Below are 57,671 nucleotides of genomic sequence, written 5' to 3'. Positions count from 1 at the left end.
ATCCCACGCCGCGATCACCGGACACGCGGCCTTGATGTCCGTCGGTCCAAGGTATTTGCGGCACATGGTCACCGCCGCGTCACGGAACAGCTCGCCGGCGTACTGGCGATTGCCGAAGGCCAGTTCCTGCAAGTCCGTGATCGTGAAGCGACGCCCGGGACGCCCGTCGTTTCCGGCCAGACGGTCCTCGAGGATTCGCAGCCCCACGCGCGTGCGCAACGTCCTCGGCGTACGCTCATTGCCGATGATTCGCGGGTAGCCCTCCAGCGGATGGCGCGGATTCGTCAGCCAGTAGCTGTCGTTGGAGTTATGCGTGTAGTCGTCTCGGAACATCCAGGGAAGATGGCCGGGCCCGAAGATCCCGGGCACGACGGCGTCGGAATCACTACCCCACTCGCATAGCGAGCGAGACCCATCGAGCACCGGCAGAGCCGCGAGTTCCCAAACAGCCTTTCCGACGAGCCCGTTAACGCACTCGGTAATCTGCGCGTCGGTGACGTGCGGAACGACCGAGTGGTCGGCGTAGTAGGCGGTACCGGTGTCGTCGGCTCCCGTGGTGTTCACCCACGGAATCCCTTGATAGGTGTCGGTGACGTGCTTTAGGTCCTCGACGGAAGTCGCGGCATTCATGCCGAAGAACTGGTTGAGCGCCCGCATTTGTATGTTCACGTCGCGAAGCGCGTAGGCGGTCGTCGGCGTCCAGTTGAAGATATTGATCGGACCCACCGGGGAATCGGTGGCGGGAATGCCTGCGAACATCGGGCCGAAGTGCGTAGACCAGAAAGTGTGCGTGCGATCCGCAAGCGTCCCGTCGGCAAGCTTCACCTTGACCGCGACCGTGCGACTGGTCATCTGACGGACTTCGCCGTCGTACATGTAACTGGTCGGCGAGCCGGGCACGAGAGCGAGTTCGTACGGCGTGAAGCGCCACGCGGTTGAAACCGTGTGGCTCCAGGCGACGTGTTCGTTGTGGCCGATCAGGATCAGCGGAACTCCAAACAAACTGGCGCCCTCGACGTCAACGACGCCCGGAATCGTCAACTGCGTTTGGTAAAAGCGTTCGGGACCATCCCACGGGAAATGCGGGTTCCCCAGCACCATGCCCAAACCGTTGTCCGTGGCATCTTTGCCGAGTCCGTAGGCGTTGCTGCCGAGTCGATCGGTCTTCAGACCCGGCAGTCCGGTCCCGTCCCACTTCCGCAACGCCGCCGACAGCCGCGCCTGAGGAATCGCGGCCGTTGCCGTCAGCGGCGGCTGGGCATCGACGATGCCCTCCATAAGAGCGCCCGAACTAGCGAGCAACATCAACTGGAAGAAACGAAGGTAGACGTCCTTCTCGGTGATCTGACGAACCCACTCCGCCCCGCGGCACCGCGGGTCGGGAAGGCCGTCCACGCCCGTCTCGTCGAGGTACCGGTTGTAGCCGGCGACGTAGCCGGCAATACCGTCGCGAACTCCTTGCACGGGACCCAGCGGCGGCTCCTGAGCCAGGAGCCGGTCGACGGTGCCCTCATCGATGATGTTCTGCCAGAAGAAGTCACTTTGCAGGTTCGTCGGAGAAGCGTCGTTGGCAGCGATGGTGTAACCGGCGTCGGGCCCAAAGTACTTGGAGCGCTGAGCGTTGACGGTCACGTAGTCGTCGGCGATTACGCAGAGGTTCTGGCTCGCGAACGCGTACCCGTAGCCGTAGCCGATGCCGCCGAAATCGTCCGCGACGATGTGCGGTATCCCGTGGGAGGTCCACCGGATCTTGGCCGAGTACTGATCACCGGCGGCGCGGGTCACCCCCGCGACGCCCAGCGGAAGCACCAACGCGACGGCCAGCAGCGCCGCAATACCGCGCGGGCGGCGCGTCGACGACAGATGTGAACTCCGGAACACTCGCATGCGCAAGCTCCTCCCCGATTCATCCCTCACCCTGTGATTCGGGCAGTAGTTCCTCGCGCGCGCGGTGGTTTCCTGCCGGGAAGCGTGATTCGTTTTGCCGGGATCAGTCCTGTTGACTGCGGACCAGCGGTTGGAGGCGGCCGACCAGGATCGCCGCCCCGATCAGTGCGGCCCCCGCGAGAAGCAACGCCAGTGGGACGCCGAGGGAATCCGCGAGGTGCTGCAAGACGAACCCCGACACGAAAGTAAACAGCCCGACGGCTCCAGCAGCGAGCAGGCCGACCGCGCGCCACTGCACCGACAGCCACAGGAAGCCGAGCGACGCCACGATGCCGACGGCCTCCATCGCGACCTTGTCGTCGAACGTCGGGATCCACAGACCGATGAGCACCTGCATGGACCCGAGCAACTGGGCTAGATGGGTCGGGGCAAGGAGTCCGGCGCGCGCCAACGCCACCTGCACCGCGCCCGCAACCGCAAGCACAAGCCCGACCCGCAACGCACCGGGGTTCGCGGCCGCTGCATCGTTCAGCCCGAAGACGGAGAACAAGCCGGATGCAATCACGGCCAATAACTGCGCAGCGCGCGGCTCCGCGCGCCAGTACACCAAGGACAAAATGAATGCCGGTCCACCGGTTAGAAGGAAGGTCGCAGCCTCTCTAGGATCCTTCAGCGTCGTCGCAATCGTTGCCCCCATCGAGGCGACGAACCCCGAGGACAGCATCCACAAGATCGCGGAGGCGCGCGCGAGTGGCGGTGCCTCGCGGCCGCGAAGCGCGCTACCGCCGACGCCGGAGCCCACCGCGAGAGCTCCAAGCAACCCGACCCTGCCGGACATCCCGAGGTCGGACCAGAACTGCGAGAGCAACGCAACGACCGACCCGACCACCGCTGCGATACCCAAATAGACGAAGACCTCGACGACCGCGGATACGCGCGATCCGGGCACGGGGGCGCCTTGCGCCTCAAGCCGATCGATTGCGGACCGTTGCTCCGCCGTGATGATCCCCGCATCGACCCAGCGCTCAAGCGCGGACCCCAACTCCTCGCGATCGCCCACGAATCCTCCTGAACAAGTCCTGCCGGACCGGCGGTCCGACTCCCAAGAACAAGTCTACGAACCGGGTTGCCGCAAGTCCCGAGTGGCGGTCGCGGCAACCCGGCTGATCACTTCGACTCACCGCGGAGGGATTCGGTTCCAACTCGACCGCTGCACTCTACGATTGACGGACACGAAATCGTAAAGACGCCGGACGGCAACCGGAGCGCAACCGATCAGGGTGCGGCGCGGCGCGCGCCGATGACTTCATCCACGAAGGACTGCATCGACGCGAGTACTTCGTCCGACGCCCACAACCTGACGACATCTGGGTCGAAGCGCGGCGCGTCGCGCTCGATGCGCGACAGTACCGGGTAGCGCAGCGCGCGCTTGGTGAGGGCGAACGTCTCCGCCGGGATGCTCGCGAGGTGCGCGGCGACCTCAAGGGCGCGCGCGAGCACGTCGCCTTCCGCAACGACCTCATCGACCAGACCGCGCCGCATTCCCTCCTGTGGACCGTAGACCTCCCCCAGGTACACCAATTGCTGCACGAACTGCGACCCGACCGCGAAACGCATGATCTCCAGCGCCGACGTTGGGAACGGCACACCGACCCGCAACTCGGGGATGCCGACGAGGGCGTCACCGTCGGTCATGACTTTGTAGTCGCACGCGCAGACCAGCACGCACCCGCCGGCGATCGCGTGACCGTTCACCGCGGCCACGACCGGACGCGGAAAGCTGAACAGCGCGCCGAATGCCTCTCCCAGCACCGGGACGTTATCCCGAACGTATTCGGCGCCGCCCTCGAGAATCAGCGGCAAGTTGGCGCCGGCCGAAAAAGCGCGGTGGTTTCCGGTTAGAACGAGCGCCTCGGCATCCGATCCTTCGATTTCGGCAAGCTTGGCAGTGAGCGAGCGCAGGAACTCCGCGTCCAATGCGTTTACCTTCGCGTGATCCATCCGCAGCACGGCAATGTTGTCGCGGCGTTCGACGTCAAGCATGAGTCCTCCCCCGTGATCGACCGGGCCATTCTCACACGAGGCGAAGCATTCCCGCGAAGACCTACCAAGCAAGCGCCGACTTGGCGCGCGCCGTCGAGTTAGCTGAAGAAGATCTCGGCGACCTCCAAGAGACCGGGATCAACCGTCTTCAACTCGGCAACTGCCTCCGCGATCGAAACCCGGATGATCGCGCCGGCCCGAAGCGCCACCATCGTGCCGAACGCGCCGTCGTGCACCGCGTCGATCGCTGCGACCCCGAATCGTGTTGCGAGGATTCGGTCGAACGCGGTCGGAGTCCCGCCGCGCTGGACGTGGCCGAGCACGGTTACCCGGGTGTCGAACCCCGTGCGCGCGCGGATTTCCTTGGCGAGAACCTCGCCGATTCCGCCCAGGCGAACGTGACCGAATTCGTCCAACTCGCCCGACTGCAGCACGGTCGAGGCTTCCTTGGGCTTCGCTCCCTCCGCGACGACGACGATCGACGCGAAGCGTCCCTTCTTGTGACGTTGGAGCAGGTCCTGGCACACCTTCTCGATGTCGAACTCCTGCTCGGGAACCAAGATCTGCGCCGCGCCGCCGGCGATGCCGGCGCATGTTGCGATCCATCCGGCGTGACGGCCCATGACCTCACACACAAGCACGCGGTTGTGCGACTCCGCGGTGGTGTGCAACCGGTCGATCGCATCGGCCGCGATCTGGACCGCCGTGTCGAACCCGAAGGTCACCTCGGTTCCGCCGAGGTCGTTGTCGATCGTCTTGGGGACACCCACGACCGGCACGCCCTCGTTGGTCAACTTCAGCGCGACGCCGAGCGTGTCCTCGCCGCCGATCGCGATCAACGCGTCGATTCCCAGACGCTCGACGGTCGCCTTCGCTTTCTCCGGTCCACCGTCGATCTTGTACGGATTCGTCCGCGAGGTGCCCAGAATCGTCCCACCGCGCGGCAAGATGCCTCGACAACGCTCGACGTCCAACGGCATCGTCGAACCCTCGATGACGCCTTTCCATCCGTCGAGAAACCCGACGAGTTCATCTCCGTACGTCCGTTCGCCCTTTCGAACAACTGCGCGAATAACCGCGTTGAGCCCCGGACAGTCGCCTCCGCCGGTGAGAACCCCTATTCGCATCTCGAACTCCTCTCCTCGCGCCGGAGACCGCAATCTGCTGTGTCTTCTCTACACCGGCGCGCGCCTGAAGGCTAGTGGTTCACCGCCACCGTTCGACAAAGGCAGGAACCTGGGTTTCTGCGCCGGTATGCTCAGGCGGCTTTCCTCGTTTGAGAGCGTCACGCGGCGAAGGATCCGAAATGGACACACCGGCAGTGGTTGTCGAGGGCCTGCGGAAGCGGTTCGGAGACGTCGAAGCGCTTCGCGGTATCGACTTGCGCGTACCTACGGGAACCGTTCTTGGGCTGCTCGGGCCCAACGGGGCCGGCAAGACGACGGCGGTTCGGATCCTTGCGACGCTGCTGCATCCCGACGGCGGGCGCGCAACGGTCGCCGGGTACGACGTGGTGCGCGATGCCGCGAAGTTGCGCAGCGCCATCGGGCTCGCCGGGCAATACGCGGCGGTGGACGAGACGCTGACCGGACGCGAGAACCTCGTATTGGTTGGGCGTCTGTACCGCCTGCCGCGCGCCGAGGCGGAGCGGCGCGCCGACGAGGTCCTGGAACGATTCGACCTCAGCCACGCGGGCGCGCGCCAGGTGAAGGGCTTCTCCGGCGGGATGCGCCGGCGACTGGATCTGGGGGCAAGCCTCGTCGGCCGGCCGCAGGTGTTGTTTCTCGACGAGCCGACGACGGGGCTGGATCCGCGAAGCCGCATCGAGTTGTGGGGCTTGATCGAAGAACTCGTGCGCGACGGGACGACGTTGCTGTTGACGACGCAGTACCTCGACGAGGCGGATCATCTTTCGGACCGCATCGCGATCATCGACGACGGCCTGGTCATCGAGGAAGGAACCTCCGACGAATTGAAGACTCGGTTGGGAGTGGACGTCGTCGACATCCACGTCGCGGATCGCGCGCGCACATCCGAAGCCGTCGTTGCGGTGGCGGGACTCGGCGCGGGTGCCCCTACGGTCGATGCTCCCCAGGGGCACGTCTCGATCCCTGTGGGCATCGGTGGAACGCGGGTAATCGCGGAGGTCGTGCGCCGGCTTGACGGGGCAGGGATCTCGCTGTCGGATCTCGCGCTGCGCCGCCCGACGCTAAACGACGTGTTCTTGCGCCTGACCGGACACACCGCGGAAGACGCCCCGTTGCCGGGTGACACGACGGCGGCGGGACGGCGGCGGCGGCGCGCGCGCGGGAGGCACAAGTGAACACGACGACGACATCCGCACCGTCGGTCCGGCGCGGGCGCGCAGCCGCCGCAATCGGCGACGCGTTGCTGGTCTCGCAGCGGAACTTGATCCGCTACCTGCGCATTCCAACGCTTCTGGTCTTTTCCACGATTCAGCCTGTGATGTTCGTGCTGCTGTTCCGCTACGTCTTCGGCGGGGCGATCAACGCCGGCGGCGGGCTTTCCTACGTGGACTTCCTGATGCCGGGGATCTTCGTGCAGACGGTCGTCTTCGGCTCAACGCAAACAGGCGTCGGACTTGCGGAGGATCTTTCGGGCGGCATGATCGACCGCTTCCGGTCGTTGCCCATGGCGCGCTCGGCGGTGCTCGCCGGACGCACGCTGTCGGATACCGTCCGCAACGTGTTCGTCATCGGGCTGATGATGACGGTTGGGTTCGCGGTGGGATTTCGCATCCACACCAACCCAATCGCCGCGCTCGGCGGGGTCGCTCTTGCGTTAATGTTCGGTCACGCGTTCTCGTGGATCTCGGCATTGATCGGATTGGTGGTCCGCGACGTGGAGTCCACTCAGGCAGCGTCGTTCATCTGGATCTTTCCGCTGACCTTCGCGAGTTCAGCGTTCGTTCCGGTCGCATCGATGCCCGGGTGGCTGCAAGCGTGGGCGAAGGTCAACCCCGTCAGCATCACGGTCGATGCGATGCGCGGATTGCTCGTCGCCGGGCCGATACTCAAACCCACCCTTCAAGCGGTAGCGTGGATCGCGGGGATGATGATCGTCTTCGTGCCGACCGCGATCCGCCGGTACCGAACTATCGCATAGAGGACGCGTCCCGACAGAGAGTGCCAACAGGGCTTTCTGTCGGCAATAGATCCCACGTTCGTACCTGTCGCCGGGCATCCGGCGGTGCCATGATCGGAAGACAAACGGTCACGCAAAGCCCGAGGAGGGGTTTGGATGGCACGGTATAGCGCCTCGCTCGAAACCCGTCTGTCGCCCGCAGCATGCTTCGCGTACTTGAGCGACATGTCGAACGCAGCGGAGTGGGACCCCGGCATCGCCGAAGCTGAAAAGATGACCGACGGCCCGGTGCGAGTGAACTCAACGTTCCGCCTGGCGACCACTTTGCTGGGACGCAAGATCACAGGGCTCTACCGCGTAACGTCGATGACGCCTCCGTCAGAGATCACGTTCCAATCGGAGACGACGATCTTGCGCGCGCAAGACGCGATCACGATCGAGAAGACGCGCGAAGGCTCGCGCATCACCTACAACGCGATCCTTGTGGGCAAGGGCCCCTTGGGAGTGCTCGACCCGGCACTTGGGCTCGTGTTCCGGCGCACCACCGCGCGCACGCTCGCAGGACTCAAGCGGCACCTCGCATCGCTCGCGCGCGAGGAACACCGCAAGCACGCATAGGCCATCAGAAGAACGCGGCCATGCCCGTCACGGCCTGACCAACGACGAGCGTGTGGATTTCGTGCGTGCCCTCGTAGGTGTAGACCGACTCCAGATTGTTCATATGGCGGATGACGGGGTATTCCAGCGTGATCCCGTTCGCACCCAGCACCGATCGCGCCAGCCGCGCGACCTCCAGCGCGTCGCCGACGTTCGCATACTTGCCGAGGCTCACTTGTTCGTGCGTGAGCCGGCCGTGGTCCTTCATGCGCCCCAGGTGCAGCGCGAGCAGCATTCCGCGCTGCGTGGCGAGCAACATCTCGACGAGCTTGCGTTGCGTCAGCTGCATTGCTGCGATCGGCTTGCCGAACTGGACGCGATCTTTCGAGTAAGACAAAGCGGCTTCGTAACACGCGCGCGCCGCGCCGACCGCGCCCCACACGATGCCGTAGCGCGCCTCGTTCAAACACGACAGCGGTCCGCGCAGCCCAAGCGCCTCGGGCAGCATTGCGTCGGCAGAAACCCGGCAGTCCTCCAGGATCAGCTCAGAGGTAACCGACGCGCGCAACGACAGCTTGTGATGGATGTCGCGCGCGGAGAACCCGGGCGTGCCGGCCGGCACGAGGAACCCGCGCACGCCGTCCTCAGTGCGCGCCCACACGACGGCGACGTCGGCAATGCTGCCGCTGGTGATCCACATCTTCGAGCCGTCGATCACCCAGTCGGTTCCGTCGCGGCGGGCCGTGGTGCGCATGCTCCCGGGATCGCTGCCGGCATCGGCTTCGGTCAAGCCGAAACACCCGAGCGCATCCCCCGCCGCCATTCGTGGGAGCCACTCCTGCTTCTGTTCCTCAGAGCCCCAGTGATGGATGGCGAACATCGCAAGCGAGCCTTGGACCGAGACGAAACTTCGAAAGCCGCTGTCGCCGGCCTCGAGTTCGGTACACGCCAGACCGTAGGCGACCGCGCTCGTCCCGGCGCAGCCGTATCCCTCAAGGTGCATCCCGAGCAGACCCAGGCGGCCCAGTTCCGGCGCCAGTTCCCGCGGGAAGACCCCTCGCTCAAACCAGTCGGCGATCCCGGGCAGCGCGCGCTCACGGACGAAGCGCCGGACGGTATCGCGAATCGCCCGCTCGTCCTCGGACAGAAGCGCGTCGATGTGAAGGAAGTCGATCGGATCGGGAACAGCGCGCGCCGCGGACTTCGTCATGGCTTGTCATCCCTCTCGATTCCAGCCGGACACGTCTGCTCCGGCCCACCTCAGAGTCTACGGCGCGCGCGGGACTCGTCCAGGCTCGATACTCTCAACGCGTGATCATCATCTCCGGCCTTCGACGTTCGTTCGGCGCGCGCGCTCTCTTCGACGGCGCCGACCTGCGGGTGGGCGCGCGCGACCGCATCGCGATCGTGGGGCCGAACGGCTCGGGCAAGACCACCTTGTTCGAGATGATCTCCGGACACCAGGAGCCCGACGGTGGATCGATCAACCTGCTCAACGGCGCCGTCCTTGGGTACCTGGCGCAGGAAACGGACGCGCTGCGCGGTCGGACCGTTCTCGAGGAAGTCATGTCCGCGGGAACCGCCATGCGTGACGCCGGACACCGGCTTCAGATCCTCACGGCCGAACTGGAGGCGACGCCCGACGAAGAAGAACGCGGGCCGCTGCTGGAGGAGTACGCCCATCTGACCGAACGCTTCGAGGCGCTGGGGGGTTGGTCGCTGGAGACCGAAGCGCGGCAGATCCTCGCGGGTCTGGGCTTCTCCGATGCGGATACCTCGCGCCGGACCGAGACGCTGTCGGGCGGATGGCTCATGCGGGTCGCGCTCGCCAAGCTGCTGCTGGCCGGACCCGACGTGCTTCTGCTCGACGAGCCGACCAACCATCTTGACCTCGAGTCCGTCGTGTGGCTTGAGCGATTCCTGCGCACATACGAAGGCGCGCTGATGCTCATCTCGCACGACCGCGACTTCATGAACGGCATCGTCACACGAGTGGGCGAAATCGAAAGCAGCAAGCTCGTCGTCTACACCGGTGACTACGCGTCGTTCGTCGAGCAACGCGAAATGCGCGCGCTGCAGGCCGAAGCTGCGGCGAAGAACATCGCGCGCAAACGCGCGCAATCCGAAGTGTTCATCAATCGGTTCCGTTACAAAGCCTCGAAGGCGCGACAGGTGCAAAGCCGCATCAAGGCGCTCGACCGCATGGATGCCGCACCGGTCGTGGCGGCAGCGGGTCGCACCATGAAGATCGGTTTCCCTCCGGCGCCGCGCGCGGGACGCATCGTGATGGAACTGCGTAGCGTGGGGTTCTCCTACGGCGATCACGAGGTCTACCGGGATCTCAACGTGTCGATCGAGCGCGGACAGAAGGTCGCGCTCGTCGGACCGAACGGGGCGGGAAAGACCACGCTTTTGAAGCTCATCGCCGGCGCGTTGAAGCCGACGACCGGAGAGTGCGCGCCCGGAGCGAACGTCGCCATCGGCTACTTCGCGCAGCACCAAGTCGAGTCGCTCGACCCGTCGCTGCGAGTACTGGAAGAACTCGAGCGATCGCTGCCGCCCGGCTCCAAGGTGCGGCCTCGTGACTTGCTGGGACGCTTCTTGTTCCCACGCGACGACGTGGACAAGCCCGTCGGCGTGCTTTCGGGCGGAGAGCGTTCGCGGCTCGCGCTAGCGAAAGTCCTGGCGTCTCCGTTCAACTTGCTGTGCATGGACGAGCCGACAAACCACCTCGACATCGCGTCGCGCGACGTGCTGGAGGACGCGCTACAGGAGTACGACGGCACGATGGTGCTGATCACTCACGACCGCCACTTGATCCGCAGCGTCGCCGATCACGTCATCGAAGTCACGGCCGGACGAGTGCGCTCGTTCCCCGGAGACTACGAGCGCTACCTCGAACGCGTTTCCGCGGAGCAGTCAACGCCGGCGCCCAGCGAGCGAGCGGCGCGCGCGGGAAATACATCAAAGGAGCAGCGCCGAAGCGACGCCGAAGAACGGCAACGGCAATCGCGCGCGCGCACCGCCGTCCGTAGCGTCGAGACGAAGTTGGAAGCTGCGCACGCACAAATGGAATCGACCGGCGCGCGCCTCGCGGATCCCGAGTTCTACGCCGCAGGCCAAGGCGTTGCCGAGTTGGTGCGCGAATACGAACGACTGCGCGCGCACATCGCCGAACTCGAAACCGAATGGGACCGGCTCACCACCGAACTTGGGTGAACCGATCCCACTCGCTGTTTCTTGATCAGGCGACTCGGACGACGATCGAGCGAGCGGCCTTGTCGTGCAGCGTCTGGCGCCGCTTGTCCCAAAGCGGGAACAGCACGTCGATGATGCCCGGGACGGTGACGATCCAAAGGGCGCCCGCGACCACCCAGCGCAGAAACGCGCGACCGTAACCGATCGATCCGCCGGCGGTGGCGTCTCGGACCTGGATCCGCAAGGCCATCTTGCCGACGGTCTGGCCGCGCCGACCGCCTTCAAGAAGGACGCGATACAAGACTCCGACCGCGAATACCACCGCCATCATCAGGAAGAGCGCACCCCCGCCCCCGACCACCTCACCGGTGATTGGATCGACCTCGACCTGTCCGCTGGCAGCCGCGCCGATCCCGAAGATCGCCATCAGTATCCACGACGGCACTCCCACGACGAGGCCGTCGATGAGTGCGGCCCCGACCCGCTGACCCCAGGACGCCAAAGATGTGTCCGTCGAGACCGTCTGACTGCCGCCACCCGGCTGTCCGCACTTTGGACAAGCAATCGCCTGGTCCGAGATCTCCAACCCGCAGTTCGCGCAATACGCCATTTCGTCCCCCTGTCGTGCCGACCGTCAAGCCGTGCCATAAGTGCCGATGCCGGGTCGGGTACGAGGAAAGCCTGAACCCCGGATGTAGTGCGTCACCGGCGAAACCCTACCAGCGGAATGCACTCAACCGGTTCACCGCGGCACAACGCCCGCGTCCTAGGCGCGCGCAAACAGCGCGCGCAGCGCGGGAGGCAGGTCGGCTGGGGAAGCCGCTCGGACGAGTGAGTCCAGCGGGGACGAACTGAATGTATCGAGGAACATGTAGGTCTTGCCGCGCGACGCAGACCGCGAAGCGACATCGGTGAACGCAGCCATCGCTTTCGCGGTATAGCTCGGCTCCAAGCGCAGCCCTTCGGTGTCACGCGCGCGCCTCGTCGCAGCAACCCCGGCCGCTGTCGGGAACCCGTATCCCTTGCCCAGGTACCCTCCGAGTACGCGGACGCTGGGACGAAGGTCGGTGTGGACGACGGAGTTCAGGCACCGCAGCACGCGACGACACAGCAAATCCACGTAGCGCGCGTTCGCGGCGACCGGCGAAGTAATACGCACGGCGATCACTTCGGCCGCCAATCCCGCAAGCGCAAGTCCGACCGCCAAACCCGCGGCGGTTCCACCCGAACCGAGTGCGGTTACGATCGCGTCGGGTGGCGGAAGTTCGTCGCGAGTCACCTGCGCAGCGATTTCCAGTCCGGCCTCGACGTAGCCCAGCATTCCCGCCACAGTGCTGCCACCGGGCGCGATTACGAACGGAGCGTTTCGGCGCGCGCGCGCCACAGCGAGCCGCGCGAAAGCAACCGACGGTCCGGCGCAAGGCACGAGTTCGGCACCGCAGGCCGCCATCGCAAGCAACTGACGACCGACGTGGTCGTTGAAGGGCTGCGGGAAGACGTATGCGCGCGTTGCCAGCCCAAACCGGCGCGCGAAGAACGCCGTTGCGAGGACGTGATGAGAACCCCACCCACCCGCCGTTACGACGTGCGTCGCACCCGAGGCGACCGCTTGCGCCAGCACGAACTCGAACTTGCGAACCTTGTTCCCGCCGTACCCGGAGTTGGTTAGGTCGTCGCGCTTCACGAACAGCCGCGCGTCGCCGGGCAGGGACTCTTCCAGCCGAGCCATGCGCTCAACGGGCGTCGGCAGATCGGCGAGAGGAACCCACGGGATGCGCGCGCGCAACTCGGGAAACCTGCGAAACAGTTCCCTTGGAGCGACTGCGTTGCGCGCGCCGGGCGCGAAGTCCTGTTCGCTCATCTTTGCTTCCGCGCCCCCCTCAGGGTGGGTCCCGCGGTGAGGTCGTCGCCGAGCGCATATTCGGCGACGATCGAGGCGGCGATGACGGCGGTCAGGCGCGCGTCGCTCCAGTCAATCTCGTCCAGCGTGTCGTACTGGGTGTGGTAGTGCGCGAAGGGCCACTTGTTCAGCGCCAGCGTCGGGCAACCGCCGACGGCATATGAGGCCGAATCATTCGAGGCGGAGGCGTAACCCGCTGGGAACTCCCCGGTCTCCGCCTTGAATCCATATCCGCTTCTTCGCTCGTACTCGAGCGCAGCCGCCACCATCGCTGCTGCCGTCGCCGTTTCGCTGCGCGGCGATCCGGTCGCGTTCAACGCCGCGCCGGCGTCGCCGTTGCCCGCGACGTCGATGTCCGCCATCAAGCGGCAGGAAGCAAGTATGTCCGGCGCTGTTCGCGCGGCGTGCACGACCGATCCCTGCAGACCGATCTCTTCGGCGCCGAAGGCGATGACTCGGATCGTGCGCGCATAGCTCCATCGCGAGGCGAGAACGCGCGCGGCGGCAATCGTGGCTCCCATCCCCGCGGCGTTGTCGGCCACCGACGGCCCGACGTCGTGAGAGTCGTAATGCGTGCCGAACACTACGAACTCCTGGGTCGAAACCGCGGCGGGAATCTCGCCGATCACGTTCCAGGTGACCGAGGGACGGCTCTCGGCATCGACAACAAGCGTGACCTCAGGTGCAATCCCGTTCCGCCACGCCTCTTCCAGACGGTCGCCGTCGCCGGCGCCGATCGCGACAGCGGGGATCGAAGTGAGCGGCACGATGCTGCCGGTCTCGATCAGGTTGCGGTCCGGTTCGTGGACATCGTGGGCGAACACGAAACCAACGGCACCGTGCTGCACGGCGGCGATGTACTTGTCGAAGCGATGTGTGCCGCCACGGCGCACGACGTGAATGCGCCCGACGTAGTCGGCCGGCGACAACTTCGCGTAATCGGCCGATTCGCCGCGTCCGACGTACACAATCGGCGCGGTCAAACCGGTTGGGAGCGTGTTTGGTGAGCCGATGATCGGACGGACCTCGAGGTCGGCGGGTGATGCTGAGGAGTCGAACAGCCCAACCCGACGCGGTTGCCACGAAAGGTATGGGCTCTCCTCGATGCGCACGTTGGAGAGTCCGGCGTCGAGGAAGCGCCGGTACACCCAGTCGCGGGCGACGATCTCGAACGGCGTGCCCGCGCGACGGTGCGGAGCAACGGTCGCAAGGGCCGTGATCTCATCCCGCACGGCGTCCTCTCCTATCGCCTCATCGAGTTCGTGAGCGATGCGCACGACGCGCGCGATCGGCGAGTCCGGCACCGGGCCGGCGCCGCTCGGAAGAACGACGCCGACGAAAACGGCGGCAACCCATGTCGTCGACACGGCACGCCTCATCGCACACCTGCGAGAGCGCAAGGCTTCTTCACGCGGGTGACGGAAACGGCTACGGTGTGCAGCGACCCAACGGGAGCGGGGCGGACATGAATGGACGCGAAATGGAAAGGACCGCGCGCCGGTACGATCGCAACGCCGGCGTGTACGACTTCATCAACAGCCCGATGGAGTGGTTCGGCGTCATGCGAATGCGGCGTCGCCTGTTCGCGCGCGCGCGCGGCGTGACGCTGGAGGCCGGCGTCGGCACCGGACGGAACTTCGACGCCTACCCGCCGCAGGTCTCGGTCGTCGGCATCGACGTGTCGGCACGAATGCTGGCGCGCGCAGCCAAGCGCGCGGCCACGTCCGGGCGCGCGGCGCACCTCGAACTCGCCGACGTGCAACGCTTGCCGTTCCCCGACGCGTCCTTCGACACCGCAACCGCAACGTGTGTGTTCTGCTCGGTGCCCGACCCCGTTACAGGGCTCCGCGAATTGAGGCGCGTCCTGCGTCCCGGCGGGCAAGTCCTGCTGCTGGAGCACGTGCGCCCCGCAAACCCGATCCTCGGCGCGATGGTCGATCTGATCAGCATCCTCACCCGCCGCCTGTTCGGCTACAGCGCCAACCGCAGAACGGAGGACAACGTCGCGGCGGCAGGACTGCGCATCATCGAGGTTCGACGCAGCGGCGTCTGGCGCGAGATCGTCGCGGTACCCGGCGACGCGTGAGCCAAAGCTCACCGCGTCACCTGCCGACGGCGACACCGGCCGACCCCAGGTAAGAGGCAACAACCCGAGCATCACGAAGGACCGTGTCGGGGAGCCCTTCGCACAAAACGCGTCCGGACTCCATCGCGACGAGCCGGTCGGACATCGCGGCGATCAGCGGTATGTCGTGTTCGATCACCAGCATCGTGGTCCCGGTTATCCGCCGGATAGAGGCGAGCAGATCGCCGAGAGACTCCACCTCTTTCTGCGCGATCCCCGCACTCGGTTCATCGAGCAACAACACGCTGGGCTCGAGCGCCAGCATGCATCCGAGTTCCACGACGCGGCGCGTCCCGGTGGACAACTCCGAGATCAACTTGTCGCGATAGGTTCCGAGCCCCATCAACTCCAACAATTCGACCGCTTTTCGGCTCTTTCGGCGCTCCTCGGCGCGCGCGGCCGGTGACGACAGCACGGCGCCGCCGAAGTTGGTTGCGCAGTGCTTCTCCTGCGCCAAGCGCAAAGTGTCCATCACGGTGAGCCCGGGAAACAGGCGCACGTCCTGGAACGAGCGAACCAACCCCAACGCGGCGCGCGCGTGCGGCGCGAGCGACGTGACATCACGCCCGGCCAGCACGACCCGACCCGCGTCGGGGCGCACGTGCCCGCAAATGCAGTCGAACAACGTCGTCTTACCCGCGCCGTTGGGGCCGATGATCCCGACGACCTCGCCGGCGGCGACCGACAACCCCACGCCGGACAGCGCCGTAACTCCTCCGAAGGCAAGGTCCATTCCAGAAACCCGCAATGCGCGCGCGCCGACCGTCTCTGCGCGCGAGGACGGCGCCGGCGCTGCCGACAGGACAACGTCGAGCGGCGCGGCAACCGTCTGGGTCGCACCCTCCGGCGGGCCGAACCGGCGGAGCAATCCGTTGCGCAACGCGTCGCCGATGCCGGCAAGGCCGCGCGGCATGAACAGCAACAGCCCGAGCAAGCCCACCGATGTCGTGAGGAACCCGAGGTAGGCGACCTTCACCAGCCGCTCGATTCCGACGACCGCAACCGCGCCGGCTATGGCGCCGGGGATCGACCCCAGCCCTCCAATCACCGCGATGGCCACCACCCGCAGACTTTCGCTCGCATGAAACGTCTCGGGGGAGAAGTGCCGGACGCAGTGTCCGTACATGGCACCGGCGAGCGCCGCCAGCGTGCCGGACGCGATGAACGCGGTGAGCTTCGCGCGCACCGGGGACACCGCGAAGGACGCAGCGCCGACTTCATTGTCGCGAACGGCAACCAGCCGACGCCCGACGCCGCTTCGAGTCAGGTTGCGCACCGCCAAGACCGACAGCACGAGTGTGCCGAGAACGAGGAAGTAGTACCGCTTTTCAGTGTCGAAGACGAACGACCCGATCGCCGGACGCGGCGCAACAACGCCCGATCCCGACAGCCAATTCTGGCCGAGCAGCCACGCCTGGGTTACCAACGCGAACGCCAGCGTCGCGACTCCGAGTTGGAGGCCGCGCACGCGCAGCGCCGGAATCCCGATGAGCCCGGACGCCGCCCCGCCGGCCGCGGCGGCAAGCAAGACCGCCACCGGGAACGGCACGTGCGCGGAGTCCATCAAGCGAAAGGACACCGCCGCCCCCAGCCCGACGAACGCGAACTGCCCGAGTGAGATTTGCCCGGCGTATCCGGTCAGCAACGTGACCGACAGCGCGACCATCGCGAACACAAGGATCGTGGTCGCCAGGAATGTTTGCGAGTTATTCAGCACCGCCGGAGCGGCAGCCGCAACAGCAAGAGCCCCCACGCCCGCGACCCACCCGAACCGGCGCGCGCCCGAAGATCGCGACACGCTCGTGAACACCCACGAGGATGTTTCCTGATCGCGCAGACCGCCCCGCGACTGCATCAGCAAGCCACCCAGCACGATCGCGAACAGCACGACCTCGACCTCTCCCGACATCGGGCGATTGAAGTACAGCACCTGCTCGATGACTCCGATTCCAACCGCGGCGGCGAAGGCGCGCGGCAGGCTCGTCATCTTCCCAATCACCGCGGCGGCCAGCGCGCGCAACAACAGACCCGGGCCCATCGACTCCGACGCCAACAGTGACTTCCCCGGCCCAAGCAGGATCCCCGTGAGCGCCGAAAATCCCGCCGCGATCGCCCATACCACACCGGAAACACGGCCTACGTTGATGCCTGCGAGGCGCGCGGAGTCCACGTTCTCAGCCGATGCGCGCACCGCGACCCCCAGCCGCGTGAAGCGGAAGAACAGCGCCAGCACGATCGCTGCCAAAGGAACCAACACAAGGATCAGCAGATGACTCGCGTTCAGAACCAGCACACCTACGTCGACGTGAAAGCGAAACGCCAGCGGAAAGCCCGGACCCTTGTTCTGAATCGCCCCAGTCGTGAACAGCGTCCCGAACAAGAACAACTGCGTCAGCCCCAGCGTCGCGACGAGCACGATCACTCGCGGAGCCTTCGCAAGCCGGCGCACGACCAGACGCTCGGAACCCACGCCCAACGCGACCGCAATCGCAACCGCCACTACGAGCGCGACGCCGAACGGAACCTTGTGGTCGTTGACGAGCAGCGCAAGAACCGCCGCCGCCAGCGCACCGACCTCGCCGTGAGCGAAGTTCACCACCCGGCTCGACTTGTAGGTCAGCACGATGCCCATCGCCAGCGCCGCGTACGCCAACCCGACGACGAGGCCAAGCGTCAGGACGGAGAGCGGCAAGAACTCGCTCACGATCCGGGCTCCTCGACCGCCGACGACAACGCCGAGCGCGCGCCTTCCAGGAACACCGAGCGCACGATGTCGGGGCGTTCCAACAACTCGCGAGTTCGGCCCGAGAACGTCACTTGTCCGCGCTCCAGAAAGTACGCACGTTCGCACAGCGCCAAAGCCACGTTCACCGACTGCTCAACCAACAGCAGACTCACCCCGGACTGCTGAAACACCCGCAGCGCTTCAGCCAGGCGCTCGACGACCGAGGGCGCAAGCCCGAGCGTCAACTCATCGATCATCACTAGTTTCGGCTCGGTAAGGAATGCCCGCCCGAGCGCCAGCATCTGCTGCTGGCCCCCCGACAGCGTACCGGCGCGCTGGCTCCGTCGCTCGGCGAGTTCGCCAAAGACCGAGAACACGCGCTCAATGCTCTCCTCGATCGGACAGCGGCACCGTCCCAGCGAGTACGCGCCGGTGCGCAGATTCTCAAGCACCGTCAACGACGGAAAAACCCCGCGTCCACCGGGAACGTGCGCGATTCCGCGGCGCACACGGCGTTCCGCCGGAATCCCGGTCACGTCCAAGCCGTTGAACAACACCCTGCCGGCAGAGGGAAGATCGAGACCGGAGATCGCCCTCAGCAGCGTCGACTTTCCGGCCCCATTTGTGCCCAAGAGCGCGACGGCTTCGCCGGGCGCGACCTCGATGTCGATGCCGAACAAGACCTCGACGCTGCCGTAGCGAAAGTGCAGACCCTGCACCTCCAGAAGCGGCGCAGGACCGGCCTGCGAGAAGGAAGCAGGGCCGCGGTTCATCCGCCTACCAACGGCCGGTCCGGAAGCCTTCGATCTGGTGGTAGCACTTACAGGAGGCGTGCCACTTGACGACCGCATAGCGATCGGCAGCGTCCCACTTCCCCTTGCCGAACTTCAGCGTGTCCGAGAGCGCGGTGCGGTCGGTGTAGCTCCCAAGTGCGTCGAGCGCGTCGAGATAGCGCTGCCGAGTGAGGTTCGGACCCGCGGCACTCGCTGCTATCTCGAACAAGCGCAAGTGCTCGCACACAATCCACACGTAATCGCGGTCGGAGGCGTTTTGGATACTGCCCCCTCGCGAGGTGAAGACCGACTCGCACTCCTTTTGCTGCGCGGTGCGGGGCTTGCCGGCGGCCAGCTCGCCGGTTCGCGTCACCGCGATCCCGGTGGTCCCGTCCCACTGCTCGGGCGCGAAGATCGACGCAGGCGGGTCCTTCGCCAACTCACCGAAGTCCGACGTCGTGTACTTCGGCTTGTAGCTCTGGGCCTGCGCCTGGTTGGTGAAGTGATACATCTCCCACCAAGTCAGCGCCGGAAACACGAAGTTGACATCCGACTGCTTAAAGAGCAGCACGGCGCTCGCCGCTTGCCGGGGCGTCTCGTCGTAGCTGGTCGAGAACGTGGCCTTCTGAACCACGTTCAATCCCTTCTGCTTGAGGTACGGCAGCACCACCTTCTCGACGACCTGTTTGTACTCGGGCGTCTCCAGATAGGGCACGCCGACACGCATAGACGGCGTTGCCGTCTTGCTCGCCACGAGCCAGTCGATCAAGTTCTTGACGACCCGGTCCTTGTTCATCAACGTCTCGCGGACCCAGCCCTTTTCCCTGCGATACAGCTGGTCGGCCGACGCGGAGTTGTAGGTAAGCGTCGGGATCTGCTTGGTCCCGAGGCATACCTCGCCGTCGCCCCAGAACCCAACGCCGGTGATCGCTCCGAACACCTTCATGTCCTCGGCCGCTCGCACGCACGCAGCCTGCATGTCGTCGAACGAAACCGTCTGGTACTCGATCAGCTCCACGTTCAGTTTGCGCCCGTTTATGCCGCCCCTGGAATTGATCTCGTCTACGAAAGGCTGGACGTAGACCATGGGCTCCTGCAACGTCGCGGCCCAGGACATACCGATACTGGCGCCGAGCTGACGCTCCGCCTTCTCGACCTCGAACCACGCCAGTTTGATGCTGTCCTTGGTCACGCCGCGATCGGTCGCCGTCAGGACACGCCCGCTCTTGGGGTCCTTGCCGAACGTCGGCTTCGCAGTCGGAGTCCCGGTCTTTCGCGAACCGCCTGTGCCGGAGGAGGTCGACGCCGACGGCACGCCCGAAGTCCCCGCCGAAGGGCCGGCGGTCGCGGACCCCGACCCGATCGGAGTGTCGGAGCCGATCGCCCCCGGGTTGTCTGCGGCGGGCTTTCCGCATGCGGCCAGGAGCGCCGCAAGCGCGAGCGCCGCCGCCGCCGCGCGCGCCCCAACGCCGCGCGCGCCCGGCATCTTCATTCCGGTCATTCGCCCTCACTCCTTCGTCGCACGGTCATCGCGCCTCAGTCCCCCACCGGGAGCCAGGCCTCGCCGTCGAGCGTGTTCCAGGCGGCATGCACACGCACGTACTCAGCGTTCGGCGGCAGCTCCGCCGTGTATGTCCCCGCTTCCCCGGCAGTCACCTGTGAGCGGGATACCTCGGCCCGGCCGCGGTACCCGACAACGGTGACCGTCGCACCGTCTCTAGGCCGGCCGGCGAGACCCACCGTCGCCGTCACGGTGCCGGCGTCCATCCGCGCATCGACGTCCAGGTGCGTCACTCTCGGAAGCAGCATCGTCTGCATGTCGCGAACCACGCCGGCCACCATGTGCGAAACGTTCTCGAGGTCGGCCGGATCAACGTGATCGGGTTTGTCCTCGGTGGTGTGGTAGTACGCGGCTTCGCTGATTACCCAAGTCCCCGGAACCCCTTGGTAGTAGAACCACTCGTAGTCGGTGCGAAACGCCCCGTACCCGTCCTCCCACAACGTGGCCGACAGCGGCCCGTGTACGACCTGGTTCAGCGCGGCATTCGCCTCCGCCGAAGCCATCAGCGGCGGCGTCTCGCTGGTCATCACGACCCGCCACTGGAACCCGGGCGCGTCTTCGTAGACGTCGCTCGGCTTAGCCGAAACCATGTCGAGGTTCACGACGCCGACGATCTCAGACAGGTCGCGGTCTGCGATAAAGGCCTGCGATCCAAGGAGTCCCAACTCCTCACCATCTACCGCGAGGAACGTGACGCCGCGCTGCAGCGGATCCTCGGAGAGCAACTCCGCCGCGCGCAACAGCGCGGCCGTCCCACTCGCGTTGTCCGCGGCGCCGCCGAACCAAGCGTCATAGTGAGCAAGCACCAGGATTGTCTCGGCGCCGGCGCCGGCGCGATGAGCCACAACGTTGCGCCCGATTCCGGAAACGACCTTCGATCGCAACACCAACGTCGGCTCTTTGCCGATCAGCGCGCGCGCGCCCAGCGCGACAACTCCTGGGATCGCGCCGGGAGTCCAGGTGGCCTTGGACACCGACGCCGCGTAGAGACGATCGGGAGCCTCCGCGATAACCGCGACTGCTCCCTCAGCCACCGCACGCGCGTAGTCCGACTTCAGGGTGTTGGAAAGGTTCTTCCAACCCGGGTTTGCTTGTGGGAACGGGATTAGGGCGATCTTTCCTGCGATGTCCGCGGAATCCAACTCGACCACTTCGGCGGTGATGCCCCCGGCCGTCGTGGATCCTGAATACATGATCTCGTCGATCTCGTACCGGGCACCGTCCAGCGTCAGGGACTTCTCCGTCACTTCGAAGTACGGGAACTCGAACTCCTGCACCTCGGTCTGGTATCCAAGCGGCTCCAGGTGATCTTTGATGTACACCGCGGCAGCGGCCGCCGACGGCGACCCCGCTCGCCGCCACCCGATATCGAACAGGTCGGTGAGGTAGCCGTGCGTCGGGGTGGTACTGAGTTGCGCGACGCCCGGCGGCGTCCACGCCGAAACAGCCAGCGCCACAACGACGGCGAACACTGCAGGCGCGCGCCCGCTACTCAAACTCACTCGCTTCCTCACCCGAAGCCCCCCGATCCGCTCCTCGCGGCGCGGCTAGAAGCCGAACCGCCCAGGATTCATGATTCCCGCCGGATCGATCAAACCCTTTACTTGCTCCAACAAACGCAGGTATCCGGGATCCATCTGCTTGCGCAGTCGCTCGAAGACCCACGCCGGCGTCTTGTAGGGGATGAACCCGGTGTCCAGGCACACCTCGAGAACCTCAGCGTTCATCGCCTTTACGCGCTCGACCTCTTGCGGGTCGTCGCGATAGAACGCGGTAATGAAGCGCAGCACCCCGAAGTGCCCGCCCTTCATCGGCCGGATCACCAGCATCGGCGGGAAACCGTGCTTGACCATGAGCGCGCTGCCCTTGGCCGACGCCTCTTCCCACGCGCCGGTCGGACCGTAAGTTCCGATCCACGTCAGACCGCGGCCCTCGAACTCGGTCAGGAAGTCGAGCGTCATCGGGAAGTTGGCGAACCTCGCGAATGACGGAGCCAGCGAAGTCAGGTCCTCGACTCCGAGCGGATCTTCCATCGCAAGGCGCCCGCGGTGCGACGCGATCACGCGCGCCACGACGCGGCTCTTGGCTTCCATCTCGAACTCGTCGTGCGCCGACATGTCGGTGTAGATGAAGAACTCGGGCTCGTCCGGGTCGCGATGCAGCGGACGGCCCACGCCGAACAGCATCTTGGACGCCGGCCACGTCAGCCCGCCGAGATCGTCAAACAATCCGGTCCGCGCCAGATCGCGAAGGAGTCCGTAACTCGCGCCCAGATCGAACGTCGGAATGAAGCGGCGCAAACGCAACGGACGTACCGGCCACAAGCACACCGAGACCTTCGTAACGATGCCGGTTGTACCTTGCCAGTTCACGAACAAACCGGTGAGGTCGGGCATCGGCGCGCGCGAAACCCACGAGGATGAGATCACGGCGCAAGAGCCGGTGCGCACGATCTCACCGTCGGGCATGACGACCTCGAGGCCGGCAATCTGGTCGGCCATGGTGCCGTGCGGAAGCGACAGGTTTCCGAGTCCATCCAAAATGCAGTTGGCGAGCACGCTCGCTTCCGGCGGCGACAGCGCGTACGACACCGTAAGTTCGGGTGCCTGCGCCTCCAGCAGTTTCGCCATCTTCCCGAAGGTGACGCCGGGCTCGATGATCGCGTGCATGCTGACCGGATCGATCTCGGCGGCTTCCATGTCGTTGAGGTCGACGACTATTCCACCGCGCGTCGGAATCCCAAGTCCGCCGAGGTTCGTGCGCGCGACGACGGGAATCAGCGGAATCCCCTCGGCCGCGGCGAGGCGCACGACGTCTTGAACCTGCGCAGTGCTGACCGGCTTGACGACGATTTCGGCGTTCCCTGGATCGTTCTCGGTCTCGTCACGCGAGAACTCCCGCAAAACGAGTGGGTCGGTCAGGACGCGGTTCTGACCAACGATTCCGGCGAGTACGGCTGCAATGCGATCAACGTCCACGGCTACTTGACCTCCCGGATCTTGCGGTAGCGAACTTTGTTGTAGGCGCTCAGGATCGGGCGCAACCACCTGAGAGCGCGCGCGCGCACCGGACACGAAGGCCCGAGAGGCATTTCCATGCCTGCGGGACGCAAAACCAACGCGAGGCGCCCCAGGAGCAACAGGTTCCCGGAGAAGCGGACCTTGCCTCCGCGAAGCGCGGTCGCAAACTTGCCGCGCCCCAGCACTGCCAACACCGACAGCGGGGCCGACAACTTGGCTTGCACCGGTGGGCGCGCGCCCGAGATGATCCGCGTCTCGTTCGACGAGAACGCCAGCGTCGTGGCCATCGAACCGGCCTTAACTCCGATGCGGCCCTTTGAAGGCAACCGTCTTCCGAGTTTTTGTGCCTCAACAAGCACGGTCTCGAGGATCAGCGACAGCAGGTTCGCCTGCTCTTTGTCCTCAACGAGAATCGTCGTCATCTGCTCACCCGTTCCTTCGTTCGGCTCCAGCCTCATTGTTGTGTCGCGGTGCGCCCCGGAAGAACCGGCTCGACGAGAAGACTCGGTGAACGCACCCCGGCGGTCCGGGCGACGCGCAGCCGTGGCTCTCGACCCGGTTCCGCCGAAAACGGCAGAACGTGAGGAATAGTTCAAAGTACGACCAAGGCCGTAAGACGGCAAGTGCACAGCCACCCCACCTGCCGGTGATTCAGATGGACTACAAAGGCCTCGGCAAACGGCCCGGACGCCTACGCGCGCACGAAGTTCGCCGACGCGAGCACGTAGGCCGCCACGGCAACCGCCACGAATCCGGCGGCTGAAAGCGGCAGCCGCGCGCGCCCCTTGACGTGCGTCGCCAGCTCCATCGAAATCCCGATCACGAACCCGCCCACCAGTCCGCCCACGTGCGCCCACATGTCGATTCCCGGCGTTGCCCGGCTGAACATCAGGTTGATCCCGATGAGAAACACCCAACTGCGAATCTGCCCGCCCATGGCCGGCGACGACCGGTGTCGTATCGCCAGAGCGAGCCATGCGCCGAATATCCCGTAAATCGCTCCCGAGGCTCCGGCGCTCAGCGTCGCGTTGGAGAAGGCGAGCGACGATGCCGATCCGAGCACTCCGCTGCCCAGGTACAGGGCGATGAACCGGGCCTTCCCGTACCGGTGCTCGATCGCCCCACCGAAGATCGTGAGCGCGAACATGTTGAACACGATGTGCAGCAGCCCGATGTGAACGAATGTCGCAGTCAGGAGCCGCCACCACTGCGAGGCCGGCAAGAGACCCGGAAGCGCGCCGAAATCGTAGAGCGTTTGCGGCGAAGTCGGCGCGCCGGTCAAGACCATCAGCACAAAGACCAGCACGTTGGCGCCGATGATGACCGACGTCGCCTCCGCACCGGTGAGCATCCGAAGCAACGGCCAGCGCTCGGCGCGCGCGCGCACCCGGTAGCCGGCGTGACCGAGCGCTCCTTCGCGCATCTTCCCCGAGCACACCGGGCACAGAAACCCGACGGGCGCCGGGAGCATGTCCTCAGGGCAGATCGGACGCTCGCAGCGCGTGCAAGTCACGCCGGTCGTACGCGTCGGATGGAAGGCACACGGTTGCTCAGGCATCGGGCGCCAAGTCTAATAGCGCACCGGCACGCCCGCCGGAGCCGCTCATCGCTCCAGCAAAGAGAGCACCTCGACGTGATGCGTGAACGGATAGAAGTCGTAAGGACGCACGAAACGCAAGCGATAACCCGCGCGCGCCAAATACCCAACGTCGCGCGCCCACGTCGAGGGATCGCAAGATGCGTACACAATTCTCGGCGGCGCGTGCTCGACAACAAGCGCAAGCACCTCCGCGGCGAGACCGGCCCGCGGCGGATCGAGAACGACCGCGTCGACCGGAAAGTGGCGCGCGCCGATGCGCGCGTCGCCACGCCGGAAGACGACGTTGCCCGCGCCGATCCGGCGTGCGTCGGCCTCGCCGAGACGCACGGCATCCGGCGAGATCTCGACGGCAACGACTTCCTCGAACGCTCTCGCCAAGTGCAACCCGAGAACACCGGACCCCGCGTAAAGGTCGAGCGCGCGCCGCCCCGCACCCGCGAGTTCCGCGGCCTCGAGATACATCGCTCCGGCGGCTAGAGGGTTCACCTGCGCGAAACTCTGAACCGCAACGGTCGCCGGCACACCCCCGAAATCCTCTCGCAGGCGGTCGGCGCCGGCGAGTACGCGCACACGGCCGCGAAAGCGCCCGCGCGCGTCCGGAGCAGCCCACACAACTCCTGCAGCACCTGAATCCGTCAGTGCGAGGGCCACGCGCTCGGCGAGTTGGACCCGCTCGCTCACTACACCGACGAGCACCCTCTCCTCGCGCAGGCTGGCCCGAAACGCGATCTCGGAGATCCCGTGCAACGAACGGGCGGCGCACACCGAAAACGCGCGCGCAATCGGATCGGCCACGAGCGCGTCTTCGGTGAGCGGCACGATGCGGTCCGAATCGCGCGCGCGCGCGCCGAGCGTCCCCTCGGATGTGACCACGTACTGCGCGGCCGTGCGATACCCAAGTTCACGGGGCGATGGATGGATCGGCTCGACCTCGCAGTCCAACTTCGCGATGCGCGACAGCGCCGCACGCACCAAGCCTTCCTTCACCGGCAGTTGCGCCTCGTACTTCATCGGCAGATCGGCTCCCGGCGGCAGCGCGAAATCCACGCGCGCCGGGTTCGGCCGAAGGATCTCCACCACGTGCGCGCGCAGGACGCCGGCCGAGCGCGTCGGGCGCGCGGTGACCAGCTCGCCGGGCAACGCACCGCGCACCAGCACCGTGCCCTCGGGGGCGCGCGCCAGACCATACCCCCCGGCCACGATCTGCTCGATCTCCAAGACAACCGTTCCAGGCTTCACCGGCCCAACCTACCCGCACGCGAGATCACGCGGCGGATCGCGTGCGATATCTCCGTGGGAAGGTATGGCCGTTTTTTCCCCGGCCGGTTCAGTAAGAACAGCGATGGCCGTCCGTATCTATATGCGCGGGGACAACGCACTACCAGAGCCCGTCTCCCAAGGAGGAACACACATGAAGAAGTTTGCAATCATGGCCCTCGCGCTCGCCGCGATCAGCCTGGGGCCGATCTCGGCGTCTGCGGCGCCCACCGTTTGCGGCGACCCCGGCGACGCGTCTGCGGCGGCGATCCCCGTCAGCACGGTCCCGGCCGGACAAGGAGACATCTACGTCACCGACGCCCCGGGGCTCTATCAGGAGACCAACGGCGAGGCCGGTCTGCAGACCGAAGCCAAGAGCGTCGGCACCACGTTCTGCTGGAACGCCGACGCGAACCTGGCCGCTGCCCCGGACCCGGGCGCGCTGCCGATCCCGGACCCGGGCACGCTACCGATCCCGGGCCTGCCCGTCTAAGCCGCACGAGGGAGACGAACGAGGGCCTCTCGAGGCCCTCGTTCGCCTTTCGTGAAAGGACCACCGTGAAAGCGCTTATTGCAGTTCTCTTCGCACTCACCGTTGGCGCGCTCGGACCGATGGGCGCGCGCGCCGGTGAGCCGTGCTCGAATCCTCCGGACAACGCGGATGCGACGATTCCCGTCAGTTCCGTCGACGGCGGACAGGGTGACGTGTACATCGACACGGACTCACAGGCCTTCTGGCAGGAAGCAAACAACCGGATCGGATTGCAGATCGCACCGCGCACGCTGTGCTGGTCCGCCGACATCCGGCTGACTCCGGATGCGAACAACTTGCCCACAGCAATCCCAAGCGCAATCCCAGCGCTTCCGATCTGACCGGAAACGCTATCCCTGTACCTGGATGGGTTCTGCCGCTACGGCAGTGCCACACACGCGGTGGCGGCGGAGCCGGTCGGAAGAAGCGCGCGCGCACACAGTGCATCGGCGCGGGCACCGGTACCCGCCAACATAACGACCATCGCAGCCAGCGCGAGAAGCATCACTCGTATCTTCATTGTCAGTTTCCTTCCGGGGATGCACAGGTGGGAGCGGCAACCGAACACGCAGAGTCGGTGGCCGAATCCAGCGTCGGGCCGATGTAGCCGCGTTCGGCGTCATCGCGGGTCTGCCATATCTGAAGTTCAACGGGTTCGGTCTCGCCGGTGATCGGATCGTAGACATCGGCGCCTACATTCGCACTGTGATCCCGCGGGTTCACGGCGACCCGCGCGCGCGGCCTCAGAATGCGCGGCGCCACCCGGGCGGGATCTGCGATCGCTGCCGGAGCGCTCGCCGGCACATGCAAGGCCGGGACTGCGTTCGGTCGCAGCCTCGCGACCGCGACCGCCGGGACGACAACTTCCGACCCGAACGCCCCTGCGGTCAGGGCAAGTGCGAGTGCGGCCGAGACGAAGTTGACTGCCGCAGGCGAGGCTGCGACCAACTGAGCACCCTCAGCCGAGACACCTCGACGCATCGCCAAACGCCATTTGGCTGCTGCGATAGCAGGAAACGCCAGCAGTCCCTCGCGAACACTGCGGAGTCGACCGGCAAGGCTGCGACGCCCACGATGCAACAACGCATCCACGGCATTCCTCTCGATTCCGAGCGCCCCTGCGATCTCGGCGGGATTCATCCCGTCAAGCGACATCGCAATCACCGACCGCTGCTTGTCGGACAGCTTGTCGATGGCTCGCCACAGCACGTCGTCACGGTGCCGGCGCGAGACCTCCTCGTGTGGATCATCGGGCGCGGCCGGTTCGTCTCCGGCCTCAAAGTCCAGAGAAACGACTCGACGCGCATGCGAACGCGCGCGATCGATCATCAAGTTCGTAGCGATGCGATGAATCAGCGGACCGGGCTCCGGCGCATCGTCGCCACGCCGGTCGAGGTGTACCAGCAGGCGCGTGGCCGTTTCTTGGGCCATGTCGGCCGCCTCTTCGGCGGGGATTCCTCGCGAGCGGAACATACGCTGCAAGCGCAAGAACGTCGAGGGATACTCCTCGTCGAGCGCGGCAGCCAGTTGAGAACGTCGTAGAGCCAAAGCGCCTCCCTGAGGCGGAACTACCCTAACGTCAGAATTCGTCGCCCGACCGCCGGATCCTGCCGCAGCCGAACCGGCACAAATCTAAACGACCCGATCCCCTCGCCGATACGCGCGTCCCAAAGCCCCGACCTCAAGCGATGAGAATCCGCAAAGAACAACAAACGGCACAGCGAAACCATCCACACCAAATCATGTCGAATATTGACAATATGGAATCCCCGTTGCTATAGAGGCAATGATCTCATCGTCGAACACGACGTGTTGGCAGCACCCCGTCGACAGCTGGGGCCCATGAGAGAACGCACGGCAACGAACAAGTCGGGCATACAGGATTCAACGTCGCCATCATGCGACGCCTCTCCGCGGGCTCGCGGAGACATCCTAGGTACGGGCGTCACCAGACGCGCCTCGACGCTGCGAATCGGCCTTTCGTTGCTCGAGCGGCTATCCGGCGGCTCGCCGATCTCGGTCACCGAATTGGCTCGCTCAGTTCGGCAGGACAAGAGCGTCGTCTCCCGACTGCTAGTGATCCTGGCAGAGATTGGATACGCCCAACGCGACTCCGAATCTCGCAAGTACCTGGCAGGAACCAGGCTCGCGGCGCTCTCCGGGCAGGTCCTGGGCTCGCTCGACATTCGTGTCCGCGCCAGGCCCGTGATGGCCGAGCTGGCACAAGCGATCGGTGAGGCGGTTCGCCTCGCTGTGCCTGCAGGCAATGCCGTTGTGACGATCGACTATATCGAGAACCCCGGTCCCTTCGGCGTCAAGCCGGAGGTCGGACAGCGGGATCCGCTGCACTGCACAGCCATCGGTAAAGCCAGCCTGGCTTTTCTCTCCGAAACCGAGCGCGCTGCGCTCATCTCTCCCCCTCTCGCGCGATACACCGCGCGCACCATCGTCGACGTAGAGGATCTGTGCCGTCATTTGGTCGGCGTCCGCGAAGCGGGGTTCGCCTGCGACGATGGGGAGTATTACCAGGGGATCCGCTGCGTGGCGGCACCGCTGTTCGATGCCACCGGACGCGTGACCGGGATGCTCGGCATCTCCGGCACGACTCAGCGTATACCCCGTAGCCGGATGGCTCTTCTGGGGCGCGCCGTGAGAACGGCAGCCCTCGAGGTCTCCGCAAGACAAGGGTTCACGGCAGACGATTTCATTCAGGGGGCGGCAGAGTGACGACGAACGTGCACGAGAAGCGACTCAGCCAATTCATGGCGTACTCCGCAGCCATGAGCCTGGTCTTGACCGTCGCGTTGATCTATGACCTGGGTCGGACATCCGCACCGGCCGCATCCGGCGAAAGCCCGACCACGGCCGTCCCCGGTGCCGGACCCCAGTCCGGCACCGGGGACGGCATCGCAAACCCGAATGCCGCCGGCCCCTCGATTTCGGACAACCGCGCTGGCGGCACGACGTCCCTGCCGGACGAGCGCCGAGGCGTGACCGGCGAGAGCATCAAGATCGGCTCGATCTTCACCGAGACGGGCCCGTTCGACGGTCGGCCCGCGGAGAACGCGTTGCGCGCGCTCATTCAAACAGTGAACGAATCCGGGGGTGTACACGGCCGCAAGATCACTCTGGCGGTCTGCGACGACGGTTACGACGCGACCCGGGGAGTCCAGTGCGCGAAGCGACTAGTCCAACAGGACAAGGTCTTCGCGATCGCCGGGTGGCTCGCGCCGGCGTCAGAGGCGCAGGCACTGCCCTATTTCATCCAGCAGGGAGTGCCGGTAGTCGGCGGGGGCATTCCGCAGGACTTCGGGCCGAAGACCGTCTTTCCCAACAACTTCAATCAGTCGCGGATGGGCCCCGGCATCGCTCCAACGGTGTGCGCAACCGGAGCGAAGAAGATCGTGATGGTTATCGTAGACATCCCCCACGCCGGGGCGTGGATCGACACGATGCAAAAAGGGCTCGAAGAGAAGTGCGGGTTCCGCGCAATCCGCACCGACGAGGTGAGCGCCGCAACCCCCGACTACAGTTCCTACGTCGTTCAGTGGCGAGCCTCCGGTGCCGATTCGATTCTGGCAGTCCTGGACCCAATGAGTCTCGGCCGTTTGTTCCAGGCGTTGAAGAGGCAAGCGTGGGAGCCGAAGCTCGTCACCATCAACGCTCCGACAGCCAACGCCGAGCATCTGGCCGCCGGCATCATCCCCCCCGAAGGAACGATCGATTTCGAGTCTCATCTTTGGCCGCTGGCGCATCCCGGCCACCCCGGAGCCGAGCGATTCCTGGGCGCACTGCGGCGCTACTACCCGGGCACACCGATCAACCCGCTCATGGAACTCCCGTGGAGTGGTGGGGAGCTTTTCATCGAGGGATTGCGAAGGGCCGGCCCCGATCCGACGCGAGCGAAGCTCATCGCAGGCCTGAACACACTCGACGACTTCGTCACCGACCTTACGCCGCCGGTCACGTTCACCGCGAACGATCACGACGCCTTCCGATGCATCGAGGTGTTACGGTGGTCAAACGATCGATGGGTCTTGCACAAACCCCAATGGCAGTGTTGGAACTACACCGCCAAGAGCGCGCGCGCAGCTCCTTCGCGCCCCTACCAATGAGCCCGCCGACCGCAACCAGAAGGGCGCGAGTGATGATGCTCGATGAGGTCGGACCCCAGGACCGACCAGCGCCGCGCGGGGATGTGCGCGCGTGACGGGCCTGCGCTCAGGGGAGAGCCGACCGTGTCCACGCTGAGCCAGCTACTTCCCCTCACCATCGCAGGCATAGTGCTGGGGACCATGTACGCCCTTCCTGCCATGGGCATCGTGCTGATCTACAAGACGTCCCGCGTGCTGAACTTCGCTCACGGCGCTATCGGTATGTTCTCGACCTTTATCGCCTACCAGGTTGGAATCGTGTGGGGGCTGCCGATCTGGCTGGCAGTCCTGGCGGCCGTCGTGTTCGCGGGATTGCTCGGCGCATTCATCGAACGCTTTACCATCCGGCCGCTCGAAGGTCGGCCGCCGCTTACGAAAGTTGTCGTGACGCTCGGATGGCTGCTACTGCTCACCAGTTTGGCCGGTTTCATCTGGGGAGCGAGCGCCTACCACGCGCCGATTCAGATCGTGCCTGAAGCGACCGTTCAGCTCCCCGGCGTGCGTGTCAGTTACCTCCAATTGATGACACTCGGCCTTGCGTCGGGACTCACCGTGCTCCTCGCGCTGTTCTTTCGGGTTACGCGTCTGGGACTCGCAATGCGCGCGGTGGCCGACAACGTCCAAGCCGCGCGCATCCTGGGGGTGCGCGTGGACTTGGTCAACTCCGCCGCATGGGCCCTGGGGAGCATCTTGGCGGCCATCGCCGGCGTGCTGCTATCCCCGATGATCACACTCGACACGATCCAACTCACGCTACTCGTCGTCTCGGCGTTTGCTGCGGCGCTCGCCGGCGGACTCGTGAGCCTGCCTGCGACGTTCGCCGCGGCAGTGCTTTTGGGAGTCCTTCAGAGCGACGTCGTGATCTGGGTGCGGACATCGGGCGCCAAGAGCCTCATCACGTTGGGAATCGTCCTTGTGGCGATGCTCTGGCGCCGGTCTCGTCTCGCGGAAGTACTGGACACTTGACCCATGGCGACCGAGGCAATGCCGACGCGAAGGAAGCAGACAGCAACTGCAGCCGTGGTGGTCGCGGTGCCGCTTGCCGTCTTCCTCCCCGTGGCAATGACGGACTTCCACGTGTTCCTGCTCTCGCAGACACTCGTGTTCGGGATCGCGCTGTTCGGACTCGTTATCGTGGCGGGGCTGCTTGGCCAGCCTTCCCTTATGCACGCCGAGTTGATGGGACTCGGCGCCGCAGTGACGGCCACGCTCGTGCAGGCGTACGGATGGAACTACTGGTCCGCCGCAATTGCCTCCGTCATCACCGGGTATGCGGCGGGACTTGTGCTGGGACTACCGGCTCTGCGTATCAGAGGTCTAGCACTGGCGATTGTCACGCTGGCGATAGCGCAGACCTTCGATCAGCTCGTGCTTCCCTCGACGCTTCTGTCCGGAACCGTCGGGAGCAGGACCATTCCACGGCCGACCCTTGGTCCGTTCTCGCTCTCGAGCGACCGAGCCTTCTACCAAGTAACGCTTGCGGTCTTCCTCGCCGCCCTGTGGCTCGTACTGTCGATACGACGAGGGAAGCTCGGACGCATGTTCACGGCGATTCGGGAAAGCGAGAAGGGGGCGGCCGCCAGCGGGGCCTCGCTTACTCGATACAAGCTTCTGGGATTCGCAGCATCAGCCGGCTTCGCCGCCGTCGCGGGAGCCCTATACGTCGGACTGATCGGCTCGTACACTGCCGCCCCGTATGACTGGCTACACTCGATTGTCATGCTGGCGATGCTCAGCATCATGGGATCCGCCACCGTCTCAGGATCGATCATGGCCGCATTCACCATCATTGACATGCCTCAGATCCTGCAACAGGTCAAACTGCTGGATCAGCTCACGCAGTTCACCTCAGGCCTCACTCTCATCATTCAGACCATCATGGCTCCCGAAGGCGCGATCCCGATGACCGCCAAGTCGTCCCGCAGGCTCGCGGCGCGCGTGAAGGGATGGATGGAGGCAGCCCCCGAGACTCAAGTGCAAAGCGAAGGAGACCCCGGCTGATGTCCATACTCTCAGTCACCGGCGTGTCTGTGCGGTTCGGAGGTATTCAGGCCCTGCACGACGTGTCCTTCGACGTGAATGCAGGCGAGATCACGGGTCTCATCGGCCCCAACGGCGCCGGCAAGACGACGCTGTTCAACGTCGTCTCCGGATTGAGGCCGCCCGACTCCGGCGTCATCCGCTTCTTAGATCGCGACGTCACATCTCTCGCACCCGAGCGTCGAGCAATACTCGGCATCGGACGCACATTCCAGAGTGTCGAGATCTTCCGCGGACTCGCGGTTCAAGATAACGTCATGGTTTCGCGACATGCTCGCGAAACGGCCGGCGCACTGGCTTCCACGCTGTCGACCCCCTGGGCCCGCATCCAAGCCAAGCGTTCCGAAGAAAAGGTTCGCGCGATCCTGCACCTGACGGGGCTCTCCGAGGTTGCCACCGCCTTCGCGGGGGACTTGCCGCTCGGAACGCAGCGCAGAGTCGAGCTTGCGCGCGCACTCGCCGGGGAACCTGCACTGCTTTTGCTCGACGAACCTGCGTCGGGCATGGACACGCGGGAAACCCAGGACTTCGGCAAGGATCTTCTGCGCATTCGGGCGACCCTGGGCATAACCATCCTCATCGTCGAGCACGACATGCGACTGGTGATGGACCTCTGCGATTTCATCTACGTGTTGAACTTCGGAGAGATGATGGCCGAGGGTACACCCTCGGAAGTACGCGGCAATCCGAACGTTGTCGGCGCCTACTTGGGCTCCGGAGGAGGTGAGTCCGTTGACGTTGCTCGCGCTTGAACGCATTTGCGTTTCGTACGGAGTCGTCGGAGCGGTAAACAACCTCAACCTCCACGTCAACAAAGGCGAAGTCGTCTGCCTTCTTGGCGCGAACGGCGCCGGGAAGACCACAACGCTGAAGGCGATCTCCGGAATCATCCGGCCGCACGTGGGAACGATCACCTTTGACGGGATCCCACTGGTTGGCTTAAAGCCCGAGCGGATCGCGTCCTTGGGTATCGCACACCTCCCCGAGGGACGCGGCATCTTCGCAACGCTGTCGGTCATGGAGAACCTCGAAATCGGGGCGTTCGGGGCAGGAATCCCCAAGAAGCAGACCCCGGAGAAGATTGCGCGCGTCCTGTCGGTCTTTCCACAGCTAGAACCACGGCTCTCCCAGCGTGCTGGGACGATGTCCGGAGGCGAGCAGCAGATGCTGGGGCTGGCGCGCGCCCTGTTGAGCGAACCTCGCCTGCTGCTGGTCGACGAGCTTTCGTTTGGGCTGGCGCCGGCGATCGTCAAAACGCTGTTCGCCCACGTTGCACAGGTCGCTCGCAACGGCACCGGCGTGCTGCTGGTCGAGCAATTCGTTGGCGACGCGCTGGCAGTCGCATCCAAGGCGTACGTTCTAGAGAAGGGCATGGTAGTCGTCTCGGGTTCGGCGCAGGACCTGCGCTCGCAGGGTGAGTTCGTCGAGGACTTCTACCTCGGCCACCACTCCGGTCCGCAAGGCAAAGAGACCGAGGCGCACCCCGTGCGCCAGAGCGTGCGACTCGAGGTGCCCGGAGGATTGTGGCGCAATGTGTCCCGCGCTGCGGCGAAGGCAAACACGACAATCGACGACTACGTCACCGTCGCTCTTGCGGGCGCGCTGGCGCGCGAGCCGGACGCCGACACGAAGGTGCGCCGGGCAAGGAGAGGACGATGAGACGAAGCAGCCGCGTGACGCGACGACGACTGTGCTTCATGAGTTCGGGGATCCTGGTCCTGTTCCTCGCCGTCGCCGGACCGGACCCTCTCCGCGCGTCACCACCGACTCCCCTCGGCTACTTCGGCGGAACTGCCTTGTCAAGTTCCATTTCGATCCACACAGCATCGGACGCCTTCTCCGACATTCCGGTGGTCAACTTCGGAATCCCGTATTCGACGGCCAGCCTTGACTCAGCGCCGTCCGCTGCGGCCACCGGCACGTACCTCGACACCGGCCAGCTTGTGCAGTTCCTCGCGTCCCAGGGCGGTAAAACTCAGCCGCAATACGCCTCGTCGAGGTACCCCGGGTCGGCGCAAGAAGCCAAAGCCACCGTCGTGGACGAGACCGACCCCACGGGGCAATTCCGCATCGAGGCGGCAACCGCTACCTCAAGAACGAGTGAGACGCTCGCTCAAGCCGCTTCGTCGGTGTTCGGGCTGACGTCGCCGCCCCCATCCAACCCGACACCCGACACCGGAGCCTCACGGTCTGGCCCCGGCGTCCAACTCCAGTCAAGCTTCAGATCGCTTTCAAGAGCGCTCAATCAGATTCGAGCCGCGCGCGGACTCCCGTCCGTCGCCGTCTCCAACCCAGGCGAGACACTCAAGGTCGCCAAGCTCACAACACAGTCCCAAGTGCGCGAGCAACACGGCCGGGTTCTCGTGGAGACCGAAGCCGTCGCCGACGGTGTCGCACTGGGCGGTGGCGTCGTGCGAATCCGCTCAGTGAAGGCCGTCGCGCGCGTCGTGACCGACGGGGTTGCCGCATCTTCGGAACCATATCTGGAAATCGCGGACGCAAGCGTGGGGGGATTCCCGGTCCGCATTACTGCCGACGGCATCAAGATCGCAGACAATGACTCCCCATTCGGCCCCGAGGACCTCGCAGATCTCAATACTCAGATCAACCAAGCACTGTCGGACTCGGGATGGCGAATTCGGACGCTGGGATCCGACCAGACGAACGAAGGGGCATCAGGAAGCGCGTTGGTGCTCGGGATCGGGATTGGATGGGAATCCCCCGTCCCGTCGAACTCCGGCCTGCCCGGTCTCGGATTCGCTGTAGTGATTGGAAAAGCCGAGGCCGACGTCTACGGCAGTCGCGCCGCCATCGCGCGCGCGCCCAACGCCTCGGCCGATGATGACGACTCCGACATCAGCCCGGGATTCCAGTACGGGGGAATCGTCACAACACCGGGGACCGCGGTCCAACCGCCGCCTGCCGACACCCCATCGCTAGACTCACGCGCACTGGGAGCGTCATCTCCACGTAGGGGCGGGGGCCTGGTCGCTTTGTTCGGCGTGTGGCAACTCAGCATCGTCGCCACCGTCTTTGAGGCCGTTAGGCTGCGACGTTTGCGACGCGGCGCTGAACCTCCCGGAGACGGCCGGTGACCGGCGACAGCTGGGCACACTGCCCGTCGTGCGCGTGGCGGTTCCGTCCCGCGTACACCGACCGGACCTGCCCCGTGTGCGCGACACCGGTCGTCGCAGGCGACCAGGAAGCCCCGCTATTGGAGCGAACGTCGCTTTGGATTCGAGCCGGCGACAACCGCATCACACTCAACGCGACACTGTTCGCTGCTTTTGGATGCGTGTCGTTCATACTGGTGCTGCGAGCCTACGCTGGCACGTAGAGCCGAGAGGGGGATAACCGAGTGGACATCGTTCTGCATCCCGACGCACCGCTGTGGACGCAAGAAGCGCTGCGTCTGGTTCGAGATGCGTCTCAGTTCCAGTGGTATGCCGTCACACTGCTGGGATTGGTCATGTACGTGTACTCGGTTGAGATAGAAAAGCGAAACTGGAATGTGGTTCTCGCCGGACTCGCCTTCTGGGGAGTGGACTGGATCAACGAAATCGTCAACGGCGTGTGGCTTCACGTCACCAAGTACTCAGCGTTGTGGACGACCTCGGGCAGCACCAGCTACCAGATCTTCGTCGGGCTGAACCTCGAGATCATGTTCTTGTTCGCGATCTCCGGGGTCCTGTTCACCAAGTCCTTGCCGCCGGACCGCAAGATGAAGATCCTGGGCATCCCAAACCGGTGGTTCCTCTCGTTCGGCTTCTCGTGCTTCGCGGTGTTCGTCGAGGTTCTGCTCAACCGCACCGGCTACTTCGGCTGGACCTACTCGTGGTGGAACTGGCCGAATATCGTGCTCATCATTCTGTTCGGTTACGGCACGTTCTTCGTTGCCGCCTTCGTCGTCCACGACATGCGCACGCGAGCGGCACAACTCAAGACCGTTGGAGCGATCTGGGGCATCGTGCTGACCGGCGTGCTCGTGTTCGGTGTAATCCTGCGCTGGATCTAAGGGATCAGTTTCTCCGCGCGCAGCCAGGCCTCGGTGCGCGCCATCCCGTCGTCCAGGGTTACTGCCGGCCGCCAGCCCGTCATCGCGTCGATCTTCTTGATCGAGTAAGTCCCAGGGTGCGTGATGTACTCGATGGTGTCCGGCGTGAACGGCAACTTCTTGCCGACCATCCGGGCGACTTTCGCGGCGGGAGCAACTACGTACATCGCCTTTGACGGGACCGAGCGCAAACGGATCCCAAGCATGCGCGCGTAGTAACCGAAGAAGTCGGCCGCGCGCACACCCTTTCCGCCGGTCACGTGGAACACATGCCCGACGGTATCCGCGTGAGTAGCCACGACCATGCTCCCCGCGACGAGGTCGTCGACGTAGGTCGGAGACAAGACCCCGCGTCCGTGATCTACGAGCGTAAACACCTTGCGCTTCATCATCTCGACGGGACGCAGCGTCCAGGGCACGCTTCCCGGGCCGTAGACATCGCCGGGACGAACAATCGTGACCTGCGCGCGCCCGGAGGCCGCCGCCAACAACGCCTGATGCTCCGACGCAGTCTTCGTGTCGGTATAGGGGTTGCCGGTCATGCGCACCGTCGCCGTCTCGTCCACGCCGTCGGCGAAGTCGCTGCCGTGAACCACGATCGAGGACAAGTGCAGCACGCGCCCCGCGCGCCCGTTCGATGCGGCGTCCAGAACGTTGCGCGTGCCGTCCACGTTGATCTTCCAGTAGGCCGAGAGTTCGCCGAGTTCGCCGACGACCGCGGCCGCGTGGACGACGAGATCCGCGCCGTCGATCGCCTTGGTCCACTCCCCCGGTTCGCTGATGTCGCCGGCGACGATGCCCGGTCCCGACCTCAAATCGATGCCGGTCACTTCGTAGCCGTCCTTCGTCAACGCATCCGTGAACGCGCGGCCGATGCAGCCCGCCGCGCCTGTGATTACCGCTCGCTTTGCACTCATAGTCCCAGACCTTACCCGCCGAACAGCCGGCGCGGGTTGTCGGTGAGGATCGAGTCGAAGACGCTGCGGTCCACCCCGGCCGCTTCGAGCTTCGGAAGGAAGTCGGTGAACAAATACGTGTGCGGGCGCCCGTGGATTTGCTCCAAGATCAGCGGCAAGAACTGCTCCGCGATCGCCGCCAAATCCGGAGGGACGACGTAAGGAAATCGCGGCGAGCGCAGTGAGCACATGTGATCCTGGCTCAAGCAGATCCTGTCGGCGTGTCCGGCATCGAGCACCGCCGTGATCAACTCCACCCGGCGGTCGTCGGGCGCGAGGATCTCCAGCCCAATCCGATCCACACCGACGAACGACCCGCGCTCGACGATCTGGATCAACTGCTTCGGGTCCGGCGCCTGATCCTGGTGGCCGATCAGGCAGCGCGCGAGATCCACGCCGTGCTCGGCGAAGATTTCCTGCTGGACGTCAAAGCCCGAGGACGCCTCGCAGTGCGTGATGATCGTAAGGCCGGACTCGCGCGCGGCCATCGCAGCCGCTGCGACGAACTTGCGCTCCAGGTCCGTCGGCGGATGCCCCGATGCCACCTTGATGATCCCCGGCTTGATCCCGTTGCCGCCGATCCCGTTGCGGATCTCATACAAGTACAACTCGGTGATCTCTTCCTCGGTTCGCAGACGCCAGTAATACGGCAAGCCGATCTCTTCGAAGTAGAACCCCGTCGCACACACAATGTTCATGCCCGACCGCTGCGAGACCTCAGCCATCAGTTCGGGATCACGCCCGAGTTCAATAGGGCACGGATCAACAAACGTGCGCACTCCGTACTCCATGAGTTGCTGCATGCGTTCGACGGCGATCTCGATCGCACCGGCGCGCGTCCACGTCCCCGTTGGATCGAGCGCGTCCCCGGGATACGAGATCGACACATGCTCGTGTACAAGCGTCGGACCAAGTTCGTCGGTGGAGATCGGACCAAGAACGGTCTGGACGGTTCCCATATAGCCTCCCCACTCTGCGCGCGCGCGGTGGCGCGCGCCAAGCCTCACCCAGCCCCGCCGATTCTACGCGCGCGCCCACGTTCACGGCCTTCCGGGCTGCGGAACACCGGATAAACGCAGGGAGGTCCTCCGCACCACGGGGAGCACTCCTTCCACACGCAAAGGAGCGAGGATCTCTCCTCGCTCCTTTGCGTGTGGCAGCTTGAAACCTATTCCGCTACTGCACCGCGATGACCGACAAGCTATCGGCGCTCGCGACCGTCGCCTGAGGCGACGTCGTCGCGCACGACCAGTTCATGCCGGAGGTGTTCGTGCAGGCGTAGTACGCGGTCTCAGCGTTCACGAGCTTGGCCTTCACCGTTGTCGCAGCCGCGCTCAGCGTGAACACCACCGCGTCGATGTTGCCCGGCGTCGTTGCGTTGGGCGTGTAGGACACGGCGCTCACGGTGTAACCGGAGATCGTGCTCGACCCTGAACCCGCGCTCTGCGCCGGAATCGTATTCGATGCGGTGAATGCATTGGATGCAGTGACCAGCACCGCAAGAATCGCGAGTCCAAGGATCAGGCGCTTGGGTCGTTGCATGCTCCGCCGCATGTCCATCAGTCCCTTCCCCTAGAGGTTCGATGAACGCATCGTCGCCGGCGTGCGGACCCTACATAGCGCATCTGTACGTTCTGGAAGGGGCAGTCGACTCATCCTGCACCGGCGCGCGCTACTGGATCTGGACTTCGCACGAAGGGTGGAACGAATCGGTGCCCGGACCACCAATGCACACGTCGTATCCGGCGCCTCCGTTCAAGGAATCGCCGCCGCCACCGCCGAGAAGACAGTCGTCGCCTTTGCCGCCGCTCATCGAGTCGACGGCGACAGTGCCGAGCATGAGGTCGTTTCCATTCCCACCGTCAACGCCCCCGGTCACGAGCACTTGAAGGTCCAGCGATGCGCACTCAGACGGCTTCAGGGCGTTCGGATTGATCACGATGGGAGCCGCCGCACCCGCACGCGTTCCCGGTACGACGTTCGAGCCTGTTGAAGCAGGCACCCACGCCATCGCCGCCGCCGAAAGACTCGCCATCGCCAGCGCCGGCCGCAACCAGCGCGCGCCTCTACGCATGACGCCGGTCCAGCAACGGTTGGAGGAAAGCGAGATCCCGCGTCTTCTCGACCCGCTCGGGCGCGCGCTCGGCTTGCGCCACGTACTGGAACACTCGCGACCCTTCCTCAACCATGTACGCGTGCCGGTCTCCATCCACGTGATACATGATCTGGCGGTCGTAACGCTCGGCGAGTCGCACGAGGTCCTCGAAGGACGCCGCCGCAGTGAACGAGCCGGTGACGATCGGTGCCTCTATGGCGGTCAAAGCCCGCCCCCAGCGTTTCCCGATACGCGTCGGCTCGTCCTCGCGCTTGCTGCGTGCGATCAGCAGACCGGCAGCCGCCATCGTCAGAATTGCGCCGGCCACCCCGACAACGCCAATCCCGCGTGCCAGATCGACCGGCAAAGGGATCTTCACCACGGTGATGTGATTCAACGCCGCTCCGGGAACCGACACGCTGTTCTCTTCGTGAACGGCGACCGATTCGCCGGCCTTGTGGTCGGCCACCTGCAGCTGCGCTTGAAGCGCATCCAACGTGAACCGCATCTCGGGCGAGAACGCCTCATTGATCGACCGCCCTTCGATGTTCCCGCGCGCATGCACGTCGGCACGCACGGCGAGCGCGTAGGTCGGGTTGACGACCCCGGAGCGGTCCTCGGTGGCAAGGACGACGTTGCGGAGCGCGCGCAGGTCCAGGATTCCCGATGCCTCAAAGCGATCACCCTGGTACGGCGAAACGGGCGTCAGCGGAACGACGCGCCGCCAGCCGTTCGGAGAACTCAACTCCGCAACCAGTCGCCAATCCCCGGCAACCGAGTGCGACGCGTCGACCTCGAACCCGTAGGCGAAGTTGACTCGAAGTCTGCGCGTGAGGCGAAGGAACGCAGGGTCGCCGGTTTCGATTCGCGCTTCCGGTCCGGTCGCGCCGGCCACCGACCCGGCGTAGCTGAATGCTCCCTGATGCGCGACGGATCGCTCAGCGGCGGCGCGAGTGGGGCGCGAAAACGCCGCCATCGCTATCAACCCGCACGCGATCAGCACTACCGCTGCTGCACCAAAGACCGTCTCGGAGATGGTGGGCGGAGCACCGCTGCGCAGCGGAGCCGGCGATGCCGATCGAGGCGCGCGCTCCCGACGTCCATTCCCTCGGCGCGCGCGCGCCGGCTTCCCGCTCGAGATCAGCAACCAAGCGGCGAGCACGATGCCCAACGGCAGCAAGACGATGGGGGGACGAAGAAGCCCCAACAGCCGGCCTCCCGAAGGAATCCGGAGCCACAGCGAGCCCATTACGTCTGATCGCAACGGCTGATACTGATCCACCTCGTCGTTGTTGTCGCCCTTGGTGACGAGCCGCTCGCCGCCGATCGACGCGATCCGGTGAAGAACGATCCTGCCGTAGTCGGTTCTCGTGGCGACAACATCGCCGACGGCGTAGGACGCCACCGGACGAGGACGGGTGAGCGCCAGATCTCCAACATGGAACGTCGGCTCCATGCTGGAGCCCCTTGCTACCGCCACATAGTCGACCGACCCGCCAAGCGAACGGGGGCCGAGTCCGAGCCACGCCGCGGCGATGAATCCGATTCCGATCGCCGACGCTGCGACCCTGACCCAGCCCCGATTCATGATGCGCTCCTTTCGAGCAAGCATCTACCTCCGACGACTACTACTGAACTGCGATGACCGACAAGTTGTCGGAAGCGGTGACCGTCGCCTGTGGCGTGGTTGTCGCGCACGACCAGTTCATGCCGGAAGTGTTCGTGCAGGCGTAGTACGCGGTCTCAGCGTTCACGAGCTTGGCCTTCACCGTGGTCGCCGCCGCGTTCAGCGTGAACAGCACCGCGTCGATGTTGGTCGGCGTCGTCGCGTTCAGCGTGTAGGACACGGCGCTCACGGTATAGCCGGAGATCGTGCTCGACCCCGAACCCGCGCTCTGTGCCGGGACGGTGTTCGACGCGGTGAAAGCGTTGGATGCCGTGACCAGCACCGCAACAAGCGCAAGTCCGAGGATCATGCGCTTCGGCCTTCGAATTCCCCTTCTCATGTCCACCAGTCCCCCTCGGTTCGCGTTCCTGACGAACACCTCGTCGGGGTTTCGCAAGTCCTACATAGGTCGCGAATACCGTTTGACTGGGGTAACTGCCTCATCGGGGGCGAACCACCCCGGCTACAAGTGTCCGCGGCGTCCAAGAATGCAGCCCCGCCGCAGATCAGATCGGGTTCGCGAGGGCGCCGGTTCGCTTCAACGCGAACCGGTAACATGCTGACGCCGAGCCCCCATAGCTCAACGGACAGAGCGGCGGTTTCCTAAACCGGAGATCTAGGTTCAATTCCTGGTGGGGGCACAGGGGCACTCGCAACAGGGTCGCCCAATCAAGACCTCGCCACCACGTCGTCATCGGCGCGCAAGGGGCATTCTCTTCCCTTCACGGCGTCACGTAGATGCTTAGCATCGCGAGCTCTACCCTCGCGCAATCGACCCGGTGCTCGCCGTCTCAATCGTGTCGTCCTGCCTCTCCATCTCAGTCCCGTGCCAGCCCGATTCATCGAACCACCACACACTGGTTCCTCCTCTGGAGATCCAGAGGCAATCGATTTCCTCCGGCAGCTTCAGCCTCGCCGTCGGCATCCGGGTACAACCCCAGTCATCGAAGAGCCATGCTTGTGCAACGCAATCCGTTAAGAGAATGAACGCGTGTCGCTCCGCGTCTGTCGAACGCCCAAGCTTTTCGCGCATGTTCAACGCTTGTTTCGAATCTCCGTTGATGAATTCCTCGGCTACCCGGGCCGTCACGTTCGGATCGTCCTTGCACGCTGCGCCCCATCCCCCGACCAGAGTGATTCCCGCTGGGAGCTGTTCGCTAGCAGGCGTCGCCATCGCCATCGCATCGCCAGCAAGGCGGAGAAATTCGACGACCGGGCCGTGCCAACCGCGAACCTCGTCCCAGTCCATGTGCGCGCCACGAGTTGAGGAGATGCCCCGCTGTTCCAACGCCACGAGGATCGGCCCCAGCTCCGCAGCGAGACGACGAACATCGGGCGCAACTCCGGGGTGCCCGTCGGTTGGCAACTCGATGAGTACAGACCAACACATGGCTACTTCGCTGCTGGCCACGAGTCCGCCGTACCGAGAGACACGATTCCGCGCCTGCTCGAAATCGTGCATTGCCAGTCGCTTCACTTCGACCGCAATCGTCGGTGACTCCAGGCACCTAAAGTCGACCGCACCCTGTCGTGGCGAAACGTCCCACGCAACAAGTGGTCGACCGCTTATCGTCTCGATTGCACGCTTCGCAAAGCGTTCGGAAGCATCCATCGCTCCGAAGCGTACCGTGTCGGTCGACGCTGTTTCAGCATTTCGAGTGTGCCCTTCTCTCCGACACTCCGCTTGATCGACGACGAGTCTTGAGCGCTCCAAGTGTCCTAAGCGCTGAACACCAGGCGTAGCTCGGCGAAGTCGGACGGCCGAAGCTTGTTCCATTCCACCTGCAGAGCCTTCACATAGGCCCACGCAGTTCCCGTAAGCAACGTTGCGTTCTCACACCAGATTCCGGCAGCACGATCCTTATGCGCGACATCAATATCTTCGCGGCCTTTCGTTTCGACCAGAAAATGGCCGCCGCTCTTCGTAACGACAACGAAATCGGGCTCATAGTAACGAAGGTTCGTCGCCGCGTCGGTGTACTCGATCGTGAATCCGAACTGACTTGGGAGTTTCGCGAAGCACACAACATCCGATGCGTTCTCCAGGAAACGAGCGAACTCTCTCTCGAACTCGTTGTCACACGCCGCGAGATTGAACACCGTCTTCTTGGCGGGCAACGTGGGCCGAGAGTACGGGAACGGCGGAGTCTCAGACAGTCTTCGCCCCGGACTCAACAGCTCAGGCGCCAGCTCTTCGACGACGAGACCGCGCAAGGCCCTCGCGAACGTCTTCACGGTCACGTATTGCGCGACCGCCGTCGCAACGGCCTTGATGATGACTGGGTCCGCCAGATCGACCCGCTCCCCGAATGCACGCGTTTCGAGGAACTCACGAACCTTTGGAACGAGGGCTGCGAATTGTGATGGAAGCTTCACGTCCTGCGAGATGCGCTTCGAGTAGTAGGAGATAACCTCTTCGGAGGTGCGCGGCTCCGGGACCTCGTACTCTCGATCGACCAGCTTCTCCAACGTCACGATGTCGTAACCCTCGTACTTGAACTTCTTCGACGCCGCATCGTCAGCCTTGCGCGGGAACACTGGACAGCTCATCGCTGCGACATCGAGCCCAGCGATCTCCTCGGCCAAAGTCTTCTTGCGTGACAAGATCGGACTCAGGACCGGCATCGTCACGTCCTTGTCCAGCTTCTCTGGATCGGGCGCGATCGTCTGGATAACAAGCGGTTCTTTGAGGTCGAACGACTCGAGCGCGATATCCTCCTCGCGCTCTAGCTGTTCCACGAATTTAAGGAACGCGTTGTTCCCGATCACGTCGACACGCTCCGTGTAGCCGCCGGCCATGTTCCGGAACATGAGCCGGAGTCCTCGACCAATCGTCTGCTCAGGCAAGATGTTGGCCTTCGATGTGTATGGCCGAAGCCCCACGATTACGGTCACGTTTTGAACGTCCCAACCTTCGCGAAGCATGAGAACGCTCACGATCGCATTCACCGGACTTTCGCCCTCATCAACCTGACGCGCTGTCTCGCGCGCTTTATCCAGGTCTTTCTTGGAAACGTCGCCGCTCCTATCCGTATGGATTACAAGCGAACGCTCACCGCCGAACTCATCGGGATACTTGACGCGCAGGTACTCGCAAATATCATCCGCCTCTGCGGTGCTATTCAGCATCAAGAAGAGGATCGGCTTCTTGCCAAGAGGCGTGAGCTGTTCGCGATACTCCCGCCAACGCTCAACTCCAGCTGTGATGTACGCCTGATACCGGGCACTCGCGACATCGGACGGCTGCTCCTTGATTCCTGCGGCCACACCTTTCATGGGTCGCTTCACGACGTTGTCGATGATCGCCTGCTTCAAGGGATAATCGAACACAGTCCACGTGAAAAGACCGCCCTTCGCATACCTTGGGGTGGCCGTGAAATCGAGTTGCGCAGCAACCCCGCCGGATACTGTCCCGTGGAGTCGTCGTATGACCTTGCTCCATTCGCTGTCCTCTTCGTGCGTGTGGTGGCCTTCATCGTTCACCACCATGCATGGCCCGCCGCGCGTAACGATTCTGCGATCGAACGGCTCAGGCTCAGCCATGTATGGCGGCGGTTTCTCCCCCAGCACTGCCGTCATTTCCTCCGGCTCGTCCTCATCCACCCTTTCCTGCCGTTCGTACAACTGCTGGACGTTCGTGAGATAGAGCGCGCCCTGCGAACTCGCTCGCTCGCTCTCACCTCGCATGTAGCAATCCAGATCCCAGTACACCGACAGTTCCGGCGGAATCACAGGATCGGTCTTGAAGATGCGACCGCCGCCAAAGTCGCTTCGAAGTCTCTCGAACACGATGACGTTCGGGGCCACAATCAAGAACGTGCGGGCGTAGTCGTCGCGACCCTCGGCCACCGCGTTGAAGTACTGCCAGGCCACCGCCAGAGCCATGCCCTTCGTCTTCCCGCTTCCTGTCGCCATCTTCACGCAGTAGCGCGTGAAGTCGTCGTATTGGAGCAGGCGGATACCCGGGAGGTTCGGCGCGAACGTTTCGAGAAGATCCTTGTGGCGTCTCGTCCCGGCAACCTCATACAGATAGATAAGTGTCTCGATGGCTTCGCGCTGAAAGTAGTGGTAACGGAAGAAGGAGCCATTCGGTTGGCGGTGGTCGGTCAGGAACCAATGATTCAGCAGCAGTCGGCTCGTTTCCGTCGCATCTCGATATTTCTGCACGCGCCATTCGGCGACTGCCGATCGGATTGCCGGCACACATGGGGCCGTGGTCACGCGAGCTTCGAGAATGCTCTGCTGTTCGGCCGCCTTCTCCTTCCGGCCCGCCACTACTTCACCTCTACCTTCAGCGTCTTCGTCGTGTCATTACCGAGGATGTCAATGACCTTCACGAGGATGGTGTACGTCCCGGCCTCTTCGTAGGTATGACTCACTGACTTCTCCAAGCTCCGGCTTTGACGGAACCGATACGTCTGCCATTCGTTGTGGAAAGTGTCACCCTTGTACTCCCAGTCGACCGCCCAGTAGTCGATCCACTGAGTCCAGTTCGTGATCGCTTTCTGGATCTCATCGGGGACATCGTCTAGTGGAATGACGAAGTCGGTGAGACCCAGCGTCACCACCTTCCCCCTTTTCTTGACGTCAACACCAAGAGCTGCCAGCTCGAAGAATCGGATATCTCCTTGCTCCACCGCGCGCTTCTCTAGCACCTCACGAGGAATGCGAACGAACCGCATGTTGATACCTGCGAGCGCGGCCTCCTGCTTGGCAACCTCGTTCACCTCGAAAGCGAAATCCCAGCCGAGAACATCGACTGCTTTGGACTTTGGTGAACCTTCGCCCTTGCCAATGGCTTTTCGGAACTCAATGGCTATTTGTTTAACGTCACCAACCGTCACCGGTGCGTCTACCGTTCCGACGTGGACCATGCGGCCGGCTTTCAGCCCGTGCAGCCAGACGAATCCTTCAAGCGGTTTCGCCTTATAGAGCTCGAGGATGAACTGACAATACGCACGCGCCCGCACCTTCGCCGCTTGTCCGAACTCTGCAGCCTGCCAAAGCTGCCGTTCGTACTTGCCGAGATTCTGAACCACAAACGGACTCAAGTTCGGCACTCCGAGCAGGCGCTTGCGAGTCGTATGCACTGCAAACCGCCCAAGGTCAGACACGATCCACCTGCGGTTCAGCTTCTCAGCCACAAGGGCAGTGGTCCCGCTTCCGCAGAAGCAGTCGAGGACTAAGTCGTCCTCGTTCGAAGACGCTTCGATGATGCGTTGGAGCAGCACCTCTGGCTTCTGCGTTGGGTATCCGGAGTCTTCAATCGCTTGAGAATTCACGGGCGGAATGTCAGTCCAAACAGACTGCACGAGCGTTCCCGGAGACTCGTCAAGATAGCGCTTGTATTGCGGCATCCCTGACTTCGTGTAGACGAGACGTCCGACCGCATCCAGTTCTTGCATCTTCTCGCGCGTCCAGCGCCAGGTGCGGGTGATCCCTTTCCAGTCGTAAGTCAGATTCGGCCGATCGGGATTCTGGTTCAGCGTGTTGTCGAGCCTGTACCTCCGACCGCTACCCGACTCGACGTGCGTGTAGTGAGACTTGATGTAGCTCTCGCTGGTGGGCAAGTACTGAGGATTCCATACGGGCGCCTCAGACCGCGAGTAAACCAGGATGCTGTCGTGCGAGAAGGGGATACCTTTTCCGTGGCTACGCGCCGAAACTCGTTTCCAGATTATTTCGCTCTGAAAGTTCTCTCGACCAAACACTTCGTCAAGGCAGACTCTTACGAGGTGATTCACATTCGGCCCGATGTGAACGTAAATGCTGCCATCGTCTGCGAGCAATTGATGAAGGACGAGTGCCGCCTCATAGAACCATTGCAGATACGAGTCGAATCCCCGTCCCCAGGTGTCCCTGTACGCCTTCTGCTCAATGACGCTGGGTTCCTTCGTAAAAGTGGTGTCTGATCCGGGGATTTCCCGCGAGAAAGAGAAGTCCGCGCCCGTCGCGAAGGGTGGATCAACATAGATAAGCGTTACGGCCCCCGCCAGGGAGTCCAGCAACGCGGGCAGCACATACTTCTTGTCGCCCCAGATCAACCTGTTTCGCCACGTCGGATCGCCACCGCGCGCAAAGAGATCGAATGAACGCTGGCGCTCTTGCGCCGATTCGTTGACCGTCTCCACCGTCTGAAACGGGAGCGCAACTCGCGGCGGAGCCTGTCGTCGACCATCCTTGTCGTACTTACCTTCCCAGACAAGTTCCGTTTGCCTCGCCTCCTCGATGCGCCCCTGCGCTCCCACCCACCTCTAAGCTAGCGTCTGCTTCCGACATCGAACCGCAGAACGGGGCCGCATCAAACCTCGATTGCAACCGCACTCACCGGTATGTTGAGCTGAGTCGCGATCGGCGTGTACAGGTCGACATCCGCCGTCTTCGTCCTGAGCGAGACCACCAGCGCGTACCGCACCGCCCGGTCGACCCGGTCCTTTCGCTTGCTGTTCTTCCACCACCCACCGACGACATGCACAGCGAGCACACCGCCAGTAGCGGCGAGCTCGGCTCCGTGCCCTTCCCAGATGTCTTGATGGAGCGATCCCTTGTTGCGCTGGTTCGGGCCGATCATCCAGTGATCGGTCGATGACGAGACGCCTGCGTTCCCTTCCTCTTCCTCCCGCGCAGCTTCGCGGTTGACTCGGCGAATGAAGTTGGGTGTGTCCTCGTTCGGTCCTCGGAGCTCGAAGCGCAGACCGTGCGAAGCGTAGGCGTACCGCCGACGCCAGCCGCGACGAGCCGCCGATGGCTCTATGAAGTACGAGAGAGTTACGCGCAGATCAACGTCGTCCGCCCCCAGGTCCGCGAGCACATCACGGGGCCAGGGCAACTCGTGCAGCCGGAAGTTCCTCATTCGGTAGTCCTCGCCCGTGAAGGGCACGAACTCGTCTTGGACAACCATCGTGACAGCGTTTCGCGCGGAGGTAAGAACGGTCGGCGCATCCGGGACTCCCCAGCCATACCGCTTCAAGAGGAGAACGCGCCTCTCCTTGCCAGTTTCGGCGAGAATCTCGGAGCGCATCGTCGCCGTCCACTCGGCGCTGTGGACGAGAAGTCCGCGGATGGTCTCCGGCCAATAGGAGGGATAGATCGCCATCGCCAACGCAGCCAGACGACTTGCCTGCGCCGTTGCAGCGCTCGTTGCGTTCGCCGAGCTGAGCGCGACATCGTTACGCAGATCCGTCGTCAGCAGGGACATCAGCGGGTGGCTGTGATTGAAGTCGTTCGTCCCGTCCGTGAGTACGTTGCCACCTTCCATGCAGATGTCAGGTTTTATTGGCCATGCCTTACCGCCAGCAATGACGCCGGTCCTGCTATGGGGCGAGATGTCACCGTTCGGAGCGACCCCTTTCCATCCCGCAAACGACGGATCGGTCGGTGCATCGGTTAGCTCCGTGTATGCACCAACCGCGAGGGCGTTCCACGCTTGGGCGGGATCTTCAATTGGCGAGAGATCGCATTTCTGGCGGTAATCGAGTTCGTACGGCTCATCCACGTTGCCGACCGAAATTACGATGAGGCGTGCTGCGTCGGGAGACGGGGGACCAAGCAGCTTGATCCCGTCGTTGGAGCGACCAACGTCGGTCCCAACTGCTAACGCGTCAACGGTCGCGGACCACAGCGACGGTTCGCCCGGGCGGTCGGAGTTGGCCGTGATAGGCATGCAGTACGCCCTCCGACGCGAGGAAACGACCTCCGGGGCGGCGACCGCCTCGGCGGTGACGAGACCGTAGGAGTCGGGGTCGTGAGGAGGTTGGCCGGGGTCCGGCAGGAGTTTGACCGACTCAAGGCGATGCAGAAGGACGACGCCTCCACTCCGAAGTAACTCAACGTCGACCGGACCGTAGAGGGCGAGGCCGGCCATTCGCGTCCCGTGACCGTGCACATCTCCCTCGGGCAGACCGACGACTGAATGCATATCGCCTGAGCTTAGAGATCCGTCGAGAAGCACATGGGTCCGACGGGCGCCGGTGTCGACAAGACACACCGCTGGAGCCTCCGGTTGCGCTGGAGTGATCCGCCCTGAAAGGTCGCCAACAAGCTCCTGCTGCTCATCAAGCGTGAGGTCTTCTATCGTGTCAACGAACTGCGGCCGTCGTATCTCGGCGATTGGAACCGCAGTGAAAGGCAAGGGGAGCAGGTCTGTCCAACACGCTTGAATCCAAACCACCGTGCGCGTATCGAAATACAAGTGACGCCCGATCAAGGTCAGCCCTGCCGCCTGCGCGAAGCGCTCGGCGAGATCGACCGCATCGGATACCGGAAGCAACCAAAGCTCCCACCACCTCACGCCGGTCGTATCGGGCTCGCCCTCGGACTGCCAGAGATCACGAAGAACCGTCGCTCTAATGCGGCTCATATTCGCGACGAGTTCGCGGTTACGAGGGTGGCCTCCCCGCGAGACCTTCGTGACATAGTCCTCGAACTGTTTCAGAAATGCCGCCCGATACTGGTCGCTGACCCAGACGAGGGCACGCTCGGGAGCTTCGTCCGTAGCCGGCGACACGCTTAGAAGTAGCCACTTCGGTAGGGGTCCAGAGCGGTGCGAACTCAAGTGCTCCAGCGAGTCGAGGCGCAGCGGATAGTCAACCCCTCCGCTTCCTTCGACCGTGACCACGACACCCAAAGCCTCAGGCTCTTCCAGACCCACTTGCACGCGATGCTCATCCTGCTCCGCGAGGGCGGACGACGCCTCAGCTTGAATGCGCTGGCCGTGCGCACGCCGCTCGACATCACGAATCCGTGGCTCGCCGCCACCGCGCCGCGTGAACTCACGATCTTCGACGTGAGCGAGAACGAGGAGATGAGGTAACCGCTCCTCCTGGTCAGGCAACTGTTGACTCGCCTCGTTCGCGTAGAGCAGCGAGGAGAGACTCGGTAGTGACTGTTGGCTCGCCAGCGAGCAGAGCGCGCTTCGCTGACGCTTCGGCGGCCTTCACTAGTTCGGCGTGGCTCAGCCCTGCAGTGTGTGTCCGCACTGTCGCCCATCGAATGCCCTTCCCGATCGGGCCGAGGCGCGCCTTCAAAACCGCGACAGCTTGTGCCGCGTCCGGTCGGTCGTAGGTGATCACCATGTCGAATCGTCGGAACAGCGCACGATCGAGAATCGCTCGATGGTTAGTCGAGGCGATTACCAAACTCTCAGCACTCGCCTGTTCGAGGAAAACGAGGAACGAGTTAAGGATTCGGCGCGCTTCCCCGACATCGTTGCCCGCCCGGTCGCCACCGAGCGCGTCAAACTCGTCGAACAGATAGACGGCCCGCTGCGTCGCAGCGGCGTCGAACACTGTTCTCAGCTTGCTCCCCGTCTCTCCCAGGTACTTGCTGAAGACGCTATCAAGCCGAATCGTCAGCAGCGGCAGATCCAGCGCGTGAGCGAGCACTGCCGCCGTCATGGTCTTTCCGGTACCCGGCGGCCCTTCGAGCAGGAGCCTGTGGGCCGGGTTGAAGCCTTGCTCCATCAGTGCGTGGCGCTGCCTTTGCTCGGCGATGACCAGCTCCAAGCGACCGCGGAGCCCATCCGGCACGATGAGGTCTCGTAATTGAACCCGAGGGAACGATGCGACCACCAGATCCGCGAGTTCGCCCCGCGGTTGGACGATCGGGGTCACGACTGTTCCAGAATTTTGCCGCCGTGCGGCTTCCACCAATTGCTTCAGGTCCGTTGCCAATCGGTGATGCCCTTGCCGCGCCGCTTTGGCTGCCACCTGCATCGCCACGGCGTAGAACGCCTCATCGTCTCCTGACGTGTGGCTCTTAACGAGCGCCTTGATGTGGTCAGCGGAGGCGGTCACGATGGTTCCTCCTGCGGACAAATGGCGGGTTGAGCATGACTGCCCGAGAATATTCGCGCGACGCGCAGCGCAGCGCATCTTGTAGGACGTCCGGTCGCCAGATCCTCGATCGCGAAGAGTCGGTCATTGTAAGAACCTACACGAGGCCACCGACATCGCCCGCGAGCAGAACGTCGGAGCAGGCCCACTACGTTCCGCCGGGAATCGATCTTCGAGCGCACGGAGCGGGTCTCCCACTCCCAAGAAGCGGGGGCGGCAACGAAGGGCCAAACCACCTGCACGGATTGTTGCCTCCCATGAGTCAATGCGCCAACCAACTCGAAGTCGGCTACATCGCCGGCTCACCGTCGTTTCAGTCCTCTTGTTTTATGGTATCAAGCAGCCGCTCGCTTGCCTGCGCGGAGATTCAAGCTGTTCCGGGCGATCGATGCCAGTTCCGGGTTCTCGTGGGCGCCTGGTCTAGAGGGACGCAGCGCGCCCCGACCTGGCGTCGGCGCACCCCCTATGGCTGAACCGTGCCGGAATCGGCTTCTCCGAAAGACAGGCCGCGTTTGGACCAACAGCGCCTAAGCCACTCCTCCACCTCGTTGGGTGCTCCCGCTCCGGAGTCGCGCGGTAGCACGCCGGCCAGTGCGTCTGCGAGAGCGGGATGATCACGATGCGCCCACTCGAACACCTCAGACCCAAGGGCGAAGGCGACGCTATCGAGTGCACTGCCCCTTGCCGTCTGGACTGGCAAGGACTTGCCGGGACGACTTTCGGGCTGGATTAGCGCCAAGGCCTCACGAGCCCCCGTCCACCGGCTCATGGAATTGGCGTGAGAAAACTCGCCGAGACTTCGGTTGAGGATTGATAGCCGCCGCCACCCGGCTTCCTGGAGCCAATCGCGAGTGCGGACTCGATCACCGCGTTCCTCCACCTCGGCAGCCCTCTTAGGCTTCAGCCGCCAAGTCCGGATCCGAGCGGATTGCTCCAATATCGAACGGACCAGGACCATCGCCCGTTCGTCGTCTTCGAGCCATAACCAGAAGGCGGCGCGAAGCGAGGCTGCCGCGACGATCAGCGCATCGGAGGGTGGTCCGCTCATCCACGAACCAAGCAAGCCCGCCACCTCTGCGATCAGAATGTAGGAGAATTCGCGTCCTCGAAGGGAGTCCGGATCGAAGTCGGACCCCAACTGCGCAGCTTCTGCATCGAATGCCGCCCTCGCCCACGCCGCTGCACGAGAGCGACGTGATGCAAACGCTTCGAAACTGCGTGCTGAATAGACCACTTCCCGAGGTGGTACCCCTCCCTCAAGTTTGCGCACATCATCCGCATACGCTTCACCACCTGCGATCAGTGAAGAGCCGAAGACTCGAAGGTAGTCATACGTGAGAGGCCACAGGGATGGCGCCGCCTCCTGAAGGACAACCTCCGAGGGCAGCGAGAGCGGCAGGTATCGGAGCGTCTCCGCCAGGCCGGCGGGAAACCTCGGCGGCGTCACCAAACCAACAACGCAAAGCAGAGCTTGTCGCAACGATAACTGGACCGCGGTTTCGATCGCTTGCACCGCGCCCTCAACATGTTCGAGCCGTGCTGGGGAAGCTAAGTTTGCGGCGTCCCATCGCGCGGCCGCGACCAAGGGCCCTCGCCCGTGCAGCAATCTCGACGCGTCGTTCCACACGCGACCGGCCTCTACCGACGGTGTCTCATGCCTCCAGATCTCCGTATAGAAATCCGGCGTGCCGGTGCCGTCCTCCTGCATGAATCCGTTAGATGATGCTCGATTGACACTCCATCGCTCGAGTTGTGTGCGTGCGACCGCTGCCGCCCCCATCACATTGCATGCCAGGATCATTCGTTGCACTTGGCAGGCGCTATCCAAGGCCCATCGCAGGTGGTCTGGCCCCTCGCCGTACGGACTCGCCGGATGCGCGGAGAAATCCGCTCCGAGCCGACATAGAGCGACGTCGAGCGGAAACAGAACATGCAGCGTTTCTGCCACCGGATCGCTGAGAGCGCCGACGTTCCGGCGAACGTTCTCCCACCGCTGGTTGTGACGGGAGATGAGTGCGCGGATTACCCCGTCGGACCCTTCGCGCCTGGCAACATCCTCGTACGCTCGCGGCGTAGGGCCTACGAGGCGTCCTTTCGCTTCGGCCTTCAATGCTACGACATGGGCGCGGTACGCAGGATCCTCTCGACGACGTTTCTTCTCCCGGCTCTGCCTCCCCATGGAGACATGTTGCCCTGCCCCGCAGCCGCGTGCCACTGATTCGCAAGAGCCAGGCCTTTTGGGGAAAGTGTGGGGAACGCGCCACTGAGAAACAGCGAGAACCGGTGAGAACTGCTGAGAAGTGAACGCGCAGGCCACGCGCGGTATCGACCCTTCAAGCACGCACGCGACAACCCCCTGCAAACAACTCCTAAACCGGAGATCTAGGTTCAATTCCTGGTGGGGGCACAACCAGGAAGATGGGCGAAAGCACTGTGATCCTCCGATGCACCGGCAAGTTCCTGAAGGCTGCCGGCTTGAAAACCGCGGCGATCGACAGTGCGTCGTCCGCCGCTCTCGACGGCGAGTGGTACGCGAACCTGCTGTGGTTCGATCGTCGGAAGTGCGTACTACTCACGCACGCGAGCACGTTGTTCTCCGCCTTTGTGGCTGACATCCGAAAAAGGGATCTCGCTCCCGCGGGCGACTTCCTGATCCGCCACGTGATGGAGGCCCTGTCTGCCGAACAGCTTCCAGCGGACACGTTCAGCGTCCTGGATACCGGCGACGTTCAAGTAGCGAAGACCGCGAGCCGCGTCGTTCTCGGGTGCATGAACGACATGGCTTGGATGCTCGAGAACGATCTGGCGGGCCAAGGGGGCCTCGCGCGCGCCGACATCTTCGCCGTGAACCACCAACTGCGGCGCTTGATCAACAGCCCCAACGGGTACAGGCACCCGATCGATCTGGCACGAGACCTTGCAGCGACGCGCTACCCCGCGGCTCTGCAGCCAGACTCGAGATCGTGCCCTCGCTAGCCGCAAAGGCGACCCTCCCAGCTGCAGCCTGTAACGACACCGGGCGGGTGAAGACCCGACCATGACGAAAAGCGTGGCACGCCTGTCTTGACCCGACAGCGCTGAGCCAGAAGCCGTCTTCCCAGGCTAGTTACCGGCCTTCCGTTGTCGAAATCGAGGGCCAGACTGGAACTCTCTGGAATGACGCGGGACCCTGGCTGGAGTTTGGGCAGAGTTTGGTATCACCCTCCACAGTGGAGGGCAGGGCCAAACTCCGGACAAACTTCTTGAGCGCGAGAGCACCTTCCCACGCCTTGGCTTCACGCTTCCGGCTACGAGGCGTCTTTTGCTCGTAGAGCAGCAAGGTTCACCGAACCGATGCGACCTGGTTGCATCGACCCCCGCCTGAGGAGTCCGAGCACCAGCGGATCGAGATGGAGACGGGCAGAGACAGACTGAAGTAGTTCTCGCGCGTAGGGGTAGGCAGCGAAATAACCCGTGGTCGAAGCGATGAAATCGGCACCATCCCGATCCGGTTCGTAGTCGTCTGGGACGGCATAGTCGACGACGATTGTGAATTTCACTTCGCCGAAGAAGTCTCCGTCCGGACCTAGAAGAGTGAACTCAAATTCGAACCGGTTTCCCATCGCGCCTTGTTCGGCTGCATATGACGAAGACACGTTGAATGTGACCTGCTCCACTGGGGCACCCGGGTGGAACGAGTCCACGACAGAAGCCGAAATCGACGTGGATCGAACATCGACAATTTCGACGTGCTCGAGAATGTCCTTGGCCGCTTCGATTGCCTTGGTCGTTGGTTCGGCGAGCCGATCGACCCGTTCCTCAGGCTGCGCCACTAAGGCCCCCATCGATGACGCGAAGCTTGACGGCGTGCTGCTGCATCATGGGGGAGCGCATTGGCTTAGCTGGGGAAACCCAGAGATTCGCTTGCTTCGTGCGTGCCGCGATCACGTCAGTGGCATGCCACGTCATAAGGGCCGAACGAGTCTGCGAAGGTGCTTCCTTCGCAAATAGCGAGTTGACCAAGGCCACATCGTGGGGGGACGGGAACTCTTCGGGATCGCCCAATGCAAGATTCCGGTTGAGCCACTTGCTCACATCTGCCCACGCCCAAACTTTGATTCGGTCCCCAACCGTCCCCCGCGGGAAGGGAAAGTTTGAGTGGCGGCTGCCGTTTGCCCAGTTTCGAACAGCCTCGCGTGTCACTCCTACCCGCGCAGCGATGTCTGAGATCGAAACCAAGTCTTCGTCGAGCTTGAACGGCTGAGCAGTCGCCACCCGATCCATGACCAGACCGGTGACTTCATCCGCGGCCTTCATCGCCGAAGCCGAGTCCACGATGGCCGTTGCAAACGCATGGTCGCCCTGGCTTCGCCACAGCACGTTCGGCAAGTCGGCGAGGGCTTCGAACGTTGCATCGTCATCGAAGTCGATCCCCGTGAAAACGATGTTCATCCGATAGGCGGGCATAGCAACCCCTTCAGCTGGCGAGTCAGTAGTATGCCACGACCGTTGGCATCTGCCAACAGACTATTCGGACAGGATGTCGATGAGCCGCTCAAGTGCCGCCTGGGATTGGTCAAAGTCCCTGCTCAGACGGGCAGATTCCTCTGACTCTGGACATCCGTCGATGAGACGACGCACTTCTCCCATCTTCTGGGAGACCAGGTCCACCAAGGTGCGGGCCCCGTGGATCGGCGGCCACGGTTCGCCAACGCCTCCTGCGAAGGCCGAGGTGATGGCGTCACGCTCGACCGATTGGATTTCGGTCTCGATGTCAGCCGCCCTTTCGAGCAGCTCATCCGAAGCCGTGAGGGTGGCTTCGCCGAAAACCCGTTCGAGCTCACGCGACATCCCTTCACGTCGAACGAGCGCGTCTGCTGCGTCCAAGATGCGAGCTATCTCAGATAGAGCGCCGGCGATCGCACCGGGAAGCACGCGCCCCTCCTCTTCACTCAGCGCCGCGGCCGCGATGTGGGGACACTTCGACACAGCGTCGCGAATCACGCGTGCCGTATCGGAACCGTCCGCAGCGCCGGAGGTTGAGTAAACGGGAACAGAGCAGCCCGGCTCGCCCTCGGGATCATGATCGGGCGGGCGACACCTCAAGCGACCAAAGGTGTGCCCGGAGGAGGGTTTGAACCACCAGCCCGCGCGCTTGGCCTCGAGAAGCGCGGCGTTAGCGAGGGGCCGTTGATGCCGCGGCCAGTTCTCGGTGGGACCCATGAACATGATGAGTGGAGGCTACGGCCAAGTCGGCATTCGATGCAGGAAGAAGAGCTGGGCCTGACCCGATTCGACGGACATCCACCATGTGGGGCCTTGCCCCGGAGAGGATGTCCGAATGGAAAAACGAGAGCAACGAACCAGGCGATCGTTCACGCCGCAGTTCAAGGCTGAAGTCGTCGAGTTGTGCAAGCAAGGTGATCGATCCGTTGGCGCGGTTTCGCGCGATCTGGGCCTGACCGAGACCTCGGTACGCAAGTGGGTCACCCAGGCCGACATCGACGCCGGCCATCGTGACGGCCTGACGACCGCCGAACGCAAGGAACTCGCCGGGCTGCGCAAGGAGAACCGCGTCCTTCGCGAAGAGCGAGACATCCTCAAACGAGCGACGGTTTTCTTCGCCAAGGAGACCCGGTGAAGCTGTATCCCTTCATCGAGGCGGAGAAGGCCAAGCAGCGCAACGTCAAACGCGCGTGCGAACTGCTTCAGGTCTCCAGGACCGCCTTTTACGACTGGGCCAAGCATGTCCCGTCCGCGCGCGCATGCTCGGACGCCGCGCTGCTCGCCAAGATCCGCGAGGTTCACAAGACCTCCAAGGGAACCTACGGCTCGCCTCGGGTGCATCACCAGCTCCGCGAAGACGGTGAGGTCTGCGGACGCAACCGCGTCGCTTCGCTGATGCGCTCCAACTGCCTTTACGGCCGCGCTCCCAGGCGTTTTCGTCGCACCACCATTCCCGATCCCGACGCATCGACGACGGCAGTTGATCTGGTCAAGCGCGTCTTCGGTCCCGGCTTGATCGATCTGGACACGGTGTATTGCGGCGACATCACCTACATCCGGACCTGGGAAGGCTGGCTCTACCTCGCCACGATCATCGACCTCGCCTCGCGGCGCGTCGTCGGCTGGGCGATGGCCGATCACATGCGCACCGAACTCGTGGCCGACGCATTGAAGATGGCGATCGACCATCGTCGGCCCGAGCCGGGACTGATCTTTCATTCCGACCGCGGGTGTCAATACACCTCCGCCGAGTTCGGCAAGCTGCTCGACGAGCACGGGATCGAGCAGTCGCTGTCGCGTCCCGCAGAGTGCTGGGACAACGCCGTGGCCGAGAGCTTCTTTGCGACGCTCAAGACCGAGCTCATTTACTGTCACGCATGGCCGACGCGCGCGAGGGCGCGCAGCGCGATCTTCGAGTTCATCGAGGGCTGGTACAACCGCGTCAGGCTGCACTCGTCGCTGGGGTACATGTCGCCGGAGAGCTACGAAGCAAGGAGGAGGCGACTGGACGCAACGGGAACGGAAGCGGCATAGTCAATGTGTTCGTCGAATCGGGGGAACGCCA

52 protein-coding genes and 1 tRNA gene (1 of these 53 running past the window's edge) are annotated in these 57,671 nt (G+C 64.0%); 20 read left to right on the top strand and 33 right to left on the bottom strand.

Translation table 11 applies throughout. The features are described from left to right. From WDA27_08160 to WDA27_08145, 4 genes are all read right to left on the bottom strand, one after another. A protein-coding gene (locus WDA27_08160; protein MFA5890910.1) for a penicillin acylase family protein crosses the window boundary here: on the bottom strand, nt 1-1,887 show its 5' portion. It extends 561 nt beyond the left edge of the window; the window shows 1,887 of its 2,448 coding nt (coding positions 1-1,887); it begins with the start codon at nt 1,885-1,887; its stop codon lies beyond the left edge, outside the window. 103 nt (nt 1,888-1,990) lie between these two features. Next, on the bottom strand, nt 1,991-2,947 hold the full coding sequence (locus WDA27_08155; protein ID MFA5890909.1) for a DUF2157 domain-containing protein: 957 nt from the start codon (nt 2,945-2,947) through the stop codon (nt 1,991-1,993). Nucleotides 2,948-3,162: 215 nt separating this feature from the next. Continuing rightward, nucleotides 3,163-3,930: an enoyl-CoA hydratase/isomerase family protein gene (locus tag WDA27_08150; GenBank protein ID MFA5890908.1), complete on the bottom strand. Its 768-nt coding sequence runs from the start codon at nt 3,928-3,930 to the stop codon at nt 3,163-3,165. A 98-nt stretch (nt 3,931-4,028) separates the two neighbouring features. Then, a complete protein-coding gene (locus tag WDA27_08145; GenBank protein MFA5890907.1) occupies nt 4,029-5,057 on the bottom strand; it encodes a 6-phosphofructokinase in 1,029 nt (342 codons plus the stop codon). Nucleotides 5,058-5,236: 179 nt separating this feature from the next. Between WDA27_08145 and WDA27_08140 the strand changes: the two genes are divergently transcribed. The 3 genes from WDA27_08140 to WDA27_08130 all read left to right on the top strand — a co-directional run bounded on the left by WDA27_08140 (nt 5,237) and on the right by WDA27_08130 (nt 7,653). Next, nucleotides 5,237-6,253 carry an ATP-binding cassette domain-containing protein gene (locus WDA27_08140; GenBank protein ID MFA5890906.1) on the top strand — a complete coding sequence of 339 codons (1,017 nt, stop codon included), beginning with the start codon at nt 5,237-5,239 and terminating at the stop codon, nt 6,251-6,253. Beyond that, the gene (locus WDA27_08135; protein ID MFA5890905.1) at nt 6,250-7,056 is read left to right on the top strand and encodes an ABC transporter permease; all 807 of its coding nucleotides are present in this window, start codon (nt 6,250-6,252) and stop codon (nt 7,054-7,056) included. The genes WDA27_08140 and WDA27_08135 overlap by 4 nt, the downstream gene beginning before the upstream one ends. 135 nt (nt 7,057-7,191) lie before the next feature. Beyond that, nucleotides 7,192-7,653 (top strand): SRPBCC family protein, encoded by a 462-nt coding sequence (locus tag WDA27_08130; GenBank protein ID MFA5890904.1) that lies wholly within the window; start codon nt 7,192-7,194, stop codon nt 7,651-7,653. 4 nt (nt 7,654-7,657) lie between these two features. Here WDA27_08130 and WDA27_08125 read toward each other — a convergent pair whose 3' ends face one another. Further along, entirely contained in the window at nt 7,658-8,842 is a 1,185-nt protein-coding gene (locus tag WDA27_08125) for an acyl-CoA dehydrogenase family protein (protein ID MFA5890903.1), read from the bottom strand. A 101-nt stretch (nt 8,843-8,943) separates the two neighbouring features. Between WDA27_08125 and WDA27_08120 the strand changes: the two genes are divergently transcribed. Further along, nucleotides 8,944-10,851, top strand: coding sequence for an ABC-F family ATP-binding cassette domain-containing protein (locus WDA27_08120; GenBank protein MFA5890902.1), 1,908 nt, complete (start codon nt 8,944-8,946; stop codon nt 10,849-10,851). A 25-nt stretch (nt 10,852-10,876) separates the two neighbouring features. Here the strand turns inward: WDA27_08120 and WDA27_08115 are convergent, their stop codons facing one another. The 3 genes from WDA27_08115 to WDA27_08105 all read right to left on the bottom strand — a co-directional run bounded on the left by WDA27_08115 (nt 10,877) and on the right by WDA27_08105 (nt 14,097). Beyond that, nucleotides 10,877-11,440, bottom strand: coding sequence for an RDD family protein (locus tag WDA27_08115; protein MFA5890901.1), 564 nt, complete (start codon nt 11,438-11,440; stop codon nt 10,877-10,879). Nucleotides 11,441-11,596: 156 nt separating this feature from the next. Then, the gene (locus WDA27_08110) at nt 11,597-12,691 is read right to left on the bottom strand and encodes a pyridoxal-phosphate dependent enzyme (protein ID MFA5890900.1); all 1,095 of its coding nucleotides are present in this window, start codon (nt 12,689-12,691) and stop codon (nt 11,597-11,599) included. Next, nucleotides 12,688-14,097, bottom strand: coding sequence for a M28 family peptidase (locus tag WDA27_08105; GenBank protein MFA5890899.1), 1,410 nt, complete (start codon nt 14,095-14,097; stop codon nt 12,688-12,690). The genes WDA27_08110 and WDA27_08105 overlap by 4 nt, the downstream gene beginning before the upstream one ends. A 98-nt stretch (nt 14,098-14,195) precedes the next feature. On the opposite strand from WDA27_08105, the gene WDA27_08100 reads away from it, so the two are divergent. Then, a complete protein-coding gene (locus WDA27_08100; GenBank protein MFA5890898.1) occupies nt 14,196-14,816 on the top strand; it encodes a methyltransferase domain-containing protein in 621 nt (206 codons plus the stop codon). Between the two features lie 16 nt (nt 14,817-14,832). On the opposite strand, the gene WDA27_08095 is transcribed toward WDA27_08100, so the two are convergent. The 8 genes from WDA27_08095 to WDA27_08060 all read right to left on the bottom strand — a co-directional run bounded on the left by WDA27_08095 (nt 14,833) and on the right by WDA27_08060 (nt 25,773). Next, nucleotides 14,833-17,559, bottom strand: a complete 2,727-nt coding sequence (locus WDA27_08095) for a branched-chain amino acid ABC transporter permease/ATP-binding protein (GenBank protein MFA5890897.1) — start codon at nt 17,557-17,559, stop codon at nt 14,833-14,835. After that, a complete protein-coding gene (locus tag WDA27_08090) occupies nt 17,556-18,353 on the bottom strand; it encodes an ABC transporter ATP-binding protein (GenBank protein ID MFA5890896.1) in 798 nt (265 codons plus the stop codon). The genes WDA27_08095 and WDA27_08090 overlap by 4 nt, the downstream gene beginning before the upstream one ends. A gap of 4 nt (nt 18,354-18,357) precedes the next feature. Beyond that, entirely contained in the window at nt 18,358-19,854 is a 1,497-nt protein-coding gene (locus tag WDA27_08085) for an ABC transporter substrate-binding protein (GenBank protein ID MFA5890895.1), read from the bottom strand. A gap of 35 nt (nt 19,855-19,889) precedes the next feature. Then, nucleotides 19,890-21,416, bottom strand: a complete 1,527-nt coding sequence (locus WDA27_08080; GenBank protein ID MFA5890894.1) for a M20/M25/M40 family metallo-hydrolase — start codon at nt 21,414-21,416, stop codon at nt 19,890-19,892. 45 nt (nt 21,417-21,461) lie between these two features. Further along, nucleotides 21,462-22,892: an FAD-binding oxidoreductase gene (locus tag WDA27_08075; GenBank protein ID MFA5890893.1), complete on the bottom strand. Its 1,431-nt coding sequence runs from the start codon at nt 22,890-22,892 to the stop codon at nt 21,462-21,464. 2 nt (nt 22,893-22,894) lie between these two features. Then, nucleotides 22,895-23,356, bottom strand: a complete 462-nt coding sequence (locus tag WDA27_08070; protein MFA5890892.1) for a hypothetical protein — start codon at nt 23,354-23,356, stop codon at nt 22,895-22,897. A 269-nt stretch (nt 23,357-23,625) separates the two neighbouring features. Beyond that, on the bottom strand, nt 23,626-24,492 hold the full coding sequence (locus tag WDA27_08065; protein MFA5890891.1) for a rhomboid family intramembrane serine protease: 867 nt from the start codon (nt 24,490-24,492) through the stop codon (nt 23,626-23,628). Nucleotides 24,493-24,537: 45 nt separating this feature from the next. Beyond that, complete coding sequence (locus WDA27_08060; protein ID MFA5890890.1) at nt 24,538-25,773, bottom strand: RsmD family RNA methyltransferase; 1,236 nt, start codon at nt 25,771-25,773, stop codon at nt 24,538-24,540. A 172-nt stretch (nt 25,774-25,945) separates the two neighbouring features. Between WDA27_08060 and WDA27_08055 the strand changes: the two genes are divergently transcribed. Together WDA27_08055 and WDA27_08050 are read left to right on the top strand one after the other, a co-directional pair. Next, on the top strand, nt 25,946-26,284 hold the full coding sequence (locus WDA27_08055; GenBank protein ID MFA5890889.1) for a hypothetical protein: 339 nt from the start codon (nt 25,946-25,948) through the stop codon (nt 26,282-26,284). Nucleotides 26,285-26,349: 65 nt separating this feature from the next. Beyond that, on the top strand, nt 26,350-26,664 hold the full coding sequence (locus WDA27_08050) for a hypothetical protein (protein ID MFA5890888.1): 315 nt from the start codon (nt 26,350-26,352) through the stop codon (nt 26,662-26,664). A 38-nt stretch (nt 26,665-26,702) separates the two neighbouring features. Here the strand turns inward: WDA27_08050 and WDA27_08045 are convergent, their stop codons facing one another. Both WDA27_08045 and WDA27_08040 read right to left on the bottom strand, forming a co-directional pair. After that, nucleotides 26,703-26,843, bottom strand: a complete 141-nt coding sequence (locus tag WDA27_08045; GenBank protein MFA5890887.1) for a hypothetical protein — start codon at nt 26,841-26,843, stop codon at nt 26,703-26,705. A 2-nt stretch (nt 26,844-26,845) separates the two neighbouring features. Continuing rightward, nucleotides 26,846-27,871 (bottom strand): sigma-70 family RNA polymerase sigma factor, encoded by a 1,026-nt coding sequence (locus tag WDA27_08040; protein ID MFA5890886.1) that lies wholly within the window; start codon nt 27,869-27,871, stop codon nt 26,846-26,848. 294 nt (nt 27,872-28,165) lie between these two features. Between WDA27_08040 and WDA27_08035 the strand changes: the two genes are divergently transcribed. The 8 genes from WDA27_08035 (at nt 28,166) to WDA27_08000 (ending at nt 36,532) form a co-directional block, all read left to right on the top strand. Then, nucleotides 28,166-29,050 carry an IclR family transcriptional regulator gene (locus tag WDA27_08035; protein ID MFA5890885.1) on the top strand — a complete coding sequence of 295 codons (885 nt, stop codon included), beginning with the start codon at nt 28,166-28,168 and terminating at the stop codon, nt 29,048-29,050. Then, on the top strand, nt 29,047-30,438 hold the full coding sequence (locus tag WDA27_08030; protein MFA5890884.1) for an ABC transporter substrate-binding protein: 1,392 nt from the start codon (nt 29,047-29,049) through the stop codon (nt 30,436-30,438). The genes WDA27_08035 and WDA27_08030 overlap by 4 nt, the downstream gene beginning before the upstream one ends. A 42-nt stretch (nt 30,439-30,480) precedes the next feature. Next, nucleotides 30,481-31,443: a branched-chain amino acid ABC transporter permease gene (locus WDA27_08025; GenBank protein MFA5890883.1), complete on the top strand. Its 963-nt coding sequence runs from the start codon at nt 30,481-30,483 to the stop codon at nt 31,441-31,443. 3 nt (nt 31,444-31,446) lie between these two features. After that, nucleotides 31,447-32,478, top strand: coding sequence for a branched-chain amino acid ABC transporter permease (locus WDA27_08020; GenBank protein ID MFA5890882.1), 1,032 nt, complete (start codon nt 31,447-31,449; stop codon nt 32,476-32,478). After that, on the top strand, nt 32,478-33,269 hold the full coding sequence (locus WDA27_08015; protein ID MFA5890881.1) for an ABC transporter ATP-binding protein: 792 nt from the start codon (nt 32,478-32,480) through the stop codon (nt 33,267-33,269). The genes WDA27_08020 and WDA27_08015 overlap by 1 nt, the downstream gene beginning before the upstream one ends. Next, a complete protein-coding gene (locus WDA27_08010) occupies nt 33,241-34,176 on the top strand; it encodes an ABC transporter ATP-binding protein (protein ID MFA5890880.1) in 936 nt (311 codons plus the stop codon). Before WDA27_08015 ends, WDA27_08010 begins: the two co-directional genes overlap by 29 nt. Further along, on the top strand, nt 34,173-35,612 hold the full coding sequence (locus WDA27_08005) for a hypothetical protein (GenBank protein ID MFA5890879.1): 1,440 nt from the start codon (nt 34,173-34,175) through the stop codon (nt 35,610-35,612). The genes WDA27_08010 and WDA27_08005 overlap by 4 nt, the downstream gene beginning before the upstream one ends. Nucleotides 35,613-35,875: 263 nt before the next feature. Beyond that, nucleotides 35,876-36,532 (top strand): hypothetical protein, encoded by a 657-nt coding sequence (locus tag WDA27_08000; protein ID MFA5890878.1) that lies wholly within the window; start codon nt 35,876-35,878, stop codon nt 36,530-36,532. Here the strand turns inward: WDA27_08000 and WDA27_07995 are convergent. From WDA27_07995 to WDA27_07970, 6 genes are all read right to left on the bottom strand, one after another. Further along, the gene (locus tag WDA27_07995) at nt 36,529-37,488 is read right to left on the bottom strand and encodes an NAD(P)-dependent oxidoreductase (GenBank protein MFA5890877.1); all 960 of its coding nucleotides are present in this window, start codon (nt 37,486-37,488) and stop codon (nt 36,529-36,531) included. The genes WDA27_08000 and WDA27_07995 overlap by 4 nt on opposite strands. Nucleotides 37,489-37,499: 11 nt before the next feature. Then, nucleotides 37,500-38,486 carry a hypothetical protein gene (locus tag WDA27_07990; protein MFA5890876.1) on the bottom strand — a complete coding sequence of 329 codons (987 nt, stop codon included), beginning with the start codon at nt 38,484-38,486 and terminating at the stop codon, nt 37,500-37,502. Nucleotides 38,487-38,703: 217 nt separating this feature from the next. Then, nucleotides 38,704-39,087, bottom strand: coding sequence for a hypothetical protein (locus WDA27_07985; protein MFA5890875.1), 384 nt, complete (start codon nt 39,085-39,087; stop codon nt 38,704-38,706). Nucleotides 39,088-39,199: 112 nt separating this feature from the next. After that, entirely contained in the window at nt 39,200-39,601 is a 402-nt protein-coding gene (locus WDA27_07980; protein ID MFA5890874.1) for a hypothetical protein, read from the bottom strand. After that, the gene (locus WDA27_07975; protein MFA5890873.1) at nt 39,594-41,210 is read right to left on the bottom strand and encodes a signal peptidase I; all 1,617 of its coding nucleotides are present in this window, start codon (nt 41,208-41,210) and stop codon (nt 39,594-39,596) included. The genes WDA27_07980 and WDA27_07975 overlap by 8 nt, the downstream gene beginning before the upstream one ends. Nucleotides 41,211-41,250: 40 nt before the next feature. Next, nucleotides 41,251-41,628, bottom strand: a complete 378-nt coding sequence (locus tag WDA27_07970; protein ID MFA5890872.1) for a hypothetical protein — start codon at nt 41,626-41,628, stop codon at nt 41,251-41,253. A gap of 229 nt (nt 41,629-41,857) precedes the next feature. On the opposite strand from WDA27_07970, the gene WDA27_07965 reads away from it, so the two are divergent. Continuing rightward, a tRNA-Arg gene (locus WDA27_07965) sits at nt 41,858-41,929 on the top strand. A gap of 116 nt (nt 41,930-42,045) precedes the next feature. On the opposite strand, the gene WDA27_07960 is transcribed toward WDA27_07965, so the two are convergent. From WDA27_07960 to WDA27_07945, 4 genes are all read right to left on the bottom strand, one after another. After that, nucleotides 42,046-42,765 carry a hypothetical protein gene (locus WDA27_07960; protein ID MFA5890871.1) on the bottom strand — a complete coding sequence of 240 codons (720 nt, stop codon included), beginning with the start codon at nt 42,763-42,765 and terminating at the stop codon, nt 42,046-42,048. 242 nt (nt 42,766-43,007) lie between these two features. Beyond that, on the bottom strand, nt 43,008-45,563 hold the full coding sequence (locus WDA27_07955; protein MFA5890870.1) for a DEAD/DEAH box helicase family protein: 2,556 nt from the start codon (nt 45,561-45,563) through the stop codon (nt 43,008-43,010). After that, nucleotides 45,563-47,536: a DNA methyltransferase gene (locus WDA27_07950; protein ID MFA5890869.1), complete on the bottom strand. Its 1,974-nt coding sequence runs from the start codon at nt 47,534-47,536 to the stop codon at nt 45,563-45,565. The genes WDA27_07955 and WDA27_07950 overlap by 1 nt, the downstream gene beginning before the upstream one ends. A gap of 53 nt (nt 47,537-47,589) precedes the next feature. Continuing rightward, entirely contained in the window at nt 47,590-49,647 is a 2,058-nt protein-coding gene (locus WDA27_07945) for a S8 family peptidase (GenBank protein MFA5890868.1), read from the bottom strand. A gap of 183 nt (nt 49,648-49,830) precedes the next feature. Here WDA27_07945 and WDA27_07940 point away from each other — a divergent pair, with 183 nt between their 5' ends. Further along, nucleotides 49,831-50,100, top strand: a complete 270-nt coding sequence (locus WDA27_07940) for a hypothetical protein (GenBank protein ID MFA5890867.1) — start codon at nt 49,831-49,833, stop codon at nt 50,098-50,100. 13 nt (nt 50,101-50,113) lie between these two features. Here WDA27_07940 and WDA27_07935 read toward each other — a convergent pair whose 3' ends face one another. Next, nucleotides 50,114-51,082: an AAA family ATPase gene (locus WDA27_07935; protein ID MFA5890866.1), complete on the bottom strand. Its 969-nt coding sequence runs from the start codon at nt 51,080-51,082 to the stop codon at nt 50,114-50,116. A gap of 502 nt (nt 51,083-51,584) precedes the next feature. Further along, nucleotides 51,585-52,931 (bottom strand): hypothetical protein, encoded by a 1,347-nt coding sequence (locus WDA27_07930; GenBank protein ID MFA5890865.1) that lies wholly within the window; start codon nt 52,929-52,931, stop codon nt 51,585-51,587. A 608-nt stretch (nt 52,932-53,539) separates the two neighbouring features. Between WDA27_07930 and WDA27_07925 the strand changes: the two genes are divergently transcribed. Then, on the top strand, nt 53,540-54,097 hold the full coding sequence (locus WDA27_07925) for a hypothetical protein (GenBank protein ID MFA5890864.1): 558 nt from the start codon (nt 53,540-53,542) through the stop codon (nt 54,095-54,097). Nucleotides 54,098-54,408: 311 nt separating this feature from the next. Here the strand turns inward: WDA27_07925 and WDA27_07920 are convergent, their stop codons facing one another. From WDA27_07920 to WDA27_07910, 3 genes are read right to left on the bottom strand one after another with little or no spacing between them, the layout of a single operon-like run. Then, nucleotides 54,409-54,933: a hypothetical protein gene (locus WDA27_07920; protein MFA5890863.1), complete on the bottom strand. Its 525-nt coding sequence runs from the start codon at nt 54,931-54,933 to the stop codon at nt 54,409-54,411. Next, complete coding sequence (locus WDA27_07915; GenBank protein ID MFA5890862.1) at nt 54,920-55,567, bottom strand: hypothetical protein; 648 nt, start codon at nt 55,565-55,567, stop codon at nt 54,920-54,922. Before WDA27_07915 ends, WDA27_07920 begins: the two co-directional genes overlap by 14 nt. Nucleotides 55,568-55,627: 60 nt before the next feature. Continuing rightward, on the bottom strand, nt 55,628-56,104 hold the full coding sequence (locus tag WDA27_07910) for a hypothetical protein (GenBank protein MFA5890861.1): 477 nt from the start codon (nt 56,102-56,104) through the stop codon (nt 55,628-55,630). A 337-nt stretch (nt 56,105-56,441) separates the two neighbouring features. On the opposite strand from WDA27_07910, the gene WDA27_07905 reads away from it, so the two are divergent. Both WDA27_07905 and WDA27_07900 read left to right on the top strand, forming a co-directional pair. Continuing rightward, the gene (locus WDA27_07905) at nt 56,442-56,741 is read left to right on the top strand and encodes a transposase (GenBank protein ID MFA5890860.1); all 300 of its coding nucleotides are present in this window, start codon (nt 56,442-56,444) and stop codon (nt 56,739-56,741) included. Next, nucleotides 56,738-57,640: an IS3 family transposase gene (locus WDA27_07900; protein ID MFA5890859.1), complete on the top strand. Its 903-nt coding sequence runs from the start codon at nt 56,738-56,740 to the stop codon at nt 57,638-57,640. Before WDA27_07905 ends, WDA27_07900 begins: the two co-directional genes overlap by 4 nt. The last annotated feature ends 31 nt before the right edge of the window (nt 57,641-57,671 follow it).

This window comes from Actinomycetota bacterium (genome assembly GCA_041658565.1).
Lineage (GTDB): Bacteria > Actinomycetota > AC-67 > AC-67 > AC-67 > JBAZZY01.
The sequence above is the reverse complement of the archived record's forward strand: the minus strand, read 5'-3'. Positions and strand labels throughout refer to the sequence as shown.

Bases quoted from the DNA above. Each gene is read 5' to 3' on its own strand.
- WDA27_08150 (MFA5890908.1), bottom strand. From the start codon at position 3,930: ATGCTTGACGTCGAACGCCGCGACAACATTGCCGTGCTGCGGATGGAT.
- WDA27_08145 (MFA5890907.1), bottom strand. From the start codon at position 5,057: ATGCGAATAGGGGTTCTCACCGGCGGAGGCGACTGTCCGGGGCTCAAC.
- WDA27_08140 (MFA5890906.1), top strand. From the start codon at position 5,237: ATGGACACACCGGCAGTGGTTGTCGAGGGCCTGCGGAAGCGGTTCGGA.
- WDA27_08130 (MFA5890904.1), top strand. From the start codon at position 7,192: ATGGCACGGTATAGCGCCTCGCTCGAAACCCGTCTGTCGCCCGCAGCA.
- WDA27_08125 (MFA5890903.1), bottom strand. From the start codon at position 8,842: ATGACGAAGTCCGCGGCGCGCGCTGTTCCCGATCCGATCGACTTCCTT.
- WDA27_08115 (MFA5890901.1), bottom strand. From the start codon at position 11,440: ATGGCGTATTGCGCGAACTGCGGGTTGGAGATCTCGGACCAGGCGATT.
- WDA27_08110 (MFA5890900.1), bottom strand. From the start codon at position 12,691: ATGAGCGAACAGGACTTCGCGCCCGGCGCGCGCAACGCAGTCGCTCCA.
- WDA27_08100 (MFA5890898.1), top strand. From the start codon at position 14,196: ATGAATGGACGCGAAATGGAAAGGACCGCGCGCCGGTACGATCGCAAC.
- WDA27_08090 (MFA5890896.1), bottom strand. From the start codon at position 18,353: ATGAACCGCGGCCCTGCTTCCTTCTCGCAGGCCGGTCCTGCGCCGCTT.
- WDA27_08085 (MFA5890895.1), bottom strand. From the start codon at position 19,854: ATGACCGGAATGAAGATGCCGGGCGCGCGCGGCGTTGGGGCGCGCGCG.
- WDA27_08070 (MFA5890892.1), bottom strand. From the start codon at position 23,356: ATGACGACGATTCTCGTTGAGGACAAAGAGCAGGCGAACCTGCTGTCG.
- WDA27_08065 (MFA5890891.1), bottom strand. From the start codon at position 24,492: ATGCCTGAGCAACCGTGTGCCTTCCATCCGACGCGTACGACCGGCGTG.
- WDA27_08055 (MFA5890889.1), top strand. From the start codon at position 25,946: ATGAAGAAGTTTGCAATCATGGCCCTCGCGCTCGCCGCGATCAGCCTG.
- WDA27_08045 (MFA5890887.1), bottom strand. From the start codon at position 26,843: ATGAAGATACGAGTGATGCTTCTCGCGCTGGCTGCGATGGTCGTTATG.
- WDA27_08035 (MFA5890885.1), top strand. From the start codon at position 28,166: ATGAGAGAACGCACGGCAACGAACAAGTCGGGCATACAGGATTCAACG.
- WDA27_08025 (MFA5890883.1), top strand. From the start codon at position 30,481: ATGAGGTCGGACCCCAGGACCGACCAGCGCCGCGCGGGGATGTGCGCG.
- WDA27_08020 (MFA5890882.1), top strand. From the start codon at position 31,447: ATGGCGACCGAGGCAATGCCGACGCGAAGGAAGCAGACAGCAACTGCA.
- WDA27_08015 (MFA5890881.1), top strand. From the start codon at position 32,478: ATGTCCATACTCTCAGTCACCGGCGTGTCTGTGCGGTTCGGAGGTATT.
- WDA27_08005 (MFA5890879.1), top strand. From the start codon at position 34,173: ATGAGACGAAGCAGCCGCGTGACGCGACGACGACTGTGCTTCATGAGT.
- WDA27_07995 (MFA5890877.1), bottom strand. From the start codon at position 37,488: ATGAGTGCAAAGCGAGCGGTAATCACAGGCGCGGCGGGCTGCATCGGC.
- WDA27_07990 (MFA5890876.1), bottom strand. From the start codon at position 38,486: ATGGGAACCGTCCAGACCGTTCTTGGTCCGATCTCCACCGACGAACTT.
- WDA27_07985 (MFA5890875.1), bottom strand. From the start codon at position 39,087: ATGGACATGCGGCGGAGCATGCAACGACCCAAGCGCCTGATCCTTGGA.
- WDA27_07980 (MFA5890874.1), bottom strand. From the start codon at position 39,601: ATGCGTAGAGGCGCGCGCTGGTTGCGGCCGGCGCTGGCGATGGCGAGT.
- WDA27_07975 (MFA5890873.1), bottom strand. From the start codon at position 41,210: ATGAATCGGGGCTGGGTCAGGGTCGCAGCGTCGGCGATCGGAATCGGA.
- WDA27_07970 (MFA5890872.1), bottom strand. From the start codon at position 41,628: ATGAGAAGGGGAATTCGAAGGCCGAAGCGCATGATCCTCGGACTTGCG.
- WDA27_07945 (MFA5890868.1), bottom strand. From the start codon at position 49,647: ATGAGCCGCATTAGAGCGACGGTTCTTCGTGATCTCTGGCAGTCCGAG.
- WDA27_07925 (MFA5890864.1), top strand. From the start codon at position 53,540: ATGGGCGAAAGCACTGTGATCCTCCGATGCACCGGCAAGTTCCTGAAG.
- WDA27_07915 (MFA5890862.1), bottom strand. From the start codon at position 55,567: ATGCCCGCCTATCGGATGAACATCGTTTTCACGGGGATCGACTTCGAT.
- WDA27_07905 (MFA5890860.1), top strand. From the start codon at position 56,442: ATGGAAAAACGAGAGCAACGAACCAGGCGATCGTTCACGCCGCAGTTC.